The 57,671-nt window shown below is 49.6% G+C and carries 52 protein-coding genes and 2 tRNA genes (2 of these 54 cut by a window edge); 22 read left to right on the plus strand and 32 right to left on the minus strand.

Going from position 1 to position 57,671, the window contains the following annotated elements; all coding sequences use genetic code 11:
- A tRNA-Ser gene (locus MJX74_RS16875) sits at window positions 1-16 on the minus strand (it extends 175 nt beyond the left edge of the window).
- Between the two features lie 164 nt (window positions 17-180).
- Here MJX74_RS16875 and MJX74_RS16880 point away from each other — a divergent pair.
- The 5 genes from MJX74_RS16880 (at window position 181) to MJX74_RS16900 (ending at window position 2,234) form a co-directional block, all read left to right on the plus strand.
- On the plus strand, window positions 181-849 hold the full coding sequence (locus MJX74_RS16880) for a Bax inhibitor-1/YccA family protein (RefSeq protein WP_068238233.1): 669 nt from the start codon (window positions 181-183) through the stop codon (window positions 847-849).
- A gap of 77 nt (window positions 850-926) precedes the next feature.
- On the plus strand, window positions 927-1,289 hold the full coding sequence (gene tusD, locus MJX74_RS16885) for a sulfurtransferase complex subunit TusD (RefSeq protein ID WP_240224202.1): 363 nt from the start codon (window positions 927-929) through the stop codon (window positions 1,287-1,289).
- Window positions 1,289-1,645 (plus strand): sulfurtransferase complex subunit TusC, encoded by a 357-nt coding sequence (gene tusC, locus MJX74_RS16890; RefSeq protein ID WP_240224203.1) that lies wholly within the window; start codon window positions 1,289-1,291, stop codon window positions 1,643-1,645. Before tusD ends, tusC begins: the two co-directional genes overlap by 1 nt.
- Window positions 1,645-1,911, plus strand: coding sequence for a DsrH/TusB family sulfur metabolism protein (locus MJX74_RS16895; RefSeq protein ID WP_240224204.1), 267 nt, complete (start codon window positions 1,645-1,647; stop codon window positions 1,909-1,911). Before tusC ends, MJX74_RS16895 begins: the two co-directional genes overlap by 1 nt.
- On the plus strand, window positions 1,899-2,234 hold the full coding sequence (locus MJX74_RS16900) for a TusE/DsrC/DsvC family sulfur relay protein (protein ID WP_240224205.1): 336 nt from the start codon (window positions 1,899-1,901) through the stop codon (window positions 2,232-2,234). Before MJX74_RS16895 ends, MJX74_RS16900 begins: the two co-directional genes overlap by 13 nt.
- A 3-nt stretch (window positions 2,235-2,237) precedes the next feature.
- Here MJX74_RS16900 and MJX74_RS16905 read toward each other — a convergent pair whose 3' ends face one another.
- The 7 genes from MJX74_RS16905 to lrp form a co-directional block, all read right to left on the minus strand.
- A complete protein-coding gene (locus tag MJX74_RS16905; protein WP_156420367.1) occupies window positions 2,238-2,384 on the minus strand; it encodes a hypothetical protein in 147 nt (48 codons plus the stop codon).
- 67 nt (window positions 2,385-2,451) lie between these two features.
- Window positions 2,452-3,741, minus strand: a complete 1,290-nt coding sequence (gene serS, locus MJX74_RS16910; RefSeq protein ID WP_240224206.1) for a serine--tRNA ligase — start codon at window positions 3,739-3,741, stop codon at window positions 2,452-2,454.
- A 5-nt stretch (window positions 3,742-3,746) separates the two neighbouring features.
- Complete coding sequence (gene crcB / locus MJX74_RS16915; RefSeq protein ID WP_240224207.1) at window positions 3,747-4,121, minus strand: fluoride efflux transporter CrcB; 375 nt, start codon at window positions 4,119-4,121, stop codon at window positions 3,747-3,749.
- Window positions 4,121-5,461, minus strand: coding sequence for a replication-associated recombination protein A (locus MJX74_RS16920; RefSeq protein ID WP_240224208.1), 1,341 nt, complete (start codon window positions 5,459-5,461; stop codon window positions 4,121-4,123). Before MJX74_RS16920 ends, crcB begins: the two co-directional genes overlap by 1 nt.
- Window positions 5,462-5,479: 18 nt before the next feature.
- Window positions 5,480-6,091: an outer membrane lipoprotein periplasmic chaperone LolA gene (gene lolA / locus MJX74_RS16925; RefSeq protein ID WP_240224209.1), complete on the minus strand. Its 612-nt coding sequence runs from the start codon at window positions 6,089-6,091 to the stop codon at window positions 5,480-5,482.
- Window positions 6,092-8,551 carry a DNA translocase FtsK gene (locus MJX74_RS16930; RefSeq protein WP_240224210.1) on the minus strand — a complete coding sequence of 820 codons (2,460 nt, stop codon included), beginning with the start codon at window positions 8,549-8,551 and terminating at the stop codon, window positions 6,092-6,094. It lies immediately after the preceding gene.
- A gap of 120 nt (window positions 8,552-8,671) precedes the next feature.
- A complete protein-coding gene (lrp, locus tag MJX74_RS16935) occupies window positions 8,672-9,169 on the minus strand; it encodes a leucine-responsive transcriptional regulator Lrp (protein ID WP_068238207.1) in 498 nt (165 codons plus the stop codon).
- Window positions 9,170-9,317: 148 nt separating this feature from the next.
- Between lrp and ald the strand changes: the two genes are divergently transcribed.
- Together ald and cspE are read left to right on the plus strand one after the other, a co-directional pair.
- The gene (ald, locus tag MJX74_RS16940) at window positions 9,318-10,436 is read left to right on the plus strand and encodes an alanine dehydrogenase (protein ID WP_240224211.1); all 1,119 of its coding nucleotides are present in this window, start codon (window positions 9,318-9,320) and stop codon (window positions 10,434-10,436) included.
- A gap of 309 nt (window positions 10,437-10,745) precedes the next feature.
- Window positions 10,746-10,955, plus strand: coding sequence for a transcription antiterminator/RNA stability regulator CspE (cspE, locus tag MJX74_RS16945; RefSeq protein ID WP_027670166.1), 210 nt, complete (start codon window positions 10,746-10,748; stop codon window positions 10,953-10,955).
- Between the two features lie 125 nt (window positions 10,956-11,080).
- On the opposite strand, the gene MJX74_RS16950 is transcribed toward cspE, so the two are convergent.
- The 3 genes from MJX74_RS16950 to MJX74_RS16960 are packed head-to-tail and all read right to left on the minus strand — an operon-like array spanning window position 11,081 to window position 13,309.
- A complete protein-coding gene (locus MJX74_RS16950) occupies window positions 11,081-11,326 on the minus strand; it encodes a DUF2960 domain-containing protein (RefSeq protein WP_240224212.1) in 246 nt (81 codons plus the stop codon).
- Entirely contained in the window at window positions 11,310-12,185 is an 876-nt protein-coding gene (locus MJX74_RS16955; protein ID WP_240224213.1) for an EamA/DMT transporter family protein, read from the minus strand. Before MJX74_RS16955 ends, MJX74_RS16950 begins: the two co-directional genes overlap by 17 nt.
- A complete protein-coding gene (locus MJX74_RS16960) occupies window positions 12,182-13,309 on the minus strand; it encodes a 1-acyl-sn-glycerol-3-phosphate acyltransferase (protein ID WP_240224214.1) in 1,128 nt (375 codons plus the stop codon). Before MJX74_RS16960 ends, MJX74_RS16955 begins: the two co-directional genes overlap by 4 nt.
- A gap of 175 nt (window positions 13,310-13,484) precedes the next feature.
- Here MJX74_RS16960 and MJX74_RS16965 point away from each other — a divergent pair, with 175 nt between their 5' ends.
- The gene (locus tag MJX74_RS16965; protein WP_240224215.1) at window positions 13,485-14,999 is read left to right on the plus strand and encodes a leucyl aminopeptidase; all 1,515 of its coding nucleotides are present in this window, start codon (window positions 13,485-13,487) and stop codon (window positions 14,997-14,999) included.
- A gap of 27 nt (window positions 15,000-15,026) precedes the next feature.
- On the opposite strand, the gene MJX74_RS16970 is transcribed toward MJX74_RS16965, so the two are convergent.
- The gene (locus tag MJX74_RS16970) at window positions 15,027-15,899 is read right to left on the minus strand and encodes an EamA family transporter (RefSeq protein WP_240224216.1); all 873 of its coding nucleotides are present in this window, start codon (window positions 15,897-15,899) and stop codon (window positions 15,027-15,029) included.
- A gap of 102 nt (window positions 15,900-16,001) precedes the next feature.
- Window positions 16,002-16,973, minus strand: a complete 972-nt coding sequence (locus MJX74_RS16975) for a DUF4382 domain-containing protein (RefSeq protein WP_240224217.1) — start codon at window positions 16,971-16,973, stop codon at window positions 16,002-16,004.
- Window positions 16,974-17,129: 156 nt separating this feature from the next.
- On the opposite strand from MJX74_RS16975, the gene MJX74_RS16980 reads away from it, so the two are divergent.
- A tRNA-Pro gene (locus tag MJX74_RS16980) sits at window positions 17,130-17,206 on the plus strand.
- A gap of 197 nt (window positions 17,207-17,403) precedes the next feature.
- On the opposite strand, the gene MJX74_RS16985 is transcribed toward MJX74_RS16980, so the two are convergent.
- Entirely contained in the window at window positions 17,404-18,546 is a 1,143-nt protein-coding gene (locus tag MJX74_RS16985) for a PQQ-dependent sugar dehydrogenase (RefSeq protein ID WP_240224218.1), read from the minus strand.
- A gap of 219 nt (window positions 18,547-18,765) precedes the next feature.
- Here MJX74_RS16985 and MJX74_RS16990 point away from each other — a divergent pair, with 219 nt between their 5' ends.
- Complete coding sequence (locus MJX74_RS16990; RefSeq protein WP_240224219.1) at window positions 18,766-19,878, plus strand: hypothetical protein; 1,113 nt, start codon at window positions 18,766-18,768, stop codon at window positions 19,876-19,878.
- Between the two features lie 63 nt (window positions 19,879-19,941).
- Here MJX74_RS16990 and MJX74_RS16995 read toward each other — a convergent pair whose 3' ends face one another.
- Window positions 19,942-21,645: a methyl-accepting chemotaxis protein gene (locus MJX74_RS16995; protein WP_240224220.1), complete on the minus strand. Its 1,704-nt coding sequence runs from the start codon at window positions 21,643-21,645 to the stop codon at window positions 19,942-19,944.
- Between the two features lie 176 nt (window positions 21,646-21,821).
- On the opposite strand from MJX74_RS16995, the gene ggt reads away from it, so the two are divergent.
- Together ggt and MJX74_RS17005 are read left to right on the plus strand one after the other, a co-directional pair.
- A complete protein-coding gene (ggt, locus tag MJX74_RS17000; protein ID WP_240224221.1) occupies window positions 21,822-23,498 on the plus strand; it encodes a gamma-glutamyltransferase in 1,677 nt (558 codons plus the stop codon).
- Window positions 23,499-23,590: 92 nt separating this feature from the next.
- The gene (locus MJX74_RS17005; RefSeq protein ID WP_240224222.1) at window positions 23,591-24,631 is read left to right on the plus strand and encodes an extracellular catalytic domain type 2 short-chain-length polyhydroxyalkanoate depolymerase; all 1,041 of its coding nucleotides are present in this window, start codon (window positions 23,591-23,593) and stop codon (window positions 24,629-24,631) included.
- A 1-nt stretch (window position 24,632) separates the two neighbouring features.
- Here the strand turns inward: MJX74_RS17005 and MJX74_RS17010 are convergent, their stop codons facing one another.
- The 3 genes from MJX74_RS17010 to MJX74_RS17020 form a co-directional block, all read right to left on the minus strand.
- Window positions 24,633-25,385 (minus strand): MipA/OmpV family protein, encoded by a 753-nt coding sequence (locus MJX74_RS17010; RefSeq protein WP_240224223.1) that lies wholly within the window; start codon window positions 25,383-25,385, stop codon window positions 24,633-24,635.
- A gap of 133 nt (window positions 25,386-25,518) precedes the next feature.
- Window positions 25,519-26,082 (minus strand): hypothetical protein, encoded by a 564-nt coding sequence (locus tag MJX74_RS17015; protein WP_240224224.1) that lies wholly within the window; start codon window positions 26,080-26,082, stop codon window positions 25,519-25,521.
- Window positions 26,083-26,179: 97 nt separating this feature from the next.
- Entirely contained in the window at window positions 26,180-27,460 is a 1,281-nt protein-coding gene (locus MJX74_RS17020) for an MgtC/SapB family protein (protein WP_240224225.1), read from the minus strand.
- A gap of 169 nt (window positions 27,461-27,629) precedes the next feature.
- Between MJX74_RS17020 and MJX74_RS17025 the strand changes: the two genes are divergently transcribed.
- Complete coding sequence (locus MJX74_RS17025; RefSeq protein WP_240224226.1) at window positions 27,630-28,178, plus strand: YaeQ family protein; 549 nt, start codon at window positions 27,630-27,632, stop codon at window positions 28,176-28,178.
- Window positions 28,179-28,195: 17 nt separating this feature from the next.
- Here MJX74_RS17025 and MJX74_RS17030 read toward each other — a convergent pair whose 3' ends face one another.
- The 5 genes from MJX74_RS17030 to apbC all read right to left on the minus strand — a co-directional run bounded on the left by MJX74_RS17030 (window position 28,196) and on the right by apbC (window position 33,781).
- On the minus strand, window positions 28,196-28,771 hold the full coding sequence (locus tag MJX74_RS17030; protein ID WP_240224227.1) for a glutathione S-transferase family protein: 576 nt from the start codon (window positions 28,769-28,771) through the stop codon (window positions 28,196-28,198).
- A gap of 2 nt (window positions 28,772-28,773) precedes the next feature.
- The gene (locus MJX74_RS17035) at window positions 28,774-29,667 is read right to left on the minus strand and encodes a DMT family transporter (protein WP_240224228.1); all 894 of its coding nucleotides are present in this window, start codon (window positions 29,665-29,667) and stop codon (window positions 28,774-28,776) included.
- 60 nt (window positions 29,668-29,727) lie between these two features.
- Window positions 29,728-31,842 (minus strand): hypothetical protein, encoded by a 2,115-nt coding sequence (locus MJX74_RS17040; RefSeq protein WP_240224229.1) that lies wholly within the window; start codon window positions 31,840-31,842, stop codon window positions 29,728-29,730.
- 282 nt (window positions 31,843-32,124) lie between these two features.
- Window positions 32,125-32,715: a dCTP deaminase gene (gene dcd, locus MJX74_RS17045; protein WP_240224230.1), complete on the minus strand. Its 591-nt coding sequence runs from the start codon at window positions 32,713-32,715 to the stop codon at window positions 32,125-32,127.
- 1 nt (window position 32,716) lies between these two features.
- Window positions 32,717-33,781, minus strand: coding sequence for an iron-sulfur cluster carrier protein ApbC (gene apbC / locus MJX74_RS17050; protein WP_240224231.1), 1,065 nt, complete (start codon window positions 33,779-33,781; stop codon window positions 32,717-32,719).
- A 131-nt stretch (window positions 33,782-33,912) separates the two neighbouring features.
- On the opposite strand from apbC, the gene metG reads away from it, so the two are divergent.
- The gene (gene metG, locus MJX74_RS17055; protein WP_240224232.1) at window positions 33,913-35,961 is read left to right on the plus strand and encodes a methionine--tRNA ligase; all 2,049 of its coding nucleotides are present in this window, start codon (window positions 33,913-33,915) and stop codon (window positions 35,959-35,961) included.
- A gap of 50 nt (window positions 35,962-36,011) precedes the next feature.
- Window positions 36,012-37,430 carry an MFS transporter gene (locus MJX74_RS17060; protein WP_240224233.1) on the plus strand — a complete coding sequence of 473 codons (1,419 nt, stop codon included), beginning with the start codon at window positions 36,012-36,014 and terminating at the stop codon, window positions 37,428-37,430.
- Between the two features lie 42 nt (window positions 37,431-37,472).
- Here the strand turns inward: MJX74_RS17060 and MJX74_RS17065 are convergent, their stop codons facing one another.
- A complete protein-coding gene (locus MJX74_RS17065; protein WP_240224234.1) occupies window positions 37,473-38,942 on the minus strand; it encodes a cell envelope integrity TolA family protein in 1,470 nt (489 codons plus the stop codon).
- 83 nt (window positions 38,943-39,025) lie between these two features.
- Window positions 39,026-40,021: an NAD(P)H-quinone oxidoreductase gene (locus MJX74_RS17070; RefSeq protein ID WP_240224235.1), complete on the minus strand. Its 996-nt coding sequence runs from the start codon at window positions 40,019-40,021 to the stop codon at window positions 39,026-39,028.
- Window positions 40,022-40,127: 106 nt separating this feature from the next.
- Here MJX74_RS17070 and MJX74_RS17075 point away from each other — a divergent pair, with 106 nt between their 5' ends.
- Together MJX74_RS17075 and MJX74_RS17080 are read left to right on the plus strand one after the other, a co-directional pair.
- On the plus strand, window positions 40,128-41,342 hold the full coding sequence (locus tag MJX74_RS17075) for a class I SAM-dependent rRNA methyltransferase (protein ID WP_240224236.1): 1,215 nt from the start codon (window positions 40,128-40,130) through the stop codon (window positions 41,340-41,342).
- Between the two features lie 70 nt (window positions 41,343-41,412).
- Complete coding sequence (locus MJX74_RS17080) at window positions 41,413-41,982, plus strand: YceI family protein (RefSeq protein WP_240224237.1); 570 nt, start codon at window positions 41,413-41,415, stop codon at window positions 41,980-41,982.
- A 67-nt stretch (window positions 41,983-42,049) separates the two neighbouring features.
- Here the strand turns inward: MJX74_RS17080 and MJX74_RS17085 are convergent, their stop codons facing one another.
- The 4 genes from MJX74_RS17085 to MJX74_RS17100 form a co-directional block, all read right to left on the minus strand.
- Complete coding sequence (locus tag MJX74_RS17085) at window positions 42,050-42,349, minus strand: PilZ domain-containing protein (RefSeq protein WP_068238154.1); 300 nt, start codon at window positions 42,347-42,349, stop codon at window positions 42,050-42,052.
- An 81-nt stretch (window positions 42,350-42,430) separates the two neighbouring features.
- Entirely contained in the window at window positions 42,431-46,318 is a 3,888-nt protein-coding gene (hrpA, locus tag MJX74_RS17090) for an ATP-dependent RNA helicase HrpA (protein WP_240224238.1), read from the minus strand.
- A gap of 68 nt (window positions 46,319-46,386) precedes the next feature.
- Window positions 46,387-46,806: a CBS domain-containing protein gene (locus MJX74_RS17095; protein ID WP_068238149.1), complete on the minus strand. Its 420-nt coding sequence runs from the start codon at window positions 46,804-46,806 to the stop codon at window positions 46,387-46,389.
- Between the two features lie 76 nt (window positions 46,807-46,882).
- Window positions 46,883-47,884, minus strand: a complete 1,002-nt coding sequence (locus MJX74_RS17100; RefSeq protein ID WP_240224239.1) for an isoaspartyl peptidase/L-asparaginase family protein — start codon at window positions 47,882-47,884, stop codon at window positions 46,883-46,885.
- Between the two features lie 252 nt (window positions 47,885-48,136).
- On the opposite strand from MJX74_RS17100, the gene MJX74_RS17105 reads away from it, so the two are divergent.
- Window positions 48,137-49,240, plus strand: a complete 1,104-nt coding sequence (locus MJX74_RS17105) for a tetratricopeptide repeat protein (protein ID WP_240224240.1) — start codon at window positions 48,137-48,139, stop codon at window positions 49,238-49,240.
- Window positions 49,241-49,247: 7 nt separating this feature from the next.
- Here the strand turns inward: MJX74_RS17105 and MJX74_RS17110 are convergent, their stop codons facing one another.
- Genes MJX74_RS17110 through MJX74_RS17120 form a run of 3 tightly spaced genes read right to left on the minus strand, consistent with a single transcriptional unit; the run spans window position 49,248 to window position 53,688 of the window.
- Window positions 49,248-50,267, minus strand: coding sequence for a malonyl CoA-ACP transacylase (locus MJX74_RS17110; protein WP_240224241.1), 1,020 nt, complete (start codon window positions 50,265-50,267; stop codon window positions 49,248-49,250).
- Window positions 50,267-52,474: a thiamine pyrophosphate-dependent enzyme gene (locus MJX74_RS17115; protein WP_240224242.1), complete on the minus strand. Its 2,208-nt coding sequence runs from the start codon at window positions 52,472-52,474 to the stop codon at window positions 50,267-50,269. Before MJX74_RS17115 ends, MJX74_RS17110 begins: the two co-directional genes overlap by 1 nt.
- A gap of 35 nt (window positions 52,475-52,509) precedes the next feature.
- Complete coding sequence (locus tag MJX74_RS17120; RefSeq protein WP_240224243.1) at window positions 52,510-53,688, minus strand: acyl-CoA dehydrogenase; 1,179 nt, start codon at window positions 53,686-53,688, stop codon at window positions 52,510-52,512.
- 109 nt (window positions 53,689-53,797) lie between these two features.
- On the opposite strand from MJX74_RS17120, the gene MJX74_RS17125 reads away from it, so the two are divergent.
- The 4 genes from MJX74_RS17125 to sbcB form a co-directional block, all read left to right on the plus strand.
- Entirely contained in the window at window positions 53,798-54,631 is an 834-nt protein-coding gene (locus tag MJX74_RS17125; RefSeq protein ID WP_240224244.1) for a LysR family transcriptional regulator, read from the plus strand.
- A gap of 100 nt (window positions 54,632-54,731) precedes the next feature.
- Complete coding sequence (locus MJX74_RS17130; protein ID WP_240224245.1) at window positions 54,732-57,242, plus strand: EAL domain-containing protein; 2,511 nt, start codon at window positions 54,732-54,734, stop codon at window positions 57,240-57,242.
- Window positions 57,243-57,338: 96 nt separating this feature from the next.
- Entirely contained in the window at window positions 57,339-57,512 is a 174-nt protein-coding gene (locus MJX74_RS17135) for a hypothetical protein (RefSeq protein ID WP_240224246.1), read from the plus strand.
- 72 nt (window positions 57,513-57,584) lie between these two features.
- On the plus strand, window positions 57,585-57,671 hold the 5' portion of the coding sequence (sbcB, locus tag MJX74_RS17140; protein ID WP_240224247.1) for an exodeoxyribonuclease I. The gene runs 1,347 nt beyond the window's last position; the window shows 87 of its 1,434 coding nt (coding positions 1-87); its start codon is at window positions 57,585-57,587; the stop codon falls past the right edge of the window.

Genomic DNA, 57,671 nt, shown 5'->3' on the forward strand with positions numbered 1-57,671 from the left:
GCTCTGCCATCCCTCCGGCGACGCGTATATTAATCAGTTAGAACGGCAAAAGAAAGCATTAAATGCAAAAAAATTAACGCTATTATCAATTTGTATCTTCAGCCACTGGTCTGGCGGGAACTAACTGGGTATGATGTCATCAAATGCGTTAATAAACCTTTGTATCAGGAGAACATAATTATGTCATACAGAGAAACCTCTACTCTCAGTACTGCCGGACGTAGCGTTGAGATTAACAAAGTCCTGCGCAACACTTACTTTTTGCTGGCGATGACGTTAGCATTCAGTGCGGTAGCAGCAGGCGTTGCCATGGCATTGAACATGTCACCAATGATGTCTCTGGTGTGTTTTGTTGCCGGCTTTATTATGCTGTTTGTGGTAAACAAAAAGGCTGATTCAGCCAGTGGTATTTTCTGGGTGTTTGCTTTTACCGGTGCCATGGGTGCGTCGTTAGGCCCAATGCTTAATCATTATGCCGGCTTGCCAAATGGTACTGCGTTAATTATGCAGGCACTGGGTGGCACCGCGCTGATTTTCTTCAGCCTGTCAGCTTATGCGCTTACCACACGTAAAGACTTCTCTTTTATGGGTGGTTTTTTAATGGTCGGTCTTATTGTGGTGCTGGTAGCCGCACTGGCAAATATTTTCCTGGCCATTCCGGCATTAAGCCTGACAATCAGCGCCGCTATTATTCTGATCATGTCAGCATTGATTCTGTTTGATACCAGCCGCATTATTAATGGCGGTGAAACCAACTACATCCGCGCCACAGTAAGTTTGTACCTGAATGTTTTCAACATTTTCGTCAACCTGCTGCAGTTGCTGGGTATTTTTGGTGGTGATGATTAAGTACAGCGCTTTGCCTTAATCAGGTTATTCGCTAAAATGCCCCGCCAGTCGGGGCATTTTTGTTTTTAGGATCAGCTATGACACGCTTTGGATTGCTGCTTACCAGCGATAGCTTTGCCAGCCAAAGCCTGGCCAGTGCGCTGTTGTTTGCTAAAACAGCAGTTAATCACGGTCACAGTATCGAGCATATATTTTTATATCAGGATGCCGTCTATAGTGCAGCAAACCATATCGATTTGCCCGCTGATGAACCGGATCTAAGCGCTGAACTGGCGCAGTTTTGTCAGCAGCATAATATTCCACTGTTGTTTTGCATCACCGCAGCAGAAAAACGTGGCGTGGTAAGTGACAAGCTCGTGGCCAGAGACGGTTACACCAGTGCTGGGCTGGCAGAATTTGCTATGCGCCAGATCAACATTGATAAACTGGTGCAATTTTAATGCGTAATATTCTGTTATTGCAGCGCAGCAGCCCCTTTAACAACAGTAAAGGCCGTGAGGCACTGGATATGGTACTGGCAATGGCTGCAGTAGAGCACAATGTCAGCGTGCTATTCAGTGCTGATGCGGTATATCAGTTGTTGCCAACTCAAGATCAGCCAGATTTTAAGCTCAAAGCGTACCCGCGCAGTTTTAAGCTGTTTGCGCTGTATGATATTGAGCAGGTATATGTTTGCCAGCAGGCACTCAAGCAGCGCGGCATTAATGCATCAGATTTAAGTATTGACGTTACAGAACTCGATACTCAGGGTGTAGCAGAACTATTTGCCCGCCAACATCAGGTGATCAGCAGCTAATGAAATTAATCAGCGTTATTAGTCCGTCAGTGAACCTGAGTGAGCTAAGCCTTATATGCCAGGCCCAGGATATTATTTTGCTGCGTCAGGATGCGGTATATTTGTGTTTACGCACGGATATTAGCTGGCCTTGCCAGCTTTACGCGCTGGATGTGGATATGCAGGTAAGGCAAATCACGCCACTGGCAGCAGTAACCGTTATCAGCGCCCGGCGTTGGGTCGAGCTGAGTATTAGCGCAGAGCAGAATGTATTATGGCAGAATTGATATTAAATGATGTGCCGCTGGCGCTGGATAAACATGGCTATCTGGCAGATATGCACCAGTGGAATAAGCAAGTGGCGGAAGAATTTGCCCGGCTGGAGAATATTGTCCTGACTGACGCGCACTGGGAAGTGGTGCACTTTGTGCGGCAGTTTTATCTGGAATTTAATAGCTCCCCGGCTATACGTATTCTGGTAAAAGCCATGGCACAACAGCTCGGCCCGGATAAAGGCAACAGTAAATATTTGTTTATGCTGTTCCCACAGGGGCCTGCCAAGCAGGCAACCCGCATAGCGGGCTTACCTAAACCGGCCAAATGTCTTTAACGTTTAAGCCGCATCTCCGACAATACCAACAATAGCTTCCAGCGTAATAAGGGCAACAACGGCAATAATGCCGATCATAATAGCCCAGTAAATTGCCCGCTTCAGGGCCGGGTTACTGTGTTTAATACTTTTACGCGGTTTTGGCGCCATTTAGCTATCCTTATAAAGCTCCACCCAGCATAGCTGGCGGTGGAGCTAACGACGACCTGTAGCTTGCTCAGCCAAGCTGTTGCAAACCACCCATGTAAGGGCGCAGTACTTCAGGCACTATGATAGAGCCGTCTGCCTGCTGATAGTTCTCCAAAATAGCCACCAGAGTACGGCCTACCGCCAGAGCAGAGCCGTTTAAGGTATGGATCAACTCTGGTTTTTTCATCTCAGTGCTGCGATAACGGGCCTGCATACGCCGGGCCTGGAAATCCCCCATATTACTGCAGGATGAAATTTCGCGGTAAGTATTTTGTGCCGGTAGCCACACTTCTAAGTCATAAGTTTTGCTTGAACCAAAACCCATATCACCAGTACATAACAGCATTACCCGGTATGGCAGGCCTAACAACTGCAACACTTTCTCGGCATGGCCGGTTAACTCTTCCAGTGCCTGCATAGAATGCTCAGGCTGCACCAGTTGCACCAGCTCTACCTTGTCAAACTGATGCTGGCGGATTAACCCACGGGTATCACGGCCGTAAGAGCCCGCTTCACTTCTGAAGCATGGCGTATGGGCCGTGTATTTAACCGGCAACTCGGCAGCATCAAAAATGGTGTCACGGGCTAAGTTAGTTACCGGCACTTCCGCAGTTGGAATAAGCGCCATACCCTGCCCCTCTTCAGTGGCGGGCTGGGTGTGAAATAAATCGCCACCAAATTTAGGTAACTGTCCGGTGCCATATAAGCTGGCATGATTTACCAGATAAGGCACATAAAGTTCTGTGTAACCATGCTCGGTGGTGTGTAAATCCAGCATAAACTGGGTTAACGCACGGTGCAGCCTGGCTACCTGGCCGCGCATCACCACAAAACGTGAACCGGCAACTTTTACTGCACTTTCAAAATCCAGACCGTTATCCAGAGCTTCGCCCAAGGCGACATGATCCTGAATAGTGAACTCAAACTCGCGTGGCTGACCAGAGCGACGCACTTCAACATTTTGCGTCTCGTCTTTACCGGCAGGCACAGAAACATCAGGTAAGTTAGGAATAGTCAGGGCGATTTGTTCTACTTCTGACAGCACTGCATCTAATTGCTGCTTGGCAGCATCAAGCTGAGCTCCCAGGCCGTCAACTTCTGCCAACAGTGGCGCAATATCTTCACCGCGACCTTTGGCCTGCCCAATGGCTTTGGATTTAGTATTACGCAGATTTTGCAGCTCCTGTGTATCTACCTGTAAAGTACGGCGCTGCTCTTCGAGCGCGGTTAAACGCGCCACATCCAGTACAAAGCCACGCTGGGCCAGACGGTTGGCGGTTTCAGTTAATTCGTTACGTAAAAATTTCGCATCTAGCATAGTAATTACTTCATTGAACCCAGTTTAAGCCCTAACCAGGCAAGCGTTAAACACAACAACACATTTAATAATACGTTGGCGATTGCTTTTAGCCAGTCGCCTTGCTGTATTAACAAGACGCTATCCAGCGAAAAGGTTGAAAACGTGGTAAAGGCACCAATAAGGCCAATAGCTATCAGTGCCCGCCAGGGTGATACCGCCAGCACACCACTGCTGAACAGTGCATACAACCAACCCAGCACAAAAGAGCCCAGAATATTAACCAGCAAAGTGCCAAAAGGGAATGACTTACCTAAAACATTCATGGCCAGCTCGTTAATGCCAAAGCGTAAACATGCTCCTACCGCACCGCCGACAGCCACCGCCAGATAGGTCAACACTATTTATCTCTCTTACGTGGGCTGTCAGCATCAAGCTGCTTCAGATAACGTAGTTTTTCTGCCAGCTGTTTTTCCATGCCGCGCTCTGCCGGCTGATAAAATTGCTGCCCGGCAAGCTCAGCGGGCAAATAACGCTCGCCGGCGGCATAAGCGCCGGCTTCGTCATGCGCATAACGATAACCTTCGCCAAAACCCAGCTGCTTCATTAACTTGGTGGGTGCATTGCGCAAATGCAGCGGCACCTCAAAAGCAGGTTGCTCTGCCACCAGCTGTTTAAGCTGATTAAAGGCGCTATATACGGCATTACTTTTCGGCGCCAGCGCCAGATACACTGCAGCCTGAGCAATAGCCCGCTCACCTTCGGCCGGCCCTACCCGTTCAAAGGTATCCCAGGCATTTAACGCCAGTGTTAGCGCACGCGGATCGGCATTGCCAATATCTTCACTGGCAATGGCCAATAACCGCCTGGCGACATACAGCGGATCGCCACCACCAGCCAGAATACGGCAATACCAATATAAGGCTGCATCCGGATCTGAGCCGCGTACTGATTTATGAAAAGCGGAGATCAGGTCATAAAACATATCGCCCTGATTATCAAAACCCGGTAACTGCTTTGGTACCAGATTTTTCAGCGTCTCAAAGCTGATTACTTTGCCGTTGCTATCAGCCTCAGTAAGCTCTGCAGCTTGTTCCAGCAGGTTAAGCAATTTACGCGCGTCACCATCGGCCAGCTGCAACAGCAATTGCTCAGCATCGGCTGCAAGATGCACAGCCTCAAGGCCCAAGCCACGCTCTTTATCTGTCAGAGCCTGAGCCAGTACCTGCTGTAAATCGGTGTCGCTCAGCGGTTTAAGCACACACACCCGGGCACGGGATAAAATAGCGTTATTCAGCGCAAAAGACGGGTTTTCAGTAGTGGCACCAATAAAAATAATGGTGCCATCTTCGATAAAAGGCAAAAACGCATCTTGCTGGCTTTTATTAAAACGGTGTACCTCGTCAACAAACAGTAAAGTACGTTGCTGATACTGCTGCTGGCGTTGCTGGGCCTGTGCTATGGCTTCGCGAATTTCTTTGATACCGCAGGTTACTGCAGACAATTTGCTGATAGCCGCGTCGGCATGCCGGGCTATAACTTCTGCCAGAGTGGTTTTACCGGTGCCCGGCGGGCCCCACAAAATAAGCGAAAACACCCGTCCGGCTTCAATCGCTTTTTTAAGCGCGGTGCCCTCACCAATTAAATGTTGCTGCCCCGCATATTCGGCCAGCGTTTGCGGCCGCATTCTGGCTGCTAGCGGGCGAAAGTCATCAGCAAAATCAAGTGGTAATGAATTCACAGTGTTATCTTCAAATTGCTATCGCTGACGCTGATCGTCAATATCAGTGTGCTCTGGCGGGTTAAACCGGAACAACTCTTTATCCAGCTCAATATTCAGCTGCATTAAAGTGAAATTAAACTCGCTGGTTTGCTGGTTCATATCCAGTACCTGCATTTTGGATAATGCCGCACCGGAGAAACTCAGAGTGAGTTGTTTTACCGGGCTATCGGCGTCTTTTGAGCGGATCACAAACTGCTCGCCTTGCTGCTCTACGTTATATTGCGCCCAAAGCTCAGGCTTGGTTGACGTGAGTAACACGAACGGCGTACGGTTTACCTCACTGGCGGCATCATAAATGGTTAACTGCTCCAGCGCTTCATTATAAAACCACAGGCTTTGGCCATCGCCAATAAACAGGTTTGGTTCAGGTTCAGTGGTTTCAAAGCGGAACAGTGCCGGCTGCTTGATCATCAGCTCGCCTTTGCCCTGTTGCAGCAACTGCTTTTGTGCGTCAAACACCTGCTGCTCAAAACTGGCAGAAAAACTTTTAATACTGGCCAGTTTACGCTGTAGCATCTGCTCTGCATTTTGCGCCACAGCAGAAACAGAACTACACAACACAACAACCGCTAGCAAACTACGTAGCATTTAATATCCTTTTGGTGGCGGTGGTGCCATCACTTCACGATTACCATTGTGGCCCGGGCCACTGACAATACCACTGTGCTCCATTTGTTCAACCAAACGGGCGGCACGGTTATACCCTATACGAAACTTGCGCTGTACACCGGACACTGAAGCACGGCGGCTTTCAGTAACAAAGGCCACTGCCTGATCATACAGCGGATCGGCTTCACCATCTTCACCTTCCAGTGTTTCGCCCGGCAGCAGGTTTTCTTCAGTGGTTTCACCGCTTAAAATTTCCGCAATATAATTTGGCTTACCGCGTTTTTTCCAGTCGGCAACCACCGCATGCACTTCATGGTCATCCACAAAGGCGCCATGCACCCGGTTTGGTACACCGGAGCCTGGTGGCAGATACAGCATATCGCCCTGCCCCAATAGGCTTTCTGCGCCTTGTTGGTCAAGAATAGTGCGGGAGTCAATTTTCGATGACACCTGAAACGCTATCCGGGTAGGAATATTGGCCTTAATTAAACCGGTAATAACATCTACCGATGGCCGTTGGGTAGCTAAGATCAGGTGAATACCGGCCGCCCGCGCTTTTTGCGCTATACGGGCAATCAGCTCTTCTACTTTTTTACCAACAATCATCATCATGTCGGCAAATTCGTCGATAACGACAACAATAGACGGCAGTTTCTCTAATAACGGCGCTTCAGTACGCATATTATCTGACGGGCGCCATAAAGGATCTTTTAACGGAGCACCATCTGCAATCGCTTCTTTTACTTTGGCGTTATAGCCTTTGAGATTACGTACACCCAGCGCAGACATTAATTTATAGCGCCGCTCCATCTCGCCAACACACCAGCGTAAACCGTTGGCGGCATCTTTCATGTCGGTAACCACTTCTGTCAGCAGGTGCGGAATACCCTCATAAATAGACAGCTCAAGCATTTTCGGGTCGATCATTAAAAAGCGCACATCATCCGGCGTCGATTTATACAGCAGGCTACAAATCATTACGTTTACGCCAACCGATTTACCCGAGCCCGTAGTGCCGGCTACCAGCAAGTGCGGCATTTTGGCAAGATCAGCCACTACCGATTTACCGGCAATATCTTTACCCAATACCATTGTCAGCGGTGATTTAGAGCTTTCAAATATCTCATCACCAATAACTTCAGATAAACGTACTATTTCGCGGTGCTGGTTTGGCAGTTCTAAACCGATAAAAGACTTACCCGGAATAACCTCCACTACCCGCACACTGATAGCAGATAATGAACGCGCCAAATCCTTGGCCAGGCCGGTAATCTTACTGACTTTAACGCCAGGCGCTAAATCCAGTTCAAAACGGGTAACCACCGGGCCAGGGTGCACGCCTACTACTTTAGCGTCGACATTGAAATCAAGCAGCTTCGCCTCTACCAAACGTGACACCCGCTCTAAATCAGCCGGGTCTATCGGGTTTACTGCTTTATCAGGCCGGTCCAGCAACGCCAGTGATGGTAACTCTTCCATCAAATGCGATACTTCCTCGCTGTCATCTTCTTCATCTGCAATTTCAGTCAGAATGGTTTCAATTTCAGAGTCTGGCGGTAAATCAAGTTGTTGTAGGGTGTCACTCCAGCGCGCAGCGTCCGGTTCATCAATAGCACTGAACGACAACTCTTCATCTGCCAGTGTATCAACACTGTAAAACGCTTTAGCTTCAGTTTTGGCATTTAGCGGCGTGATCGGTAAGGTATCTGCCACCGGTTTATTCAGCTGCGGTGTTTTACGCGGCTTTTCAGCTATTACTGCAGGCTCATCGTCAAACTCGTCTTGCTCCGGCTCTTCGGCTGCAAAAGGGTTATAGTCGTCTTTACTGCGTTCACGCAGGCGCTGCGGTACAGTCATAGCAAACTGCACTGCGCTGTAACAGGCCGCACCCAGCGCATCAGCAACTGTTAGCCAGGAAATGCCCGTCATCAACGTTAAACCGGTAGCAAAACCACACAACAATAATAAAACAGTACCAATAAAGTTAAAGTACGGCAGCAAGGCGCCACTAACGACATCCCCTATAACACCGCCGGAAGAAAAATAAAAAATATCATTAAAATTCATACTGCTTATTGCAGTTGCGGTTAGCAGTGTTAATACCAGACCAATCAGGCGCAGGCCCAAAATCAGATAATCAAGGCTCATTACATCGTGAAAACGCTTAAACAACAGATAACCGGCCAAGGCCACCAAAAATGGCACCAGATAAGCAATCCAGCCAAAACTGAATAACAATAAATCAGCCAGCCAGGCACCTATTGGCCCGGCATAGTTATGAATACTGGTTTGGTACCCGGTTTGCGACCAGCTTGGATCGGCTGGGTCAAAAGACAACAGTGCCAGTAACAGAAATAAGGCAAAGCCGGAAAACACAATTAATCCGACTTCCAGCAAGCGCTGTACACCGTTTAGCGGAAAATAAGCTCGGTTTTGCAAATGAGAGGCCCTACCTTTTTATCATCGTTTTTTGTTCAAGCGCACCAGAGTGTAGTACTGCAGGCTAAGATACCAGAGACACTGTAAAAGTGCATCCGTGAAGCACGGCTGAACCGCGAATTAGCTGCTTATCGCACTTATTGCCACAAAAGTGGTTTGTTTCACCTCTTCCATCACCACATAAGTGCGGCTCTCTCGTACGCTGGGTAATCTGAGCAGGGTTTCACCTAACAGTTCCCGGTATGCTGCCATATTGGCCACCCGTGTTTTCAGCAAAAAATCGAAACTGCCGGATACCAGATGACATTCCTGAATCTCCTCCAGTTTTTGTACGGCTTTGCTAAATTCGTCAAAATCTTCCGGTGAGGTTTTACTTAAGGTTATTTCGACAAATACCAGTAACGCGGCGCCCACTTTGTGCGGGTCAATTTGCGCACTGTAGCCTAAAATCACGCCCTCAGCTTCCAGCTTACGCACCCTCTCCAGGCAGGGGGTCGGGCTAAGCCCTACCCTGCGCGCCAGTTCTACGTTGGCTAGACGGCCATCACGCTGTAACTCCAGCAGAATTTTGCGATCTATCCTGTCTAACTTCTTGATACTTTTACTTAAAGAGTACATAGCAGCTAAAAAATTCGCTTTTTAAATTTAAACAGAATTTTGCACTACTGCAGCGCCATAAAACAAGCATTAATTCTACAAAATTAACAGTATACTGCGCACAAATTTTACCCAAGCCAACATTTACCTCAAAAAAGGGCATAACATTATGATCATTGGCGTACCAAAAGAAATTAAAAACCATGAATACCGTGTCGGCATGACTCCGGCCAGTGTGCGTGAGCTGGTAAATAACAAGCACAGCGTGCTTATTGAAACCAACGCGGGTATGGGCATTGGCTTTACCGACGACGATTACACCGCTGCTGGCGCTACAGTAATGGGCACTGCTGCAGAGATTTTTGCCAAAGCCGAGATGATTGTAAAAGTAAAAGAACCACAGGCAGTTGAGCGCGCTATGCTGCGTGAAGGCCAAATCCTGTTCACTTACCTGCACCTGGCACCTGATTTACCGCAAACGCAGGATTTGATCAAATCTAAAGCGATTTGTATTGCTTATGAAACTGTTACTGACAACCGCGGCGGTTTACCGCTGTTAGCGCCAATGTCTGAAGTGGCTGGCCGGATGTCAATTCAGGCCGGTGCCCGCGCACTGGAAAAATCATGCGGTGGCCGCGGTATGTTATTAGGTGGTGTACCGGGCGTTGCTCCGGCTAAAGTTGTAGTAATTGGTGGCGGTATGGTTGGTACTAACGCCGCGCAAATGGCGCTGGGTTTAGGTGCTGACGTTACCGTACTGGACCGCAGTGTTGATGTACTGCGCCGTATTAATGCCCAGTTTAACGGTGCAGTAAAAGCTATTTACTCTACTGCTGATGCGCTGGAGCAAGAAGTATTGGCGGCTGACTTAGTGATCGGTGGTGTACTGGTACCGGGCGCTGCGGCACCTAAACTGGTTACCAAAGACCACATCAAGCGGATGAAGCCCGGCTCGGCTATTGTTGATGTTGCTATCGACCAGGGCGGCTGTGTGGAAACCTCTAAGCCAACTACCCATGCTGAACCTACCTATATAGTGGACGACGTTGTGCACTACTGTGTAGCTAACATGCCTGGCGCTGTGCCACGCACCTCTACCTTTGCGCTGAATAACGCTACACTGCCGTTTATTATCCGTTTAGCTAATAAAGGTTATAAGCAGGCACTGCTGGATGATCAGCATTTAATGAATGGCCTGAACGTGATGAACGGCCATGTAACTAACCAAAGTGTTGCAGAAGCGTTAGGTTTTAGCTTTGTTGAACCTAAAGCGGCTTTAAATGCTTAATGCTGAATAAATAAACAACTTTTATTAAGGCCGCTTTTGCGGCCTTTTTTATTTTTTACGCTTTTTTATTACCAGACAACGGTTTATTTGCATTTTGCTATATACATTCGTTCCAGACCTGTTATAGTGCTTCCCGGCCTGTAAAGCAGACCTATGTAACAAAATGTTTATGAAAACTTCGCTACACAGCTTCATTGTAAGTCATGTCCTGAAGATTCACGCACGTTTGGCCGCATAAGTAAGGTAACAGTCAGGCTAAAAGCGCAATTAAGCGTCAATTAGTTTTATTAAAATTTTTAGGAGTCATTCATGGCTAAAGTAACTGGTGTAGTAAAGTGGTTCAACGCTGATAAAGGTTTCGGTTTCATTACTCAGGATAACGGCGGCGCTGACGCATTCGTTCACTTCCGTGCAATCCAAACTGAAGGTTACAAAACCTTAAACGAAGGCCAACGCGTAGCTTTCGAAATCGAACAAGGCCAAAAAGGCCCACAAGCTGCTAACGTTACAGTTCTGTAATTTAAGCACTTGCTAAAAAAAGGACACCGCGGTGTCCTTTTTTATTGCCTGTAATTTAGCACACTACAAAAGTTAAGCGCCAAACTCAGGCGCCCTATTTATAATGTCTGCAGAGTAACAGCGCCCTACTGCTCTTCTCTGACAAAAGCAATATCAGCAAACCCCATACGGGCAAACTCTTGTTGCCTGTAGTTCTTAACCGCAGCGCCACGCTTGGCTGTCATAGCCACTTGATGCTCCATTGCCAGAAAGCGGGTTAAATCTATGCCTTCAGCAGCGGCTACGGCTTCGTACATATCATGGTGCTTGTCATAACTGAAATTAATCACTTTGCGCTGCTTGTTAAAGGTATAACTAATTTGTCTGGCCATCTGCCACTCCAGGTTTAACTGCATTGCGTACAGGCTTACACAACATACAGGATAGTACTAATAACACTGAGCCTGCCGCCAGGGTCAGTAAATTTTCATTGCGGTTCCACAATAAAATGTTCACCAGCAAACCGGCTGGGATCAGCATATTGTTCATTACTGCCAGCATACCGCTGCTGACCAGGGTAGCGCCTTTATTCCACCAGTAGTAACCACCACCGGATGCCACCAAACCAAGCCACAGTAACACTGCCCACTGAGTGTTATGTTGCGGATACTGCGCAGTGCCCAGTAATAACCAGGCCGGTAGCACTACTGCAAGCGCCCCCAGATAAAACCAGCCAAATAGCTGATGTTGTGGCAGCTTAGCCGGCTGCCTGGCCAGCAGCACTTTATAGCCTACCTGGCCGATGGCAAAACACAGATTCGCGCCCTGCACTACGGCAAAACCAAGCCAGTACTCCTCAGTTAAGCCCTTGTAGCGCATTAGCGCTGCCGCTATAACAGCCAGTAACGCCGCCAGTAAAAAGCGATACTGAAAGCGGCGTTGCAGCGCATCGTAAAGTAAGGTGATGTATACCGGCGTAAAAATAGTAAAAATTAATACTTCCGGCACTGTTAGTAGAATAAATGACTGATAATAAAACAAATACATCAGCCCAAGCTGCACAGCTCCCAGCGCTGACAATTTGCAGGCCAGTTGCCAGGGTAACCGGCGCATAAAGGGGATAAACACCAGCAAGGCCAGTACCACCCGCAGCAAAACAGCAAAGTAAGCATCGGCCTGCCCGGCAAGATATACCCCAATCAGGCTAAAAGAAAACGCCCATAACAGGGTTACGCCGACAAGATAGCTCAAGTGCTGCGTTCCGTCTGCTGCAGTTGTTGCTTAATCAGCGGCGCGGCATAAAGTGCACTTAGCATGGGCGCAGCCCCTGTAGGCAGGGTTTGTAAGCGCTGCTGCCACAGCTCTACAACAGCATCATCTATGGAAGCATGTTGCTGACCTGCTGCCAGATAATTTACCGGAAACAACCGGTACTGCTGCCAGATTTGCTGATCAATTACAGCAGCCAGTTGCTCCGGCTCTGCAGGCACAGTAGTTAAGGGTTGGCCAAAAGCGACATGCACCCTGCCTTTAAAACCCACTATACCTTTAATAATGCTGTCGATATCTTCAAACTCGCCTTTTTGGTATGAGCCCTCGGTGTGCTTTTGCCACAACTCGTTTATTTTATCGATATCACAGGGGTCATATTCGTACGACAAACACACCGGCACAATGTTTAAACCGGCCATATAAGTGGCAAAATCTTCGCCGCGCTTTTTACCTTCCATATAAAACATTTTCAGAATAGCCGGATCGGTTTCATCATTACCGTCTTTGGCGCGGCCTTCTTTTTGGGCAATCCATACCGACTGCTGTTGTTGCAGCGAATGCTTAATATAGGCCGATAACTGTGAGAAGTTTTTCAACATTTCGCGTGGGCCTTTGGCACCGCGCTTAACAATAAAACTTTTATTTAGCTTCATCAGCTCGGTAGCACAGGCTTTGCGTAGCAGGTTGTCGCCAATAGCAATGCGCACGGTATCAAAGCCGTTATGGTGCAAACACCAGTTTACCAATGCCGGATCCATAGCGATATCCCGGTGATTAGACACAAACAGGTAAGCCTGGCCGGCAGTCAGGTTTTCTAAGCCCGACACAGTAATTTTATTGGTGGTGTTGTCTATCATCCGGTCCATAAAACTGGCAACCTGCTTTTGCACCGCATGCACGCTGTTTAATTTGGCCCAGCGCCGTTTTAGGGCAAATTTCACCATAGGCGATAGCAACCAGCCGAACGGGCCGGATAAATGCGGAAAGCGGTAATGCAAAATAGCCTGGATAAACTCGTCATCGGCAATTAAACGGGCTATTGCCGGCGCAACTTCATCATCATTGTAAGGCCGGATATCGGCATATAAATCTTGGTCTGACACAGGGATCACTACGTATGAGGCTCAAAGAGCGAACTATTTTACTGAGTTAATCAAAATTCACCAGTGCCGACAACCAATTGTTTTATAACATACTGCGAACGGCCTATCGCATAACAGTTGCATCAGCTGAATTTGCTCCAGACAATACTAAAAATCCACACGAGGACCCTATAACATGCACCGAATACTTACCGCAGCATTGTTGCTGTTAAGCAGCACAACTTACGCCAGCGGCTTTGATATCCGCTTTACCGAGCAGGCCAGCACCGATGCTGATACATTAATAATACTTGGCGCCAGCAATGCGCCATTACAACAGGATGCTCTGCAGCAACTGGCCAGCAGTGAAAACTTCAGCGGTAAAACCGGCCAGAGCCTGCAATGGCTAAGCCCCGGCGCACCATACGACAGCTACAAACGCGTAGTAGTGCTGGGCGTTGGCAATGCGGCAGAACACAGCATGACCCATGCGGCAAATTCTGGTGCTGATCTTGCCCGCTTGCTGGCTAAATCGGCGGCAAAAAATGTCGTTATTGATGCCAGCCAGATTAACAGCAGCCTGGCTGATACTGAACTGGCAGCACAACTGGCTTTTGGCGCAACCTTAAGTGCTTATACCTTTACACGCTACAAAGCTAAAGCTGCTGATGGCAAAGCGGATCCCCAAAGCCAGCAACTAAACTTTGTTGTCGCCAATGCCAGCGAAGCACAGCGCCGCCACGCCCAGTTAACTGCCATTGCCAATGGTGTGACTCTGGCGCGGGATCTCACCAACGAGCCAGCTATGGGGCTGTCACCGGCTAATTTTGCCGATAAAGCTAACGAGCTGAAAAAACTGGGGGTAAAAGTTACTATTTTTGATGAAAACGCGCTGCAGAAAAACAATATGGCTGCCATTTTAGCCGTTGGCCGCGGCAGTGCCCGCCCTCCGCGTTTGGTTATTGCCCACTGGCAAGGCAGCCAGCAAGCACCACTGGCTATTATCGGCAAAGGTATTACCTTTGACACCGGCGGTTATAACCTGAAAACCCAGGCAGATTCTATTATCCGGATGACCAGCGATATGGCCGGTGCCGCTGCAGCACTGGGTACTATTGCCGCTTTAGCTGAACAAAAAGCGCCGGTAAATGTGGTGGCCGTCATGGCACTGGCTGAAAATATGATTTCTGACCGCGCCTACCTGCCAGGTGATGTGGTTAATACGGCTGCCGGCCTTAGCGTTGAAGTGATTAACACCGATGCTGAAGGCCGTATGGTCGTGGCCGATGCGCTCTGGTACGCAGAAAAACACTATAAGCCACGCGCTATGGTAGATATTGCTACCCTGACCGGCGCTAAAGTCACTGCACTGGGGGCTTATTATGCCGGTGTATTTAGCAAAAACGATAACCTGGTGACGCAATTACAACAAGCCGGCGAGCAGGTAAACGAGAAGCTGTGGCGCTTACCCCTTACCGACGACATGCTGCCAGAGCTAAAAAGCCGTATTGCTGACCTGCGCAATACCGGCCGCAGTGCCGGTGCCTCAACCGCGGCGCTGTTTTTACAGCAGTTTGTCGGTAGCACGCCCTGGGCACATATTGATATTGCCGGCAATGCTCTGGCTAACAGCAGCAGCGGAATTACCCCTGAAGGGGCAACCGGTTACGGCGTACAACTACTAACCCAATGGGCGCTAACCCAGCCATAAATAACACAACCGCCTGAGGCGTTTGCCTCAGGCCCACATTACCGCAATAGCGGCCAGTACTATCAGCGCCAGACCCCAATGATCAGCTTTTTGCAGTTTTTCTTTAAATACAAAAGCAGAAATCAGTAGCATAAACAGCACCTCAACCTGCCCCAGCGTTTTTACCAGCGCCACCGATTCCAGACTCATGGCGGTAAACCAACCTATAGACCCAACACAACTGCATAGGCTGATCAGTATGGTAAGTTTTGGCCGATGCCATAAAGCCGTTAACGTGGGCCGGTCTTTTACCGTTAACCACAGCAGCAATAACAGCGTTTGCAGCATAATTACCAGTAACAGTACCCAGGCTGCACCATGCGGAAATGGCAAGCCCAGTACCAAACTTGCCTGGCGCACCCACAAAGATGTCAGCGCAAAAGCTAAGCCGCTGCCAAGGCCCAGCAACAACACCCGCACGGATAACTGGCGTAAACTGGCGCCACTGAGTAAAAACACCGCACAACCGCCTAAAGCCACACCAAACCAGCCCAGTGCGGTTAACGACTCACTAAAAAACACTACGCCCAGCACCGCCGCCAACACGGCTTCACTTTTTGCCAGGCCGGCACCTATGGCGTAGTTTCTTAACTTAAACAGTTTTACCATCAGTGCCGTAGCCAGTATTTGAGCCAGAGAAGCGGCAACAATAAAACCGGCAAAATGGCCGCTAAATACCGGCATAGCCACCGGTTGCCATTGATATAACAGGTATAAATAAAGCGCAGCTAAAGGCGAAGCCCAGATAAAACGTGCCAGCGTAACACCGGCTACGCTAACGTCTTTGCTTAGTTGTTTTTGAAACGCATTGCGCCAGGCCTGCATAAAGGCAGCCAGCAAGGTAAAAGGGATCCACAGCACAGCGATACACCTGAAGACGTAAAGACGGCTATGCTAACAAGAAAGCGTAAAAGTTGATAGCTGGCCGCAGTAATAGCGGCCATTCAATATGCTGATAGGTACTTATTCCATAAAGTCTACTTCAACTGGTGTTGTTGTAGGACTTACCACCACGTTTTGAGCTTGTAAAAAGCCGATATCGTCGGCAGCTTCAGGGTTGTCATCTACATCACAGCTTAGCGCTACGGTGTAATTATCGGCTTGAATAAAGCCAATACTGTAGTGGTATTCACTTACGCCATCAAAGTACACATTAGTACTGGCATAAGGCTGATAGGTATTATCGCCGCCGTTATCCGATAACTCATCCAGCGGCCGATCTGCACCCTGATACAGATATACTGTCGCTACCGGTACAGAAGCGTCTGCCGGCGCCACAGTACAACTGTTATTGATTAACACACTCTCTGCGACCTGGCCGGTTAAATGGCCAACTTCAGTATTGTTAACCAGGCGCAAACCGGTTGGCTTGAGAAGATAGCCGTTTTGCCCTGGCGGGTTAATCAGCGCTTTACGTAAATCAAACTCCAGTGTGTAATTAGCATTGCTGCCTTCAACCAGTGTTAAACTACCCAGCTTTAATTCATTTGACGGCACCTGTAACGGCTCACGCATGCCATCTTCCAGCTCAACATAGCTGCCGGTTGCTATTTCCAACCGCAGCTGGCCGTAATTACCCGCCTCAATATCGGCGTCGGTTAGCAGCGCTTCAGACTTAGCACCATCGAGCAGCAATAAGTCTATGCCCCGGGTATTAGGAACAATAGTACCCTGCGCATCACGGCATTCATCATTCGCCTCTGCCGCTGCATCATCATCTCCCACGGTAAAACTCTGATTACCTACGCTATTGCCGGTTAACTCAATTTCGCTAAAACATACCATAACAACTTTCGCGCCATTTATCGGTGCATCGCTTACTGCCAAACTAAAGCGGGTCATCTGTGGTTGTAAATCATCGTCAGAGTCGCTGCCGCACGCGGCCAGTAACGTCATCGATGCCAGTACTGCACTTGTTAGTATTGTCTGTTTCATTAATTTTCCCTCCATTAATGCAACCTAACTAATAGCAGTAAAGACTGAATGCTTACTTAATCGCTCTGCAGGCCGTTGTTAAACTGGCGAAAATTGCTGCAGTCAGCTGATACAGCATTGCTTTCTGGCGGGGAATCATTATGATACGCCCTACGTCGGTACGTAGCGCAGCTTGGTAGCGCACTTCGCTGGGGGTGAAGGGGTCGGAGGTTCGAATCCTCTCGTACCGACCATTAAATTGCCAGAAAAAAGCTGTTAAGTTTTGCTTAACGGCTTTTTTTGTTTGCCTTGCTCAGGGGCAGGACTTTTTTGCTTTACCCCACAGTTACCTGATGTTCATGGTTTACGCCATAGCTATGCCCTGCAACGCAGGTATCAGCTAAAAAGGGTTGTAACAATTGGAGCAGACCTTTAGCGTTAAAAGTAGCGTTCAACGAGGACGCGGCGTTAATTTCAGCAGGCGTCCCATGCTTTCCCCACGCTCATCTTCGAGTACCCAGATAGCACCATCCGGACTCTCGGTGACCTTGCGAATACGGACACCCATGCCGTAACGCTCTACTTCTGTTGCACTCTCACCATCAAACTTGATACGCACTATACCTTGAGAGGAGAGGCCTGCCGCGAAGGCATCGCCCCGCCAGCCAGCAAAGAGGTTGCCGCGATATACCATAAGATCGGCCGGTGAAATCACCGGTGTCCAGCTGATTGCTGGTGCCGCAAATTGCGGTTGGGTATCGTGATTGGGAATGTCCCGGCCATCGTAGTGCTGGCCATTGGATACTGCCGGGTAGCCATAATTGGCGCCCTGTTTAATCAAATTAAGTTCGTCGCCGCCAGCGGGCCCCATCTCGATGACCCACAACCGGCCATCTAGGTCGAACGTCATGCCCAGTGGGTTGCGGTGACCGACAGACCAGATTTGTTGGTAAATTGCTTCGTCATCGACAAAGGGGTTTTCATCACGGTAATTAACAAAGGGGTTATCTTTGGGCACCGAACCATCGTCATTTAAGCGCAGTACCTTGCCCATTGATGACTGCATGTCCTGAGCAGGTGTGAATTTTTGCCTATCACCCGACGAAATCCACAGGTACTTGTTGTTATCAAACAGCAGGCGGTGGCCGTAGTGGCCATAGCCCAACACCTTGGGGTACTGTCGCCAGATGACTTCCAGGTCTTTCAGCTGAGCACTGCGTTCTCCTTCAACCAAGGTGCCGCGGGCAACAGCGGCACCCCGCACTTTGCCCTCACCGGCCTCGGCATAGCTGATGTAGACAAGCCTGTTATCGGCGAAGTCCGGATGCAATGCCACATCCCCCAGGCCACCCTGACCGCCGTAATCCACGTTCGGCAGACCTCCGACCGGCTGCGACTTGTCTCCCTGCTGCGTGACGATGGTCAGTCGTCCTTTCTTTTCCGTGATAAGCATTCTGCCATCTGGCAGGAAGGCCATTGACCATGGCTCATCAAAACGGGTGATCTCCTCAACCTCGAACGGTAGGTTATCCTGTGCCGATACAAAAAACGTGATAAATAAACCTAGAAAAGTCGCAAATAGCTGCCGGCTCATAAAATATCTCCTGCATGTAATTGATAAGTCAGGGGTCAGTATAGCAACGCCATCGCAAACTGCTGCGCACCTGCGCATTATTATCTTTTTAAGCATTGATTCTGGTGCAGTAACGAAAATTCAGTATGCACATCTCTAAATGAAATGAGTTTGTAAACATTGAGCTAAAAAATGAAGTTCTGTATGCTGCACGAGTTAAACAGGTACAGGGAAGTAAGAATGCGGTTTATTTGTATACTATTAATTTTGTTACCAACGATAAGCTTTGCCACCGAATACACACCTGATTCAGCAGCAGAGCTGCGTGCCCAATATCAGTTGCTGTTAGAGTTAAAAGCTGAAGATGCGATAACTGAAGCTGTGTTTAACGAGAAGTCTGAAAGCATTAAACAGCAGGCTTACAGCAGATACCAGACATCACTCGAAGATATGCCGTCAGCATCAGCCACCGAACAACGGATAGACAGCTTTACGTCAGCTTTATACAGTATTTCAGCACTATTGTTACTGGCTCTCGTTGCCAAAATAATGTCGTATTTCCCAGCAATCCTGAACGAAGCACTGGTATATGTAGCATCCACAGTCACGTTGCTGGTCTTCCACCAGGAATACGTTGTACTGGTAGCAGGGTTCTCGTTGGCTGGTGTGCTGGCTTATTCTATAAATAGCCGTATTGAGGATTCAGGTACAGCACGCCGATGGACTGGATGGCTGTTAATGCTGGTGCTGGGCATTCTGGCATGGTGCTTTGACAATAGCGTTTTCGGTGTTTGTAGCGTTATCGCATTTGTTTACAGTTTAGGCTTTGTCATATTGATTACACCGGGAATGATTGCCGTTGGTGTTAACGAAGCGCGTATAACTGTGGTACTGCGTCTAGCTTTTGCCTGTATGTTGTTAACGCTGCTGGCATGGCTGATATTTTATACCAACTGGCTGTCAGCCTTAATGCCTGTTAGACAAACCCTACACGCTTTTGAGCTGGGTATGCTAACCGTATTGCCGTTGGCGTATTTTACTGCACTTGGCTACCTAAGCTTTTTCTTGCTAAAGCACCGGTTTTGGCTGCGATTTATTGCAGAGCTGGCTGCGCTTATCAGTGGGCTGGCTGTTATTATCATCGCCCTGCTCTATCAGCTTGATACCATGTTCTGGGTGGGTGCGGTGTTTATGCTGTGGAACCTGATGGATAAATTTCACGAACTCGTTTACAAGCGGGTTAGCTTTACTGCCGCCTGCACTTTATTTGCTGTGATATTCGGCGGCAGCGCGGCGATAATTAAGTCGAACATGGCTATAATTATGCCGCACCTCGCATTTTTGAATCTTTAATGTTGGTAAAACAAAGCCCCGCTTTTGCGGGGCTTTGTTGTTTCTACACTTACCTATATTGGTTTAGAGTTTAAAACCACTCAACGACTTTTTCATCTCGCTGGCCATTTTCCGCAGTTGTTGGCTGGCTACGGATAGCTCGGTCGATTTTGCTGTGGTGCTTTCCACTGCAGTAGCGATATTCTCCATATTTTCGTTGATGGTGCCCGACACCACTGCCAGCTCTTCCGTGGCGCTGGCCAGTTGGTCGTTAACGTCGGTAATGCTGGATACTGCAGTATTAATCCGTTTTAGCGCCTCATTAGCTTGCTGCGAGCAGACTATGGTTTGCTCGGTTTCGGCTTTGCTTTGCGCCATAGATTGCACGGCGTTGGCAGAGTCCTGCTGAATACCCTGAATACGTTTGTTGATATCCTGCGTAGAGGCCTGCGAGCGGCTGGCTAAAGTGCGTACTTCGTCAGCTACCACGGCAAAACCACGGCCCATTTCACCGGCGCGGGCAGCTTCAATGGCGGCGTTTAGTGCCAGCAGGTTGGTTTGCTCAGCAATGCCGCCGATAACATCGGTTACAGCCCCAACCTCTTCACCGTGCTTGGATAACTGCGCAATAACCTCTGATACCTGTTCTAACTTCAGCTTTAATGCATCAATAGCGGTAATGGTTTGGCCTACTGAGGTTACCCCGTTTTGCGTTTCGGTGTCGGCATCACGGGCGGCTTTGGCGGCGATAGTGGCGCTGCGGGCCATATCTTCACAGGTGGCGGTCATCTCGTTAACGGCGGTAGCGACCTGTGCGGTTTGATCCATTACATTTTGTAAAATCTTTTGCGTTTGCTGGCTGCTGTCGTCTAACGCTTCCGATTGCATGGCCAGTTGTTCGGCCATCGATATTTGCTGGCTGATAATACTGCGCAACTGATTAACCAAAATGCTAAGGGCGGCCAGCAGGCTGTCGTTGTCACCACTTCGCAGGGCAAACTGTACCGAGAAATCGCCTGCGGCAACCTGCTGCACCAACAGCTTGGTGTCGGCCACTTCACCGCCGAGCGAGCGCAGTAACCAACTGCGGATAAACAACGATACGCCTGCCGTTAATAAAATAACAATAAGCACCACTATGCCGATTTGCAGTGCAACGGCCCAGAATGCGGCTTTTACATCATCAATATAAATACCTGAGCCCAGCACCCAGCCCCAGCTATCGTCTTTTGCCACATAGGACAGCTTGGTATAGCGCTCTTCGGTTACCCCGCCGCCTTTTAATGGTTTTGTCCACTGGTATTCAACAAAGCCATCGCCATAGCGCTGAATAACATCAACAAAGCTGACAAACAGATTGGCATTATTTAAGGTTTGCTGCTGGCTACCATCGCGGTTGCGCATTAAGGTGGCGTAGTTAAAATTAGGCCTGTCTAGCACGGTGCCATCTAAGGTTGGCACTGTCGGGTGCATAATCATTTTGGGAATGGGCCGGCCAGTGTCGTTAATCCAGATATATTCGGTACCATCGTAACGTATGGCTTTAATGGCGGCCATGGCTTGTTGCTGTGCCTGCTCTTTACTCAGGCTGCCGCTTTGCTCCAGCGCCTGATAATGCTTTACCAGGCTAAGGGCGCTGTCAATTACCGCCACTACCCTGTTTTCTCGGCCTTCTATCAGGCTGTGCTGCAATGCATTTAATGCCACTGCGCCCAGTACCACAAAACCAAGCAATGCCAGTAAAGGAATACTTAACAAACGCCCACCGACGGTTTTCCAAAATCCCATGATATGTCCTTTTTTATCTACTTCGATGTTCCTGATTTAGCAGTAAATTTTACTGCCAGAGTCAAAGCTTTTTCATACTTTAGCAGCATATTTGCAGCTTTATAAGCTGTCACAGCTTGTAATTGATAAATAACCACGTTAGAACTGATAACTGGTTCTCACCGGAGTAGTTTGTTATGCAGTTTTTGTATCGCGTTAGCTTTTACTTGTTGTTCAGCCTGGCTGTACTTTCACCCGCGGCGCAAGCTTCCCTTAAAGGCCAGGCTGCCGTGGCTTCGCCGGATCAGTACGGTGCCGCAGTGGCAGAGCAAATATTAAAAAAAGGTGGTAATGCGGTTGATGCTGCAGTAGCAACCGCCTTTACACTGGCAGTGACTTACCCTGAGGCAGGCAATATTGGTGGCGGTGGCTTTATGACACTGTGGTTTGACGGTAAAGCCTATTTTCTCGATTACCGAGAAACAGCACCTGCTGCTGCACATCGCGATATGTATCTGGATGAAGAAAAACAGGTTATTGAAAACTTAAGTTTAATTGGCCATAAAGCCAGTGGCGTACCGGGCACCGTTATGGGCTTATGGCAGGCCCACCAGCGTTTTGGCAGCCTGCCCTGGGCAGAGCTGGTGCAACCGGCAATTTCCTATGCCCAAAACGGTTTTACCGTAGCAGAAAACCAGTACCAGTACCGTGCCGATTTACTTAGCCAATTGGAAGGCAAAACCAATTTTGCCCGCTATTTTACCGCTATGCAGCCCAACGAAAACTTTATCCAAAGCGAGCTTGCCAGCACACTTAAACGTATTGCTGAACATGGCCCGGCCGATTTTTATCAGGGTGAAACAGCCAAATTGCTAGTCGCGCAAATGCAACGTGGTGGTGGCTTGATTACGCTGACAGATCTGGCTGCGTATAAAGCTGGCTGGCGCGAGCCGGTTATTACCCCCTGGCGCGATTATCAGCTGGTAACTGCAGCGCCGCCAAGCTCTGGCGGTATTGCACTTAGCCAGTTGCTGGCGTTAAAGCAACGGCGCAGTGCCGATTTTAATAAAGTTGCGCTTAATAGCAGTCAGTATGTGCATTTAATTGCTGAAATAGAAAAACGCGTGTTTGCTGATCGCGCCGATTATCTGGGCGATCCAGACTTTACTGCAGTACCGCAGCAACAGTTACTCGACAGCGCTTACTTAGATAGACGCGCCGCTGAAATAAACCCTGCGGCGATATCTGCCACAGCAGCGGTAAAACCGGGGCTGGAAGGCTACCATACCACGCACTTTTCTGTGCTGGATAACCACGGCAATGCTGTGTCTAACACCTACACTCTGAACCTGGATTTTGGCAGCGGCGTAGTAGTAGAAGGTGCCGGTTTTTTACTGAATAACGAAATGGACGACTTTTCTGCCAAAGCCGGGGTACCGAATGCTTTTGGCGTAGTGGGCAGCGACGCCAATGCAATTGCGCCCGGTAAGCGTATGCTGTCGTCTATGACCCCCAGTCTGCTGTTAAAAGACGGTAAAATAGAGCTGGTGATCGGCACGCCGGGCGGCTCGACCATTTTCACCTCAATTTTTCAGGTCATGACTAATTTATATGACTACCAGTTACCGCTAAGTGAAGCAGTAGCCGCGCCACGTTTTCATCATCAGTTGCTACCCAAAGATCAGATCACCATGGAGCCTTACGCGCCCCTTAGTAAAACAGTACAGGATGAGTTAAAAGCCAAAGGCTATCAACTGGTTACCCAGGGGTGGAACCTTGGCGATATTCAGGCAATTCAGGTACTTGACGGCAAAGTCACCGCTGCCGCAGATCCTCGCTCGCGTGGCGTAGCTAAGGTAATTAACCTGCATTAACACCACGGTTTGACCATAAGGCTTTAGCCTTAATTTTTCTTTCCTTTGGCTTTAGTACTGTACTAAAGCCTTATTGTTGCCGGGCCGCTTTTATGCAAAATTCAGTAGTAAATTACCCCGCCATTGCCGGAGCCTTTATGCGCAAATTTAAGCTGTTTAGTTTTACTCTGTTATCTGCTGTGGCCTTACCGTTGGCAGCACAGCAGGCATTGCCCAAACTGCAGCTGGCAGAGCAGATCACCTTGTCGGGTTTATCCAGCGGCGCTTATATGGCTGGCCAGTACCACCTGGCCTTTGCCGAACAGGTTAGCGGCGTGGCCATGCTGGCCGGTGGCCCGGTATATTGTGCGCAAAACAGTTTAGGCCTGGCACTGGAACATTGCTTTAATAAAGCCAGCAGCTCGCCAGACATGAGCGCAATAAACCAGTATTTAACCGCCCAGCGCACCGCTGGCAAGCTGGCGCCGGTTGCAGCACTTAAAGATGACAAAGTATGGATTTTTCACGGCAGTAAAGACACCACTGTATACCCGGGCCTGGCAACAGTACTTAACCAGCAATACCAGCAATGGGTGGATGCCGGCAATATTGCCCTGATAACGGATAAAGCGTTTGGCCATACCTTTCCGACAGACAATACCGCTTTGGGTAGTTGCGATGTCTCTGAGGCGCCCTTTCTGGCCAGCTGTAATTATGATGCTGCAGGCGAGCTGCTTAAGCACTTACTGGGCAGCGTTAAAGCTAAAACGGCCACTGGTAGCGGCCAGTTAATGCCATTTAACCAGCATCAGCTGGCCACTGCCGCCAAAGATAGCTTAGCTGAAACCGGTTATTTGTACGTACCACAAAGCTGTGCCAGCGGTGAAAGTTGCCGGTTACATGTTAGTTTTCATGGTTGTAAGCAGAATGCCGCCAGCGTAGGCCAGGCCTATGTCAGCGGCAGCGGGCTGAATAATTATGCCGATAGCAATAATATCGTGGTGTTGTACCCGCAAACTACTGCCAGCAGTATAAACCCGTTTAACCCTAACGCTTGTTGGGATTGGTGGGGTTATACCGGAGCAGATTATGCTACCAAAGAAGGGATGCAACTTAAGGCCATACACCAGTTAGTGCAGGCCTTAACAGATTAATTTAAAACAGCCGTGACCAGGATAAAAACGCCGACAGCCCGGTATCACGATCCGTTAACGGGCTGTCACTGATGCTGCTGCCATACCAGTGATGCTCTACGCCAAGCCTTGTCATACCACCAAAAAACAACGCCGTACTGAAAGAAACACCGGCATTATAACTAACGGCCCCATCGGCTTTATAAGCCGGGCGCTGTGCTGTAGCTTCATCCGGGCGTACGCCGTAGTAGTAATCGACCAGCTTGCTGTCTGAATAACTGACACCAAATTGAGGCTCAATGATGATTGGCCCGGCACGGTAGCTATAGCCCACTGATACCTTTGATTCCTGGCCCTTTGAGTTGCCTAATAAATCAAATACGGTTTGGGCTTCAAACTTCCAGCTATCCTGGCGTAACTGCATGCCAATACCGCCATCAATTGAATCTTTACGCTTGGCCATGCCGCTAAACACCGCACTGTCAGACTCATCAAAACCGGCAAAACGCGGGGCCAGCTTGGCGCTAAAACTGATATTACCCAGATCCAGCAGTTTATAGCTGACAAAAGGCCCGTATACCGTCAGCCTGTCGCCCTGATAACCAATGATCGGTAACGGGATAGTGCGGTTGCTGTAGCCCTGATATATTTCCTGATTAACCCCAACACCCACACCATATGAAAAACCTTGTGGTGCTGCACTTTGTGCCATTGCTGTACCACACACCATGCTGGTACTGATAACACTGGCTAAAACATAATGACTCAATTTCATCTGAAAACCTTAGGTTGCGCCTAAACAGCAATTGGCTAGCAACTAAGTTACGCCAAGAGCCCGGATCTAACACTTATTATGTTGATAACAGCATTACTGTACCCAAATACGTATAGATCAACCAGCGTTAAAACTAATTTTGTGCTGCCATGCCGGGCGGCAATATTTGCTCTACACCGCCAAGCCGTTTGGCCATTTGCATAATGCGATCATGGTGTTTAGCCAGTGCGGCTTTATCATCTGCGGTTAAACAGCCGGTTAGCGTTTGGTGATACTGCTGGCCCTGTTTAATGGTTTTTTCTGTTTTTTGCCGCTGCGCAGCCGGTAAAAACATTAATGCCTGGCGCGATACCTCCAGCATTGGCTGCACACTGTCCAGCACCGGCCAGGTGACTTTGGCGCTTAACTCAACCAATTGTACCGGCGTAAAACCATGCTCTTTTGCCAGTTGTTCAATTTGTGTCTGATAAGCCGAGTCTTTTTCCTGTGCGCTAATTTCGCGGTAGTGCCGCGGCCAGTCACAGTGTTGCTGCAAATTAAACTGCTTGTTCTGCGGCCTTTGCTCTAACTGCTGCAACTTGGGTAACATGGCTTCAAACTGGTCCAGGTTGGCATCTGTCAGCACCGTTGCCGCCATTGCAGGCACTGCAAACAGGCTAAGCAATGCCAAACCGGCAACGCTATTTCGCTTAATCATACTATCTCCGGAATTAAAGTTATCACGCCATCTGAACAGGCTAAGGCTTAATCCAGCCTGAAGGCTTGTGGCGCAGCGCTTAAACGAAAACCTTGCTTTAAACAAAAAACAGCACTGCCAGCCCCAATGCCAGTATTACCAGCGTGGCAGCTAACAATTTGTTAGCCAGTGCCCTGCCCCCTAATACAAACACCAGAGTACATTTAACAACGGTATTACTCAGCGCCGCTACGGTAACAGCGCCTGCGGCCAGCGCTATGCCGTCTGGTATACGCCGGGCGTAATCTGCCATTGACAAAGTTATGGCATCCACATCGGTTAAACCGGCAACAGCAGCCAACAAATACAAACCTTCGGTGGCAGCATATTGTTCGGTAAGCTTTACCAATAACAAAATGACAGCGAATAGCGCACCAAACTTCATTGCGGCAATCAGGCTAAACGGGTTAGTCACTTTAACGGTGCTTTGCTGCGGCGCCTGGTAGCGTTTGCTGCCAAGGTGATAGTAAATGGCCGCCATAATAGCGGTAGCCGCTGCCATTACGCTAAACGGCAGCCATAAATGCGCCAGCAAAGGTTTATACACAATACTGACTGTTACCAGCACACGGATAAACATTACCAGCCAGGCCAGTAATACCCCGCAGGCCTGAGTATCGGCAGCTAACGGATCGGGCTCAAATTTGCTGCTGCGGGCAAAACTTAAGGTAACCGCCGTAGATGACGCCAGGCCGCCACTTATGCCGGTAACCACGGCACCATGAGCAGCACCAAGCCAACGCACCGCAACATAACCCAGCAGCGACATAGAGGAAATCAGGATCACCAGCAACCAGAGCCGGTAAGGGTTAAGTGCCTGCCAGGGGTCTATAGGGTCGTTAGGTAGTAATGGCAGTACAATAAAACTGGCAATAAGCAACTTTACCCCGGCGTATAAATCTTCGGTGCCGATTTTACTAACCATAGAGTGCAGCGGCCGTTTAAAGGTAAGAATGGCCGACGTCAGTATACCCAACATAACGGCAAGCTCGGCATAGCCAAACATCACCGCACCACCGAGTAAACATACTGTAATAGCGCTAATTTCGCTGGTTAACCCCAACGTCGTTGGGTTGTTGCGGTTTTCCAGTATGTAAGCTGTGAGTACCGCCAGCGCTACCACCAGCACCGTAATAACAAATAACCAGGGCGATTGCAGATGCAGTGATAACCAGGCCGATACCGCGCCCGCCTGGGCAAATAAAATGTATGTGCGTAAGCCGCCAAAACCACCGGGATGCTCGTCACGGCGGTGTTTTTCCCGTTCAATGCCAACTAGAGCCCCCAGCAACAAGGCAATTAAAAAGTTTTGCACCATATCAATATCAAATTCAGACACTTTCGATTTAACTCAGTCGTTTAGCTATTATGGGCCACAGCATAGCGCAGTTTTTCCGGCCGCGGCAGATGCAACCGCAGCAAACAGTTAAATTGAGCAAACAGTTAAATTGAGCAAAACAATGGTTCGCGTTACACTCGCCGCCTTTATATTGTGAGTGAGTTTGCTTATGGCACTAAAAGCCACCGTGTTTAAGGTTCAGCTGCAAATTGCAGATATGGACCGGCATTACTATCAGGATCACAGCCTGACACTGGCGCAGCACCCGTCAGAAAATGACGAGCGCATGATGGTGCGTCTGTTAGCTTTTGCTATCAATGCCAGCGAAACACTGGCTTTTACTAAAGGCTTAAGTGCAGAGGATGATGAACCGGAGCTATGGGACAAAACCCTCAGTGGTGACATTAACCTGTGGGTAGAATTTGGCCAAAGCGATGAAAAATGGCTACGCAAAGCCGCTGGACGGGCAAAACAGGTGCAATTGTTTTGTTATGGCGGGCGCAGCGTGCCGGTATGGTGGAAAAACATTCAGCAGGCGCTGGAGCGTTACCAAAACCTGGCCGTGCTGGAAATTAACGAAGAATCGGTAAAAGCGATGGCGAAACTGGTAAGCCGTAATATGAACCTGCAATGCAATATCAGCGAAGGCCAGATCTGGTTGTCAGATGCAGAGCAAAGTGTACTAATTGAACCTGTGCTGCTAAAAGCAGCACAGTAATACCGGCCTGCGCCTGCTTACCCCAGGCGTGGATCGCTGTCTTTAATCATCGGCTGCGATTTGTTTTGCGCCAAAAATGCCTGCAGTGCCGGATAATCATCAAACTCCATCAGCTCACGGAACAAGGTCCAGTCTACCAGGCTATAAAGCGCCATGGCGACATAATCCCATTGAGCAAACTCACCATTGTCAGCCTGTTGTTCCAGCACATACAAAGAGGTAGCTACCCGCTCACGCTGTAAATTAAAAAACAGCTTATCGTCATTGGTGTCAAAACCGCTGCGGCTGCATTGCAGCAGCATTACTAAAGAATCGCTTACCGCATTAATGACTGTTAGCTGGTTTTCCTGATACCAGCTAAGCGGCGCTATACCAAGCTTAGGTGCCAGATAGCGGTAGATCACGCCAGAATCAAAAATAACCTGGCCAGCATCGTCCAGCATTGGAATACGCAGTGCCGGGTTAATGGCGGCCAGAGTTTGCCGCCCTTCACCGGCAAAAATATTCAGGTTAATAAATTCATGCGAAGTTGTGGCCAGCAATAGCCGAATGCGCCGCACATAAGGTGAGGTTTGTGAACCATATAGTTTCATATTTACTCCTTAACAGGCGCTGTTGCAGCGCGTAATGAATTCAGGCTAAAACCGGTTACCAGCATGGTGCCGGTAATAACAATGGCAGCACCTGCCAGGGTATGCCAGCCGACAGTTTCATCTAAAAACAGGTGGCCCCACAGCACACCAAATACCGGAATTAAAAAAGTCACGGTTAATGTTGGTGTAGCGCCTAAATCCTGCACCAGCCGAAAATACAGCATATAGGCCACACCGGTACAAACTACTCCCAGCGCCAGCACAGCATACAAGCTTTGGCTGGCCGGTTCAGCTACCGGCAAAGGTATAAACCACAGCAACGGCAATAACCACAGGCAGGCTCCCCACATATTGCCATGCGCATTGGTAAACGCCGGTACCGGTTTAGCCAGCCGGGTATACCAGGTGGCAATTCCATAACAGCAGGCGGCCCCCGCGCCTGCAGCTATAGCAGCTAAGGCGCTGCTATTTGCTGTAGCATCAAAACCTACCAGTATGGCCACACCGCAGATCCCCAGCAGTAAACCGGCAGCAATTTTTACTGACATGCGCTGGCGAAAAAACACCCAACCAATTAAGGCGCCCCACAACGGTGCCGTGGCATTAAGCACCGCCAGTAACGATGCGGTTAGTGTTTGTGCAGCATAAGCAAATAACAGAAACGGCAAGGCTGTATTAAAAAAGCTCAGCAGCATAAAATGGCCAGCGTAGCCACGTATTGGCAAGCTGCGTTTAAACGCTACGGCAACCAGTGCCAGAAACAGCGCCGCCAGCAGCACCCGGCCAAACATCAGCCAGGCCGGGCCAAGCTCCGGCACTGCAATACGCATAAACAGAAAAGACGCGCCCCAGATAGCGGCCAGCGAAAATAAACGAATAATACTGCCTGAATTCACCTTCACTGTCCTGTTTATCAGTTATTACTGCTATGTATCTTTAATTGCTGCTCGACGCACTTACCAGTACAGCCAATACCCAACAGCCGCGGCAATTAACAGCAGCAACAATATCAGGCCCCAGGGTTGTTTTTTCTCAGCATAGGGGTCTTTTAAAGAGCGTTTCGCGCCTTTAGGTAACTTAGCCAAGCCGGTTAACGCCGCACCAAAGGGCACATTAATTTTTGCTCTGGTGTTAACCGCCCAGCCATTGGCATCCAGTAAAGGCCCAAGATTACGCCGGCGTAGTGTCATAAAAGCCATTAACATAGAAGGACACGAAATTAGCAACATCACGCCAAGCAGCACTAACGGCACCTGCCACCACTGCAGCGAAAACAAACCAGCAACCACGGCGGCAAGCATGGTTCCCAGGGCACCTAATGCCAGACCGATAGCGGCAAAAATACCGGCAAATTTAGCAATATCAAAACCAGACGTCGAAGTGGCAGGCGTTGCGGCCGCACTGGCAACACCATTGGTGGTTTTGGCTTCAATATCTTTATCGCGCGATGCGGCAAATTTTTGTAATTGTCCTTCAATAAAAGCCGCTACCCGCTTGTAGGGTGACCAAAAGGCCTGGCGGATACTAACGGGTTGCGCCACAACCTTTATAACGCTGGCTTTCCAGTCCCGGCCTTTACGGTCATAAAATATACCGTTACGCCCGGGCACCATCAGCTCATCGACATCACCACCGGTGAGGGCGGCGACAATATTGACCGCCGCTTCACCCTGGCGTGTGCAGCTACAATACACCAGATAACAGCCACTGAACGGTGCCATACTGGCGTGACGGGCCATATCCGCCACATACAACACCAGCTCGCAACTGCGTTGATCCAGATACAGGGTACCGGCCTGGAAAATGGCTTTATTTTCGCCCTGATAAAAATCACTTAACGAAACATAGTTTCGCAACAAGGTAACCAGATTGCGCTGATAGTGCACCAGACGCTCTACTGCATCGACATTATCGGCAAAGGTTTTTTCAGCCAGATCAAGGGCGATTAACTGCTCAAGCTGCGCTGAGGTATCGTTGGTGACTATAGAGGCCAGACGCTCAAACTCAAGCTGATGTAATGCTGATTCTGGCTTGGCTGCCTGCCAGGCGCGCCACGTTGCCAGTTTGGCCGAAATAGCTGACCAATCGGCAAAACTCAAACTGTCCGGGGTTTTACCCAGCAGAGGCTTAACAACCACCAGGCATAACTGCTGAATTTTCTCCGCCCAGGCCGGGTTAATACCCTGCCCTAATGGTAATGCCAGGCCCGCGCCCACCTCAGCCAGCGGTAAAGCAGCAATATCATCATCGCCCTGGCCTATTGCCCGGTTTGCCAACACGGCGTACACGGTGGCCTCAGGATTTAACGCCTGGGCAGCACGGCTGTCAAACGCGGCTAACTGGCAGCGGACAAAAAAGTCATCTACTTTTGCCTGCACGCTGTCAAATACCGCAACGGCTGCTGCAGTATCGCTACCCAATGGCTGTAAGTCTTCAGATTCAGCGGCTCCGGCTTTATGCCAATCAACTATGGCCTGTGCCTGGGTCATAAAACTGCTTAACATTTCGGTGTCAGTGCCCATGCCGCCACTGCGATCAGCCACGCCACCTAATACACTGACAATATCGTTGATCAGCTGTTTTACGTCAGCATCAGCGGCCAGCTCGGCCATAACTACGCCATCACCATTGAAATGATCCGGCGAAAATAAACGGGATTTATCAGTAAAATCGTCAGTCTGCAAACTGTCATCGGCCGTTTTACCGGTGTATTGCAGTACACGCAAAGCAGCCGTTTTAATGGCCACGCCGCTTTCATCAGCGTCAGATATTGCATCCAGTGGCACACCCGCTGGTTGAAACATCAGGTCGGCATCGGTAAAGCGCTGGCAACACCAACTTACTGCAGCCTGTATTTCCGGCACCCGTATCTGGCCGTCAGCGTCGAAATCTAATAGCGCCAGAGTGCGGCTGTCAATTTCCAGCCCCGAGGTTGGGCAGCTCAGCACTGTCCAGAGTTTCGGATCAAGCTCGCTTAGGTGTTGTAAGTCGGCGCCGGTTTCCAGCGCAACCTGATCAAAACCGCCAGAGCGGAAAAAACGCCATTTATGTTGTGTAGTATTGTCAGCCACTGCCGTCGCTCCCTGAGACGAAAAATTCAATTTAGCATAATGCAGCGCCACACTATTTACCAAGTGCTGAATGTGCTGCCAGATACAAAATGTATCCGCTGGCAACTTTATCGGCTACCCGAATGGGCAACCAACCCAACTGGCTGGAAAATGTGTAATGTGGAAATTTAGCCAGCGACATTGCCAAGCTATGCAGCTTTATTGCATAATCATCCGGCTTCATTTTTGCTTTATAGCTTTTGGCCCACGCTTTGCGTGGGCTTTTTACGTTATGCTCAGCGCTCAGCCTTTATCATCATGGCCAATACGGCTGGCGACAGCACCGGTTTGCTGCTGGTATTTCGCATCCAAGCGTTTGTTGTATGGCCGCTCAGCCGGGCCTGTCATCAGCTCAAAGTTCAGCGCACCAATTTTCATCTGTGGCCGCAGCGCCAGTGGCAGCTTGCCGCTGTTGTAAAACTCCAGCACGATATTGCCAGACCAACCCGGGTCAATCCGGTGTGCAGTAACATGCACCATAAGGCCCAAACGCGCCAGTGACGAGCGGCCATCTAACCAGCCAACGATATCATCCGGCAAGGTGACCGATTCCAGCGTCATCGCCAGTGCCAGCTCACCGGGGTGTAAAATAAACTTATTGCCATCAGCTATGTATATTTCATCGCTCATTACGCTGTTTAGCGCTTTATCCACTTCGGCGCGTGGGCCGCTTAAATCAATGTAAGCAGCCGTATGGGCGACAAATACGCGAAATTTATTGCCCAAGCGAATATCAACACTCACGCCGCTTATCATGTCGGCGTCCGGTAACGGGGTAATGCTAATTTTACCTTCGGCTAAATAGCGTTCTATATCGCGGTCACACAGTCTCATCTTAATCGTCCGTTATTATTATTTCAGGTTGGCCGGCCGCTTGCGCAGCAGCATGCCAATGCAATGCCAACATTAATTGCCGGCCGATTGTACGGTAAATTTGCGCCACTGGCTGCTGTTTTAGCACTATCGGCACCCCGGCATCGGCCTGCTCGCGGATCTGTTTTTGCAGCGGCAACTGGCCCAGCACCGGCACCTGATAACGCTCTGCTAATAAGATGCCACCTTCGGTACCAAAAATATCGTCCCGTGTGCCGCAGTGGCTGCACTGATAAAAACTCATATTTTCAATCAGGCCCAGCAGCGGAATATTCACCTGGCGAAACATGCTGATAGCTTTTTCTGCATCGGACAGCGCCACATCCTGCGGCGTGGTTACCACCACAGCACCGGTTACCGGCAGCTTTTGCGCCATAGTCAGCTGGATATCACCGGTACCCGGTGGCATATCAACAATTAAATAATCCAGCTCTGGCCATAATGTTTCGTTCAGCAGTTGTAATAGCGCCTGGCTGGCCATAGGGCCACGCCAGACTGAGGCTTGCTGTGGGTCAACCAGAAAGCCGATAGATTGCAAATACACACCATGGGCAAATTGGGGCTGCATTAACTTATTATCCGGCGAGCTGATCTTCTCGCCGCTCAGCCCCAGCATCACAGGAATAGACGGGCCATAAATATCGGCATCCAGCAAGCCTACTTTAGCGCCTTCCAGCGCCAGTGCTACCGCCAGATTCACGGCAGTGGTCGATTTCCCCACCCCGCCCTTACCGGAGGCAATAAGAATGATTTGCTTAATATCTTTAAACACCGGCGCTGTTGTCAGTTGGTAATCCAGCGTTAACTGATAGTTAAAACCGGCATCAGTCAGCGTCTGCTGCAGCGGCTGCGCTATGGATAACAACGGCAGCTTCAGGCTGATACGCAGATTGTTTTTCTGCAGACTTACGCTGTCGAGTAACAACGCCAGCGGCGCGCCGCTATCAGGCAGTTGCCAGTGTTGCAGCAACTGCTGTGCTGCTTCAGGCAAAGCATCGGTTTTGGCAGATTTAAACCAGTTAAACATCAGCAAGTTCCAAATTCAGGCTTTAATACGTTTTTTTAGCGGATCCGTGCCTTGGCGGGTGCGGATCGATGGCGGCTAGTGTATCATTTAGTGAAATTTTTTCAGTTATTTATGCAAAAGAGCACCGCTTAATGTCGACACGCAAAATACTTGTTACCAGCGCTTTACCCTATGCCAACGGCCCTATCCATTTAGGCCACTTACTAGAATACATTCAAACCGATATTTGGGCCCGGTTTCAAAAAGCCCGCGGCCATGAATGCTATTACGTTTGCGCCGACGACGCGCATGGTACGCCTATTATGCTTAAAGCGCAGGAGCAAGGCATTACGCCGGAGCAAATGATTGCCAAAACCAATATTGAACACCAGGCTGACTTTGCCGGTTTCGGCATTGGCTTTGACAATTATCATTCAACCCACAGTGAAGAAAACCGCCAATTTGCCAGCCAGATTTACACCAAACTCAACGATGGCGGCTACATTAAGCGCAAAACCATTAGCCAGTTATTCGATCCGGAAAAGCAGATGTTTTTGCCGGACCGTTTTGTTAAAGGTGATTGCCCCAAATGTGGCGCCCTGGACCAAAACGGCGACAGCTGCGATGTCTGCGGTGCCACCTACAGCCCGACTGAAGTAAAAAATGCCCGCTCTGTAGTGTCAGGCGCCACACCGGTATTAAAAGATTCTGAGCATTACTTCTTTGACCTGCCTGCTTTTAGCCAGATGTTGCAAGACTGGACGCGCAGCGGCAGCTTGCAGGAGGAAATGGCCAATAAACTACAGGAATGGTTTAAAGACGGCCTGCAAATGTGGGATATCAGCCGTGATGCGCCCTACTTCGGCTTTGAAATACCGGGCGCGCCGGGTAAGTTCTTTTATGTCTGGTTAGATGCGCCTATCGGTTATCTGGCCAGCTTTAAAAACCTGTGCGATAAAACCGGTATCGATTTTGACAGCTTCTGGAAACTGGATTCCGATGCCGAGATATACCACTTTATCGGCAAAGACATTATTTATTTCCACAGCCTGTTTTGGCCAGCTATGCTGCACGGTGCCGGTATGCGCAAGCCTAATGCCATTTTCGCCCACGGTTTTGTTACCGTAAACGGCGCCAAAATGTCTAAGTCGCGCGGTACTTTTATTAAGGCACGCACTTATCTGGATCATTTAAACCCGGAATACCTGCGCTATTATTTTGCTTCTAAACTAAGCAGCAGCATTATTGATCTGGATTTAAACCTGGATGATTTCAGCCAGAAGGTTAATGCCGATTTAGTCGGGAAAGTGGTGAATATTGCCAGCCGCTGCGCCAGCTTTATTACTAAGCGCTATGATGGCAAGTTATCGGCTACCGTGGCAGAGCCTGCCCTGCTGGCAGAATTTACTGCCGCAGGGGAAAGCATTGCCGACAGCTTTGAAAAACGTGAGTTTGCCCGGGCCATCCGCGACATTATGGCGCTGGCCGATAAAGCTAATCAATACATTGACGCCAAAGCGCCCTGGGTGCTGGTAAAAGATGACACCAAACAGCAGGAAGCACATGACGTTTGTTCAATGGGCATTAACCTGTTCCGTGTATTAATGCATTATTTAAAACCGGTGTTGCCGTTAATGGCAGCAGAAACGGAAGCCTTCTTAAACAGCGAACTGAACTGGAACAACTATCAGCAGCCGTTAACCAGCCATGCCATCAATCCGTTTAAAGCACTGATGCAGCGGGTTGACCCGGTAAAAGTAACCGCCATGCTTGATGCATCGAAAGACAATCTGCAAGTGCAAACGGCAGCACCGGTTAAAGCTGCTGCTAAAGCAGAAAAAGCCGTAAGCACAGAGCGCGAGCCAATCAGCGATACCATCAGCATTGATGATTTTGCCAAAATTGATTTGCGCGTGGCTAAAATCATTAAAGCCAGCGCCGTAGAAGGTGCAGACAAACTGGTGCAACTGCAACTGGATATTGGCGGCGGCGAAGTACGTCAGGTGTTTGCCGGAATTAAATCGGCTTACAACCCTGAGCAACTGGAAGGCCGCTTAACCGTGATGGTGGCTAATCTGGCGCCACGCAAAATGCGCTTTGGTTTATCCGAAGGCATGGTGTTAGCCGCAGGCCCTGGCGGTAGCGACTTGTTTATTCTGTCGCCAGATGACGGTGCCCAGCCCGGTATGCGCGTGAAGTAACGGTTTCAGGCAGCTTTTGGCTGCCTGTATTTTTTTTAAAAAGGCAACGGATGTCCAGTAAACACCCTTATCGCAGCTTTAGTGCATTATTTCTTACCACTTTGCTAATGTTGGTGGCTCAGGGTTCGTTGTCAACTTACCTTGGCTTATCGTTGGCACAGCAAAATGTCGATTCTATCTGGATTGGCGCGTTAATGTCCTGCTATTACCTTGGCCTGGTACTGGGCTCTAAACTTGGCCACAAAGTTATTGCCCAGGTTGGCCATATCCGGGCCTTTGTCGCCAGTGCTGCCATTGTCAGTGCTTGTGCCATGACACATGTGCTAATTGACCAGTTGGAAGTGTGGCTGGTAATGCGCGTTATCGTCGGCATGGGCATGATGTGCCAGTATATGGTGCTGGAAAGCTGGCTGAACGAGCAAACCGAAAGCTCGCAGCGCGGCACTGTGTTCGCCTTTTATATGATCACCTCTTACCTTGGCATGATAGGCGGCCAGTTAATGCTAAGCCAGTTTCCTGAGCTGGGTATTGCGCCATTGCTGATTATCAGCATGTGTTACTCGCTGTGTATTGTGCCTATTGCGCTAACCAAGCGAATTCATCCGGCACCGCTGCAACCTGCCCCTCTGAGAATTCTGGCGTTCTGGAAACTGGTGCCTCAGTCACTGACTGCAGTAACGGTAGCGGGCATGATGGCAGGTGCTTTTTATGGTCTGGCACCCGCCTATGCTGCCAGCAAGGGTATGGATACCGGCCAGGTAACGCTGTTTATGTCGGTAACCATACTGGCCGGCTTGCTAGCCCAATGGCCGATGGGCAAAATTTCAGACCGCATCCCACGCAGCCGCATTTTGCGCTTTAATGCAGCAATACTGACGCTTCTAACACTGTTAATGGCTTTGCTGCCGTTATCTGGTTTTGCGTTGCTGATTGCCACCTTCTGTTATGGCGTACTGGCTTTTACGCTGTACCCTATTGCTTCTGCTTTTGCCAACCAGAACGTGGAGCAAAACGATCGGGTAGCCTTATCTGCCACGGTATTACTGACTTTTGGCCTGGGCGCCTGTTTTGGCCCATTGCTGGCGTCGGCACTGATGCAGTTAATCAGCCCGGCTATGCTGTATGCCTTTATCAGTTGCTGTGCTCTAACACTGTTTTTGCGGCTGAGCCGGGTAAATTACACACAAAAAATGGTTAAGCGGATGATGGACGAGCAACAAAATGCCCAGTTTAAAATGGGTTCGGGTGATTTGGTATCATCACCACTGGCGGCCGCGCTTGATCCGCGTGTTGACGAAGAAGTGGTTGTGGCGCAAATGCGTGATGAAGATTTTATTGCCGCTTATCAGCAAGTACCTGCCGGCTATGATGAAGATATTGAACAAGAGCAGCAGTCGGAAGATCATTTTGATCCCGCCGAGCCCGCTAACAACTACCCCAGGAATACTGAGCAAAACAAAACCGTCTGATGACGGTTTTGTTGCTGTGCTGCTTATTTGCTAGTAACTGTGTTAGTTACTGTGCATCACTACTTTGTTCCACAGGTTTTGGTTTTTAACATAAGAGAAGTATTCATCCGGGCGCCAGAACTTAGGCAACAACGGCATGTTTTTGCGCTCTTCAAAGTTTGATACCAGTTTGCTCAGAATCTCCAGTAAGCGCTCTTCACTGATCCGCTCCAGCTTTTTCCGCGCTTGCGGGTAATACAGGTTGTTTTCAACACTGACAATACAGCCCTGAGCAGACACGTTGTAAGTCAAGTTACGGGTAACCATACGGCAGATAGGCTGGCGGATATCTGCCGGATAAAGCCCAGTAACAATGGCATATTCGTAACGATCCAGATCCTGTCGATCGGAGTCTTTCGGAATATAAGTTATACCAAAGCCCTGCGGGAAAATACCGGTAATTCTGAGCAGCGCATCTACCGCGACCTTGCTATATACGCCCTTCTCAACACCTTTTTCCAGCACCAGCGCTACTTTAGGCAACGTTTCGTAGGCAAAGCTGCTTTTGGTCGACAACACAACTGAGGTATAAATTTGCGGAATTTTAAGCACATTGCCAATACCGTGTTCTGGCTTAATAGCATTTTTCAGCAAGGTGAGGACAAAATTCTGCCGCTCGCCTTCGAGCTTAATAAACTGGTCACGCTCTTCTCTGGAATTACCGCTGTATTTATCCAGCCCTAAACCCTGCGTAATATATTTCAGGCTTTCGCGATAACTAATTTGCAGCAACGCCAGCCGCTCGTCATTCTCAAGCACCCGAAACTCGTCGGCTTTACCATCAGCACCTTTTAATATCAGTTGCGCTTCAGGGTGGCAGTTACCAATATCCTGCAGCAGTGCAGCCATTAACAGCGGGATCTGCACGTCATCGCGAAACGGATCATACTCACCTTTGCTCGCTTTTAAACCTTTGCTGGCCTGGTAACGCTGCTGCACATAAGCATTATTCAGCTCACCATCGGTTAGCAGTTTGTCCAGCAAGCGCAGTGACAAAATGGCTTTATATAAATGCTTACTTTTTTGATTACTGGCGGCAATATGCTTGCCTTCGGTGGGCGACAACAGCTGAATAGTACCGAGTAATTTGGCACTGTTCATGTGAGTATCTTCTTGCGATTCGCCCTGACATAACTCCAGAATATCCAGACAAATCTTTTTCAGTGCCGCCATGCGGGCATTGGCTTCTTCACTTCTGGCCTGCTGAAAGGTTTGCCTTTCACTTTGCGCTTGCTGCAAATTACGCTCAACCAGCGCCAGATCGCGTTTATTTACCTGCTTCTGCCGGTTTTCAAACAAAAATACCTGTTGCTCCAGCTCTGTTTTTTCAGCCTGTTGCGCTACCGCCTGCTGAAAATACTGCACCGCCTGCTCGTACATGGAGTCGGCTACTGCTGTCGTATCACAAATACGGTTAATCAGTGTTGACACCAACTTACTGTACGTTGATTTTCCGATGCTACCTAAAGTCATTCTGGTAAGGCGTCCTTGTTACAATATGCTCGCTGCCCGGCTGGCACAAAATGTTGTGTGGGCAGGTAAAGGTGTTCAGCAAATCAGAATGTTAACACAAGCTTGCCAATGGTGGCATTACTGGCCATTAGCTGATGTGCAATTTGTGCCTGGCGCCAGTCAAATTGTTGTTGCAGCACAGGCTGTATCTGGCGCTGCGCCAGCATGCTGGCAAAAGCCTGACTAAACGCCTGAGTAAGATTAGTTTTATACCGGTTACTGCGGTTACGCAAGGTAGAACATATCAGCTGGCCGCGGCGTTTAAATAAAGGTGCTAAATTAAGTTGTGGTATGTCATACCCGCCCATCATGGCATACAGTACAATTTTGCCATCCATTGCCAATAAAGGGATCTCGCGGCTGATATAATCGCCAGCTACCGGATCCAGCACCAGCTCCACGCCTTGTGGCCAGTGGTTGGCTAATTCCTGTTCAAAAGCGTGTGTTTTATAGTTTATCGCCAGCTCGGCACCCAGTGCTGCACACACCGCCAACTTATCAGCGCTGCTGGCCGTAACTGCCACTTTTGCACCAATGGCTTTTGCCAGTTGTATGGCTGCCGTACCCACACCACTGGCGCCGGCGTGAATAAGCACCCGCTGATTGCTCTGCAGGTTACCGATGCTACACAGCAACTGGTAAGCAGTTAAGAAGACTTCTGCCGTCGCTGCAGCTTCTGCCATGCTGTAGCCTGCAGGCACCGCCATGGCATGGCCGGCATGTAGCAGTGCATACTCGGCATAACCCCCACCCGGCACTAAACCAAACACTGCTTTACCTAACCAGCTTTTATGCAGTGGCCCGGCAGCAACCACCACGCCAGCCACTTCCAGCCCCAGAATGTCGCTTTCGCCCTCTGGTGGCGGATACAAGCCACGGCGCTGCATTAAATCTGCCCGGTTAATACCTGCAGCGGCTACCTTAACCAGCAGTTGTTCTGCTGACGGTTGTGGTACTGCGCGCTGTTCGATACGCAATGTGCTGTCTTTACCGGCGTTTTCTACGGCAATAACCTGCATAGTGGCGGGGATGTTAACCAAAACTAACTCCTTAGCAAATTGGCTGCTTTAGCTTAAATTGTGCTTTAGCTTTGGGCAGCGCTTCTCTACAATGCGGCCTTTAGTCTAGCACAGTGTGTAAACGCCCATGAATAAGCCATCAGTCTCATCTGTATTACCCCGACTAACCCTGCAGGAAACCCGGGAGAAGTCATTAAAACGGCTGCATCCGTGGATATTCTCCAAAGCAGTGAAAAGTGTCAGTGGCAACCCTGCCAATGGCCAGACGGTTGAGGTAGTCAGCAGCAAAGGTGAATGGCTGGGTTATGGCGCTTACTCTGCCGAGTCGCAGATCCGGGCGCGGATTTGGAGCTTTAACGCGCAAGAGCAAATCGACGCGGCGTTTTTTCAGCGCCGTATTGCCCGCGCCTGGCAGTTACGCACAGAGCTGTTTGATCTTAGCCACACCACAGGTTTAAGGGTGGTAGCGGCAGAATCTGACGGTTTACCCGGTGTTACCATCGATAAATACGACACCATACTGGTGTGCCAGCTGTTATCTGCCGGTGCCGATGTCTGGCGTGATGCCATAGTGCAGGCTCTGATAGCGTTGTTTCCAAAGCACAGTATTTATGAGCGCTCTGATGTTGATGTGCGCAAAAAAGAAGGCTTAAAACCGGTTACCGGCTGGCTGCATTTGCCGCGTGATAACGGTGAAGTCGTGATTAAAGAACACGGTATGTCGTTGCTGGTTGATGTAATGCAGGGCCATAAAACCGGCTTTTATCTGGATCAGCGTGCCAGCCGGGCCGCTGCCAAACGTTATGCCAAAGATAAAACTGTGCTGAATTGCTTTAGCTATACCGGTACTTTTGGCGTAGCAGCACTGCAAGGTGGTGCGCTGGCGGTAACCAATGCCGATTTATCTGATCTGGCGCTTAGCACTGCCCTGAAAAATGCTGAACTTAATCAGCTTAATTTGTCAAAAATTGATAACGTTAAATTTGACGTATTTAAACTGTTGCGCCAGTACCGCGAGCAAGGTAAGCAGTTTGATATGGTGATCCTGGACCCGCCAAAATTTGCTGAAAGCAAAGCGCAGCTGATGGGAGCGTGCCGCGGTTATAAAGATATCAATATGGTTGCGATGCAAATTGTAAAACCCGGTGGCCTATTGCTGACGTTCTCTTGCTCTGGCCTGATGGAAGACAGCCTGTTTCAGAAAATTGTTGCCGATGCGGCACTGGATGCCAAGCGCGACTGCCTGTTTATTGAAAAGCTGAGCCAGGATAGTGATCACCCTATCGCCAGTTTCTACCCGGAAGGCAGTTACCTGAAAGGCTTAGTGTGTAAAATCTATTAAAACCATAAGCTTGGTATCAGCCAGCCCTTAAGGTATGCTGATACCACTTTGTTATCACCGGAGAAACAGCATGAAAGTATTAGCACTTGCCTTAGCACTGAGTAGCAGCCTGGTTTCTGCAGCGAACTGGCAGTTGGATAATAGCCAGTCAGCTTTGCATTTTGTCTCAGTAAAAAATGATGTGGTCGCTGAAACGCATCAGTTTAAGCAGCTAACCGGCAACTGGGATGGCAGCAAGGTTAGCATCAGTATTCCTGTGAGCAGCCTGGATACACTGATCCCTATTCGTAACGAACGCATATGGCAGTATGTACTGCAGGCGGAGCAATTTGCGGCCATTACGGTATCCGCAGAGCTTAAACAAGATGCGGTAGCAAAACTGGCGATCAGCGACAGCATGCTGCTGGAGCTGCCACTGAACGTTACCATCGCCACAGAAACGGTGGCGCTAAATGCCAAACTGCGTATTACCAAACTCAGTTCTAGTACACTGCAAGCGGTAACAGAAGCGCCACTGATGCTAAATACCAGCAGCTTTAAACTCACTGACGGTGTAGCAAAATTGCAGGAGCTGGCAGGACTTAAGAGTATTGACGCCCTGGTACCGGTTAGTTTTACTGTGCGCTTTAACCAACAGTAAAAGCTTAATTTGGCTAAGCCCTAATGCAAAAAAAAGCAGCTTTGGCTGCTTTTTTTATTGGCTAAGTTTAATTTAGCTCCATAAAAGCTAAACCCAACTGATAAATATCTTCACTTTCCTGGCTGCAGCGCATCACTTTTGCACTTGCATCCAGTGGCGGTATGCTGGCATTAGCAGAATCAAGCCGCACCCGGATCAAGGTGCCCATCTCCAGCGGTTCATCCACTTCAATTGACATACCTGATGCACTTAAATCACGGCAAATGCCATCTATCACCCGCCCGGTTTCAGGATCATTAATCATCAGTTTTACGTCAGCATTGACCATCATCCTGAAATAATGCCGGTTGTCGCCTTTTGTCAGCATAATACCTCCCTTAACTACGTCAGGGTTAGTTATAGAACTTTCCATCGCTGGTGTAAAGTAGGCGTTAACATATCGTCGCTATTACACCTTCGCTTCATTCACTGCATGCAGCACTCTTTTCACCGACACCGGGTACGGCGTGCCCAACTGCTGTGCATGTAAAGACACTTTGAGCTCTTGCAACATCCAGTAAATTGCCTGCACCGGCTCAGGTAATATCTTGCTACCGGCAAATTTACCTAACAGGTTATTGTAGCTGTCAAAAGCTTTTTGATACTCGTGCATCAATAGGCGGTCACGCTGCGGATCAACCGGCAGTTTTTCCAGCCGTTTTTGCATTGCCTGCAAATAACGCAATATATCGTCTAACCGCGCGGCGCCATGGCCACTGACAAAGCCTTTAAAAATCAGCTCGTTCAGCTGCTGCTTAATATCGCCTTGTGATTGCACATGGGCTAAATCAACTTTGCCTTTTAAGCGCTTTTGGATGTCATGGCACAGAGTTAATATTTGCTCCACTTTCAGCGCTATCGCCACTACATTGTCACCCAGCTCTGCGCGCACTTTCTCTCTGAGCTGAGTAAAATCTTGTTCATTCTGCGGCAGCTCACCCGTGGCTATTAATGCATCAACGCCGGCAGCGATACAATCATCTATCAGCTCCAACACCCGCCCAAAGGGGTTAAAGTACAAACCCAGCTTGGCTTTGTTTGGTAACGATTCCTGCAGATATTTTACCGGTGACGGAATATTCAGCAGCAATAAGCGCCGCAGCCCCTGCTTTGTTGTTTCCAGAGCTTGTTGCGGGTTATCCAGCAGCTTTATTGCCACAGAGTCACGCTCGTCCACTAAGGCCGGGAAAGCTTTAATTTCATAGCCGGCCTGCAGTTTCACGTATTCGCGCGGCAGCTGGCCAAAGCTCCATTGTGTCAGCTTATCCTGTTCTATGCCCTGCTCGGCAACCTGGCTTAAGCTTTGCTGCACTTCGCCCTGCAAGCCTTGTTTTAGTAAAGCCAGCGAGCGGCCCTGGCGCAAAGTGGTGCCTTTGTCATCTACCACTTTAAAATTCATTTTTAAATGCAGCGCCAGGCTGGTTAAATCCCAGGCATCTTCCGGAATGGTTACGCCGGACATCCGCTTTAACCGCTGCGTAATGACATCAAGCAATTTGCCTTCATCAGGGTTCAGCGTTTGCATTAATGCATCGGCATAATTGGGTGCTGGCACAAAATTACGCCGGTATTGCTTGGGCAGCGATTTAATTAATGCCACCAGTAATTCGTGACGCAGCGCGGGGATCAGCCAGTCAAAGCCGTTATCATCCAATTGGTTTAACAGCGCCAGCGGAATAATCACGCTGACACCATCGTCCGGCTCGCCGGGCGCAAAATGGTATTCCAGCGGCAGGGTTAAATTGCCCTGACGCCAGGTTTCGGGGAATTTATCGGCGGTAATATCACTGGCATCGCGGTTAAGCAGGCTGTCGGGATCAAAGTTAAGAAAAGAGCCATCTTCGCTGCGCTTTTTCTTCCACCATTTGGCAAAATCAATGCGGTTATTCGTCCACTGTGGCACGCGCTGAAGATAAAACGCCGCCAGGGTGTCTTCATCAACCAGAATATCGCGCCGGCGTGATTTCTCCTCCAACGCGGTCACATCATCAATTAAGCGCTGGTTATGCTGTAAAAAGCTATCGTTAGTGCCCAGCTCCTGATTCACCAGGGCTTCGCGCACAAACAGCGTATGACACACTGCCGGGTCGATTTTGCTGTACAGCACCGCGCGTTTAGGCACAATAACCAAACCGTACAAACTGACTTGCTCATACGCAATTACCGCACCGCGCTTTTTCTCCCAGTGCGGCTCGCTGTAACTGCGCGTTACCAAATGTTCTGCCAGCGGCTCTATCCACTCCGGTTCAATTTTGGCCAGCGTACGGGCATACAACTTGCTGGTTTCTACCCACTCCGCTGCCGCTACCCATTTGGGTTTACGTTTAAATAAATGGCTGCCCGGAAACACATAAAACCGCGTTTGGCGCGGGCCTAAGTAATCGGCTTCTGAGTCTTTAAAACCGACCTGACCCAGCAAACCACTTAGCACCGCCTGGTGAATGGCCTGATAACCGGCCGTTTGCTGGTTTTGCTGATAGCCCTGCTCCTGCATAAGCTGGGTAAGCTGGCCGGTAAGGTCTTGCCATTCACGCACACGCAGGTAATTTAAAAACTCCTGGCGGCACAGGCGGCGAAACTGATTGTTGCTTAACTGCTCTTGTTGCTCCTGCAGGTATTGCCACAGCTTAAGCCAGGCTGCAAAGTCTGAGTCCGGGTCGGCAAAACGGGCATGACACTGGTCGGCTTTTTGCTGTTTATCCAGCGGCCGCTCTCGCGGATCCTGAATAGACAGTGCTGCGGCAAGCACCAACAGCTCTGCCAAAGCGCCGTTGTCAGCGCCAAACAGTACCATGCGCGCCAGCCGCGGATCTATTGGTAAGCGCGACAGCTTTTTACCCAGCTCCGTTAGCTGCAGGCCCTGCTTATTACGATTTAACGGAATAGCACCCAGCTCTTCCAGCAGCTTTACACCATCGTTAACAAAGCGGCTGTCCGGCTTTTGTAGAAACGGGAAGGCTTCAATATCGCCAAGGCCCAGCGCCAGCATTTGCATAATAACGGACGCTAAGTTAGTGCGCAGTATTTCCGGGTCGGTAAATTCCGGCCGGCCGTTAAAATCGTCCTCGCTGTACAGCCGGATACAAATACCGGCCGCCACCCGGCCACAACGGCCCTTACGCTGGTTGGCACTGGCCTGGCTGATGGCTTCTATCGGCAATTGTTGTACTTTTGAGCGATAGCTGTAGCGCGATAAGCGCGCGGTACCGGGATCTATCACATAGCGAATGCCGGGCACTGTCAGCGAGGTTTCGGCTACGTTGGTAGCAAGCACGATGCGCCGGCCGGCGTGGCTTTGGAAGATACGGTTTTGCTCGGCCGCACTTAATCTGGCATACAGCGGCAATACTTCAGTATGCGGCAGTTTTAACTTTTCCAACGCATCAGCGGTGTCACGGATTTCACGCTCGCCGTTTAAGAAAATCAGAATATCGCCCGGCGGCTCGCGGTATAGCTCGTCGACAGCATCAAAAATACCCTGCAGCTGGTCGGCGTCTTTGTCGTCCTGCTCGCTTACCGGCCGGTAACGCGTATCTACCGGAAAGGTACGGCCGGACACTTCAATTACCGGTGCATTAAAAAAGTGCTTTGAAAAGCGCTGTGGATCGATAGTGGCCGAGGTAATAATCAGCTTTAAGTCCGGCCGTTTCGGCAGCAGCTGTTTTAGATAACCCAGCAAAAAGTCGATATTCAAACTGCGCTCGTGCGCTTCGTCAATAATTAAGGTGTCGTACTGGTTTAAAAACCGGTCTTGCTGAATTTCGGCCAGCAAAATACCGTCGGTCATCAATTTGACGAAAGTATTGTCGCTGGTGTGATCGCCAAAGCGGATTTTATAGCCTACCTGGTTACCCACCTGACACTGCAACTCTTCAGCGATACGATCACAGACACTGCGCGCGGCTAGACGCCGTGGCTGGGTGTGGCCTATCATGCCGGCTACACCGCGGCCTAACTCGAGGCAGATTTTCGGAATTTGCGTAGTTTTGCCCGAGCCGGTTTCGCCAGCAATAATCACCACCTGATTAGCGGCAATAGCGGCTTTAATGTCGTCTTTTTTTTCCGATACCGGCAGTTGTGGCGGATAGCTTACCTTGGGCAAAGCGGCCAGCCTGGCCGTGCGCTGCATTTGCGAGCGGGCAATATCAGCAGCAATACGCGTTAGTTGTGTGCTTTTTGCGTCATCTGCCAGATTTTTGCAGTTATGTAACCGGCGGCGCAGGCGAAACTGGTCTTTTAACAGACAATCAGAAATGCGGGAAATAAGTTCAGATACAGAGATAACAGCTTCAGACAAAACAACGCCCTCGTTAACAGAGGGCGCCATGCTACCAAGAGCAGCAGGTAAAAATCCAGCGCTTAACGCTATCCTACCTTGCCATAATGCGAATGCAGCTCTTTATCTATCGCTCCGAGTACATCTGAGCGGGTAATAATGCCAAGTAAATAGCCATCATCGTCTACCACCGGGTACAACTTAGGTTTAGCTTTCAGCATAATTTGCGCTAAATCGATAATGCCATCATAGCCTTTTACCGTTAACACCGCCGGGTTCATCACGTCAGCTACTCTTGACGCCTGCTGATCATGATAAGTCGACATCAGCATACGTTGCAGACAATCCTGCTCGGAGATAAAGCCGACTATTTTGCGCTGTTCATCAATAACAGGCCCACCGGTTTGCCGTCCTTTAATCAAGCGTGCTACTGCCATTTCTACCGGCATATCAGCAGTAAAAGTAACCGGATAGCGGTTCATATAATCTGCCACTTTTAATAAATCCATGCTTCCCCCCTGCACTGTATTACTGAGCATCAGGCTCTTATTAAGGTTAGCCGAGTTTAGCCGCTTTGCTGCATAATCAGCTTTTGGCAGCAAAGATTTCGCTGATAACCTGCCCGCCTTCAGCTTTAAGTGCCCGGTACATGCCTTCGGTGTTAAATGTCCAGCTTAACTGCCCTTTGCTATCGACCACGATAACTCCGCCATCACCGCCCACTTTCTTCAATTCGGCCATTACTTCTTTTGCTGCCACAGCAGCAGTTTTTCGCTGATATTTCACTCTGGCACAAATATCACTGGCAACCTGATAACGGATAAAAAACTCGCCATGGCCGGTAGCCGATACCGCACAGCTTTTATTGTCGGCAAAGTTACCGGCACCAATAACGGGCGCATCACCAATACGGCCATAGCGTTTGGCAGTCATACCGCCGGTTGAGGTGGCTGCCGCTAAATTGCCTTTGCGATCTATTGCAACAGCTCCTACGGTGCCCATTTTCCAGGCCGGATCATAAGGTACTGCCGCCTGATGCGGTTGCGGCGCTATAGCCTGTTTTGCCCGTTGTAACGCCTCGTAGCGAAACTCTGTATTAAAATAGCTATTATCTACCAGTTCCAGCTTCTGCTGTTTGGCAAATTGCTCTGCGCCCTTACCGGAAAGCATAACGTGGTCTGATTTTTCCATTACAGCCCGTGCCAGCAATATCGGGTTTTTTACATTAGTGACACTGGCAACCGCTCCAGCGCTGCGATCACGGCCATCCATAATAGAGGCATCTAACTCATGGCTTTCATCAAAGGTGTACACCGCACCTTTGCCGGCATTAAACAGTGGCGAATCTTCCAATACCGTTACGGCTGCCGTTACCGCATCTAAACTGCTGCCGCCACGCTCCAGCACAGCATAACCCTGGTTTACCGCATGGGTTAACATGGCATGATAGGCTTGCTCCTGTGCTGGCGTCATAGTGTCGCGATTTATGGTACCGGCGCCACCGTGGATCACTATGCCTATCGGCGCTTTTGATGCCAGGGCACTGGCAGAACTTAGCATGAGTATAAAAAGTAGTAGTTGTTTCATTGTTCTAACTCCCCACACAGTGTGTTATCGCACCTTTGTACTGTATATCCTACGGCGGAGCAACTTTATGTAAAGCTTTCATGCCTGTTGCCATTGTGCTTTGTTACAAAGCCACTGCGGTATTTTTACCGGCCTGAACTATATTTATCACGATACAATCTGGCTGGGTGGTTTATGAAGTTACCGGTGTGGATATACCCAATCGCAATAATAATAGTACTGTTAAGTGGCTGTCAGTCCACTGCGCCTGTTATGTTATTTCCACCAGAGCAACTGCTGGTGGCACCAGCACTAAAAGGTGAAGTGACTGAGCCTGAAACAGCAGAGCAAATTTTTGCGTTACCGCAACACACCCGCTTTGAGCTGTTACGGCTGATTAGCTCTACTGATTCAATTGAAGAGCGCACCACCAGTGTACTGAAGCTAATTTTGTCTTACGCTCAGGATGGCTTACTTTATGACAACGCCGCCACCAAAACGGCCAGTGAAACGGTCGCGGCCGGCCGTGCTAACTGCCTGAGTTTGTCGATACTGGCCTACAGTATGGCAAAAGAGCTCGGCATGACGGCAGTGTTTCAGGATGTGCAGATCCCCGAATACTGGACCAGTGAGCTCAGCCAAACCTGGCTTAATGGCCATGTTAACCTGCGCCTGCAACACGGCAGAGCCCTGAGGGGAGCACCGGGCTTTGTGTTATTGGCAAAAGATATAGTAGTTGATTTTGATCCGTACAGCCTGAAGCAACAATTTCCGGAACATGCTATTAGTGTAAATCGCATTGTTGCTATGTTTTATAACAATAAAGCGGCTGTGGCTTTTGCCAGTGGTAATGATGCCCAAGCCTATCGTTACTATCAGGCGGCTATTGAAACGGATGCTTATTATGCACCAAGCTGGTCAAACCTTGGCATATTGTACCGCACCAACCAAATGCACAATTTGGCCGAGCGCAGTTACCAACAAAGCTTAACGCTGGATCCAAGCTCCACCAATACACTGGCAAATCTGGCTTATTTGCACCGCCAGCGCGGTGAAATAGCCAAAGCTGAGCCGCTGGAAAAACGTGTTATGGCTAGACGGCGCACTAATCCATACTACCATCTGATGTTGGGAAACGAAGCGTATAGAGGCCAAAGTTACGACACTGCCATTAGCCACTATGAAAAAGCCGTGGCGCTGGATGACAAGAACCATGAAGCCTACTTTGGTTTGGCCAGAAGTTACTACCGCATACAAAACAACCAGCAGGCAGCCAGTTATATGCTAAAAGCAACACACAATGCCCCTTCGGCTTATGATCAGCAGCGCTACCGGCATAAACTGGCGGTATTAAATCAGCTTAGCAATACTTATTAGCAAAAAACTAGCCAAGCAATAAGCGCTGTTCGGCTATACCCATGCTTAACACGTAAGGGTGTTCGCTTTGCTGAGCGGCTATAAAATCCTGCTTTGAGCTAAGCCCCTGCCAGTTAATCTCAATCAGGCTTTGCGCAACGGCCCCACCTAAGCTGGCGCCGGGGCCCAATAGAATAATATGCTGTGGCGCAAACTCTTTCACTGCCACCTGCAGCGCCTTACTAAAATCGTAGGTCTGACACACCTGATGTTGCAGCGTATAACGCTGCAGTGCGGCTAAATCGCTACCGAAATTAGGCCATATCTGGCCGCGGCCATCGATTAACGGTAAATGCGGCTGATTAAACCTCGCTGCTGGCCACAGCGACAGCGCTTTTTCCGATGCTCCCTGCATAAAGGCGGTATGAAAAGCGGCATGGCCTGCCAATAACATTGGAAAACGCTCATCACAAGGCGGTAGTGCCGCCATTGCAGCTTTTACTGCCTGTTCACTGCCAGCTATTACCGCATAACCGCCATACACAATTGACATAAACAACTCACTGCTGTGAATAGCCAGTTGCTGCTGCACTAACGCAATGCGGTTTATATCTGGTTGCCAGTTGTCATCAATAACCGGGTAAATAAATTGCGCACCGGCACCATCTGCTGTTAATTGCGCCATATCGGTTACCAGTTGCATACCGCTTGCAGGAGTCAGTACACCGGCGCAGCCAAGCGCCGTATACCAGCCCATAGAATTACCGGTAACAGCCACCACCTCAAACTGCTCTGAGTTAATGCTACGATAATCCGCCACTCCGGCGGCAAAAATCAGCGCAGCAGCGTTTTCGGCTTTTAAATGCGTGCTGCGGCTAAATACCGCCTGTTGATCCAATTCGCTTACGCTCGCTAGACCGGCAGCAGAGCGCACCGCATCAACCTGCGCCAGCAACGCCTGATCAGTAGAGTTATTGCTGATATAGCCCAACTCTGCTTTGTTGTAAGTACCGCGTCCCGGGCATACCACTAAGGCTGTTTTTTTCATCACACTACCTCCGCCGTGGTTTCACCCAGTAACTGAAATGCCTGGTCAATAATTTGCTGCACCGATGGCAACACCGCATAAGCTGCCGCCCCCAATGGGATAAAGCTGTCTTGTGCACACAAGCGGCTAAGATGAAAATAACCCGGTTTGGCTTCATGCAGCGCAGTAAACAGCTCTTCACTAAGTGAACCCCGACGGCGGCACTCATCTACAATCAGCACTTTGCTGCAACCTGCTAATGCTTTGATAATTAAATCTATATGCAGTGGCACCAGGGTGCGCAGATCCAGTACGCGTAACCGTATACCACGGTCATTTAATGCCAGCTCTGCCTGGCGGCTTAAATAATAGCCATTACCATAGCTGATAATAGCCAGCTGCTCGCCATCACCAAATACTGCCGGTTCGCCCAAGTCGGGTAAAGGCGTATCCGGCGCCGGATAATCACTAAGCCATAAGCCATCACCGGCGGTGATTAAATCACGCGTCATATACAGCGCTATGGGCTCAAGCAATATTACCAGGCGCTTTTGCTGATGCGCCAGCTGCACCGCCTGACGAAGCAACAAGGCAGCATCTTGGCCATTAGACGGACACAATAAAATAACGCCGGGAATATCGCGAAATACAGCAAAGGAGTTGTCGTTATGAAAATGGCCGCCAAAACCGCGCTGATAAGCCAGGCCGGCAATACGTATTACCATTGCATTGTGGTACTGGCCGTTAGAGAAAAACGGCAAGGTGGCGGCTTCGCCGCGGATTTGATCTTCCGCGTTGTGTACATAAGCCAGAAATTGAATTTCCGGAATAGCGATAAAGCCCTGTTGCGCCAGGCCAATGGCCATACCCAAAATACTTTGCTCATCCAGCAACGTATTAATGACGCGGTTACTGCCAAAGGCATGCACCAAATGCTGGGTTACGCCGTAAACTCCACCCTTTTTACCGACATCTTCGCCAAATACCACGGTATTAGTATACTGCGCCAGCACATCATGCAGCGCCCAGTTTAATAACTTGGCCAGATGTTGCTTTTTACCGGTGTTATGTTGGTCGAAAGCAAATAATTGCTGTCGCGCTTCAGCAACTGGTAGTGCAGGTACAGGCAGGGCCTGCCGCACTGGCGCAATGGATGCCATCACCTGTGTTGCAGTTGTCAGTTTAGGCCGGCTGCTGGCAACTGTAGCAACGCGGGCAATTTGCGCAACCAGCCTGTCCAGCTGTATCAATAATTGCTCTGCAGTAATATCCCCGCTGGCCAGCAGCGCGGCTGTGCTGCTAAGCAAAGGATCAAGCTCCAGCTCTGCATCAATTTGTGCTTTGCTTCTGTATGCCGCTTCTGCATCGGCACCGGCATGGCCAAACAGCCGCACGGTGGATAAGTGCAGCACTGCCGGTTTACGTTTACTGCGTACATAGTCGGCTGCACGTTTAGCTATGGCGTAAGTTTGGGCTAAATCGCGGCTATCGGCGGCAAAATACTTCAGTGCCGGTCTGTCGGCTAAATCCTGCTCTATCCAACCGCTGGGTGTCGGCGTAGAAATACCCAGGCCGTTATCTTCACACAAAAACAGCACCGGCAACGGCACTTGCTGATAAGCAGCCCAGCAGGCTGAATTAATTGCCCCCTGCGCCGTAGAATGGTTTGCCGAGGCATCCCCGAAACTGCACAGCGCTATAGCACCCTGTGGCCACTGGCCGTTTAATCCCAACCGCCGGGTTAAGTCTATTGCAAAAGCAGCACCTACAGCTTTAGGCAATTGTGACGCTATGGTACTGGTTTGCGGGGGAATGTTCAGTGCCAGGCTGCCCAGTACCTTATGCCGGCCGCCTGAGATCGGGTCTTCACTGCTGGCGCAAAATGACAGCAGCATATCGTATAGCGGCGTACTGCCCGGTAATTGCTTACTACGTTCGATAAAAAAGGCACCGCTGCGGTAGTGCAAAAACGCCGGATCGGTAACACGTAACGCTGCAGCAACCGCTGCGTTACCCTCGTGGCCGGCACTGCCAATGGTATAAAAACTCTGGCCTTTGGCTTGCAACAAGCGTGATTGTAAGTCCAGCAACCGGCTGCACAGCTGGCTGTGCCATAGCTGATACAGGGTAGAAAATTCAATACTGTGGCGGCTGCTGTGTACAGGCAATTTGCCGCTACTTAATCTTTGACGGTATTCATTAACCCAGGGATGCACGGCTTCTGACATAAGGCTTACTCCGCTTCAGTAAAATGTCAGGCTTGTTAGCCGCTAAATGCCTGTAAGCCGGTTTGCGCGCGGCCTAAAATCAGTGCATGCACATCGTGGGTGCCTTCGTAGGTATTTACCGCCTCCAGGTTCATCACATGGCGAATTACATGGTACTCATCGGCAATACCGTTGCCACCGTGCATGTCGCGCGCCATGCGGGCTATGTCCAGCGCCTTGCCGCAGGAGTTACGTTTAATCAGCGAGATTGTCTCCGGCGCCAGTAAATTCTGATCCATCAGGCGCCCGGCTTGTAAGCAGGCCAGTAAGCCAATGCTGATTTCAGTTTGCATATCAGCCAGTTTTTTCTGAATAAGCTGATTGGCTGCCAGCGGCCGGCCAAACTGATGACGGTCCAGCGTATACTGCCTTGCCGCATGCCAGCAAAACTCTGCGGCGCCCAATGCCCCCCAGGCAATACCATAACGGGCTTTGTTTAAGCAGCCAAAGGGCCCTTTTAAACCGCTGACATCAGGCAGCAGCGCATCTTCAGGCACCTCAACGTTATCCATCACAATTTCGCCGGTAACAGAGGCACGCAGTGAGAACTTGCCTTCAATTTTCGGCGCGGTTAAACCTTTCATGCCCTTTTCCAGCACAAAGCCACGAATATCACCATCCAGTTTGGCCCACACCACAAACACATCAGCAATCGGCGAATTAGTGATCCACATCTTGCTGCCGTTTAATACATAACCGCCGGCGGTCTTTTTCGCGGTAGTACGCATGCCGGCCGGGTCGGAACCTGCATCCGGCTCAGTTAAACCAAAGCAGCCTACCCATTCGCCGCTGGCCAGCTTGGGCAAATATTTCATCCGCTGCGCTTCTGTGCCGTACTCGTGGATGGGGTGCATTACCAGAGAAGATTGCACACTCATCGCACTGCGATAACCACTGTCTACCCGCTCTACTTCACGCGCCACCAGGCCATAACAGACATAATTGACGGCAGAGCAGCCGTATTTTTCCGGTAAGGTGGCGCCAAGTAAGCCCAGTTCACCCAGTTCGGTCATAATTTCACGGTGAAAATGCTCTTCCCGGTTGGCTATCAGCACGCGTGGCTGCAATCTGTCCTGACAATACTGCTGCGCACTGTCGCGGATCATCCGTTCTTCTTCGGTTAGCATGGCAGAGAGCGCAAACGGGTCCTGCCAGTCAAAATGTGCACGTGTCATAGCAAATTCCTCAATAAAACCAGCGAAATAATTTTTGTTATGGCCAGATTAGCCTGCTTTGATATAGAGTTAAAATATAATAATTCTGTATCAGGTATAGTTTAAAACTATGGATATTCGCCAGCTCAGTTACTTTGTTGCCGTGTACGAACAAGGAAGTGTCAGCGCCGCAGCCCGCCTGTGCTGCGTGGCACAGCCCTCGCTTTCTGCCGCGCTGCGTCAACTGGAACAAGAGCTGGGGGTTACACTGTTTGTCCGGTTACCTAAAGGGGTAACACCAACCGAAGATGGTGAAAAACTGTATGGCCATGCCGGACGCCTGCTAAGTCAGCTGCAGTCGCTTAAAGCGTCATTCAGCCAACCGGTGGCACGGGTAAAATTCCGCCTTGGTTTAATTCGTGCGTTAGGTGTAGAGCGGATGAGCCAGCTATTGCGTGAATTCAGCAACAATGTGCAGGGGCTGGAATTGCATTTGGTAGAGCCTGATGAGCACTGTGATGCCCGCATCATTACCCCACAGCTGTTAAAAGCCGGTGAAGCATTTCAGCCGTTCTGGCATGACAGCTATTTATTGGCGATGCCGCCCGGTACACCGCTTAGCTTACAGGCTGAAGTGCATTTGGCTGATTTTGAACAACTGCCGCTGATAAAACGCACCCCGTGCGATGCCTGGAACACGCTGTATCCCGAGCTGGTGCGCCGCGGCATAAAAGCCGATGTGCGTGCGGATATTCAAACCATTGAGTATGCACTGGGCCTGGTTTCAGCCGGTGTCGGCTGTGCTTTAGTACCAAACTTTGACACCTTGCTACAACGCCAGGATATAGTGCTGCGCCCTATCGCCCAACTTAAACTGGAACGACAACTGGGGCTGGCCTACGGAAAAAATCAGACGTCTGCGTCACTGGCCGTGTTACGCCAGCTGTGCCAACCTGTACCTTAACCAGAAATTTTAAAATCACCGGCTTGATCTGACGCAATACTGCTTAGCGGCAATCACGATAAAGTACCGGCTTTGTCCGCCATACTTTGCAGGTTGCTCTATGTCTGTTGTGTCACACGCCAAAGATCAGGATAACGATCCGATAATTGCTTCTGTCCTGCTTAAAAAGCCCGTTTGCTGTAACAATACGCAAACTGTGCGCGAAGCAGCCAAGCTGATGCGCCAGCATGCTATCAGCTGTATTTTGATCACCGCTGCGCACAACGGCAAAGTGTGTGGTATCTGGACAGCAGCCGATGCCCGGAAACTGGATTTCAGCCGCCCGGAAGCAGCCGATACGCCACTGACACAAGTGATGAGCTCGCCAGTGCGCAGTGTTACCGATAGCAGCAGGCTTAGCAGCGCTGCCAGCACTATGCTGCAGCATGGCATCCGCCGCTTATTGGTGGTGAATAAACACGGCGACGCGGTTGGCCTGCTAACACAAAGCGATATTGTCCGGCAGCAAAAAATTGAATTTTATCTGCAATTTCGTGATGTCAGCTCCTGTATTACTGCAGCGCCCTTGCATTTAAATGCAGCTATGCCGCTGGCCCAAGCAGTAAAGCAAATGCAACAGCTTAATACCGAAGCCGCTATTGTACAGTTTAACGATGGCCGCAACGGCATTGTTACTGAACAGGATCTGATCCATTTTCTGGCGCAGCATAGCAACTGCCTGACAGTCGGAGAGCTGGCAACAACACCGTTGCTGAGCATAGCCTCTACGGCCACACTATTGCAGGCCGTAAAACTGCTGACAGACAATCAACTGCGGCATATTGCAGTGCACAACGATAACCTGCTGATTGGCTTATTATCTTTTAACGACATTTTGCGTAACGTTGAATACGCCTATGTTGACCAGCTCAGAACCGCGCTGCTGGCGCGCGATGTGGCGCTGCGCACCTCTGCCGATTATTTGCGGCTGGCGCATAAGGTTATTGATGCCTCGTTAGATGGCATAATGATCACTGACAAAGACGGTATTATTCAGTCAGTAAATCCCAGTTTTTGTCATATCACCGGCTATAGCATGCAGGATGTTATTGGCAACAGCCCGCGCTTATTAAGCTCTGGCAGGCACCAGCCTGACTTTTATCGCAGTATGTGGCAGGTGTTATTACAACAAGGGCGCTGGCAAGGCGAGATCTGGAACAAACGCAAAAACGGTGAGCAATATCCGCAGTGGCTTACCATTACCGCTATTCGTAATGAAGAGCAGCAAATAAGCCAGTTTGCCGCTATTTTCAGCGATATTACCGAGCGCAAACAGCAAGAGCAGAAAATCCACCAGCTGGCTTATATTGATGAGTTAACCGGCCTGGCTAACCGGCGCATGTTTCTTGACCGGCTGCAGCTCAGTTTAGCTAACGCGCACCGGCATAAGCATAAACTCGCGGTACTGTTTTTGGATCTGGATTTATTTAAACGTATTAATGACACGCTGGGCCATCAGGCGGGTGATCAGGCATTAAAAGAAGTGGCCAGCCGGATCAGCGCTACCGTGCGCGAAGGCGAATCGGTTGCCAGGCTTGGCGGCGACGAATTTACGGTCTTGCTACCCGAGGTAACAGATGGTTCAACAGTCGAGTACCTGGCAAAACGCATGATCTCCCAAATAGAAAAACCGGTGCGTTTACTTGGCCAGGAGTTTTTTCTTACCACCAGCATCGGCATTGCAGTGTATCCACAAGATGGCAGCACGGCAGAACAACTGGTAAAACATGCCGACGTAGCTATGTATCAGGCCAAAAGTGGTGGCCGTAACCAGTATTGTTTTTATCAGGCCAGCGCCGGGCAGCAAAATGCCGATGAATTAAAGCTGGAACAAGCACTGCGCGAGGCCCTGCGGTTGCAGCAACTGGATGTGCATTATCAGCCCAAATTTGAACTGGCAACCAAACAGCTAGTGGGGTTTGAAGCCTTAGTTCGCTGGCAACACAGTGAGCTTGGCACGGTATCGCCGGTGTTGTTTATCCCGCTGGCAGAAAAACTTGGCTTAATTGCCGCGTTGGGCGAGCAGGTATTGCAACGGGTATGCCTGCAACTGCAACAATGGCAACAGCTGGCTATTCCTGTATCAGTGAATATCTCAGCCCTGCAACTGGCAGATGCTGAGTTTGTTACCAGGCTGCGCCGGATAGTGCAACTGGCAGATATAGCACCACAGCTGATTGAACTTGAACTGACCGAAAGTTGCCTGATCCCGGAGCAGGCAGAGCAAACGCTGTATCAACTGATCCAACTTAAAGCCCTGGGGTTTAAATTATCTATCGACGACTTTGGCACCGGCTATTCCTCACTGTCATACCTGCGCCGTCTGCCAATAGATACGTTAAAAATTGATCAGAGCTTCGTGCAGGATTTGCCAGACAATATCAGCGCCTGCCAAATTGTCAGCGCCATTATTGCTATGGGTAAAGCCTTAGGGCTCGATGTAATTGCCGAAGGCATTGAACATCAGCAACAGCTGGATTTTCTGCTGCACGCAGGCTGTGATAAAGGCCAGGGTTATCTGGTGTCACCACCGAGGCCGGCACAGGATTTTACCCAGGCGTTATCTGGCTGAAAACGATTAAGCTGGTAGCCTCAGCGTAAACCAGCGTTGCATAGCTGAGGCTGTTGCCTATACTTAATTAACTTTTAGCTAAGGTAAAATAACCGTATGACGCTTTCTGCCGAGACTAAATCTCAGAACCGCCCACCAGTTGATCAGCCCAAACGACACAAGCCCTTATCGCACCGGGATGCAGAAGCAGCCTGCCCTGATGACGGCTCTGTTTGTGGTGAAGAAGATCCGGGTTCTGCACTGGAAAGTTTAATGGATGATGATAAGTAACGCGATAAGCCTGCTCTGATGTTATGATCGGTTTTTTTGTTGCCATCCCAAGCCAATTTAAAGTATTGAATTATGTCCGAACCCTTGTCTTTTTATTTCCACGACTACGAAACCTGGGGGGCTGATCCCAAGCGCGACCGCCCTGCTCAGTTTGCCGGT

The sequence above is a fragment of the Rheinheimera hassiensis genome (genome assembly GCF_022436675.1).
Taxonomy (GTDB): Bacteria; Pseudomonadota; Gammaproteobacteria; order Enterobacterales; family Alteromonadaceae; genus Alishewanella; species Alishewanella hassiensis.

Coding starts and splice junctions, on each gene's coding strand:
- metG (WP_240224232.1), top strand. CDS start 33,913: ATGTCGACACGCAAAATACTTGTTACCAGCGCTTTACCCTATGCCAAC.
- MJX74_RS16990 (WP_240224219.1), top strand. CDS start 18,766: ATGCGGTTTATTTGTATACTATTAATTTTGTTACCAACGATAAGCTTT.
- MJX74_RS16965 (WP_240224215.1), top strand. CDS start 13,485: ATGCACCGAATACTTACCGCAGCATTGTTGCTGTTAAGCAGCACAACT.
- MJX74_RS16950 (WP_240224212.1), bottom strand. CDS start 11,326: ATGGCCAGACAAATTAGTTATACCTTTAACAAGCAGCGCAAAGTGATT.
- MJX74_RS16995 (WP_240224220.1), bottom strand. CDS start 21,645: ATGGGATTTTGGAAAACCGTCGGTGGGCGTTTGTTAAGTATTCCTTTA.
- MJX74_RS16880 (WP_068238233.1), top strand. CDS start 181: ATGTCATACAGAGAAACCTCTACTCTCAGTACTGCCGGACGTAGCGTT.
- MJX74_RS17130 (WP_240224245.1), top strand. CDS start 54,732: ATGTCTGTTGTGTCACACGCCAAAGATCAGGATAACGATCCGATAATT.
- MJX74_RS17085 (WP_068238154.1), bottom strand. CDS start 42,349: ATGCTGACAAAAGGCGACAACCGGCATTATTTCAGGATGATGGTCAAT.
- MJX74_RS16905 (WP_156420367.1), bottom strand. CDS start 2,384: ATGGCGCCAAAACCGCGTAAAAGTATTAAACACAGTAACCCGGCCCTG.
- tusD (WP_240224202.1), top strand. CDS start 927: ATGACACGCTTTGGATTGCTGCTTACCAGCGATAGCTTTGCCAGCCAA.
- MJX74_RS16975 (WP_240224217.1), bottom strand. CDS start 16,973: ATGAAACAGACAATACTAACAAGTGCAGTACTGGCATCGATGACGTTA.
- MJX74_RS17030 (WP_240224227.1), bottom strand. CDS start 28,771: ATGAAACTATATGGTTCACAAACCTCACCTTATGTGCGGCGCATTCGG.
- MJX74_RS17010 (WP_240224223.1), bottom strand. CDS start 25,385: ATGAAATTGAGTCATTATGTTTTAGCCAGTGTTATCAGTACCAGCATG.
- cspE (WP_027670166.1), top strand. CDS start 10,746: ATGGCTAAAGTAACTGGTGTAGTAAAGTGGTTCAACGCTGATAAAGGT.
- apbC (WP_240224231.1), bottom strand. CDS start 33,781: ATGTTTAACTGGTTTAAATCTGCCAAAACCGATGCTTTGCCTGAAGCA.
- tusC (WP_240224203.1), top strand. CDS start 1,289: ATGCGTAATATTCTGTTATTGCAGCGCAGCAGCCCCTTTAACAACAGT.
- serS (WP_240224206.1), bottom strand. CDS start 3,741: ATGCTAGATGCGAAATTTTTACGTAACGAATTAACTGAAACCGCCAAC.
- MJX74_RS17095 (WP_068238149.1), bottom strand. CDS start 46,806: ATGGATTTATTAAAAGTGGCAGATTATATGAACCGCTATCCGGTTACT.
- MJX74_RS17100 (WP_240224239.1), bottom strand. CDS start 47,884: ATGAAACAACTACTACTTTTTATACTCATGCTAAGTTCTGCCAGTGCC.
- lrp (WP_068238207.1), bottom strand. CDS start 9,169: ATGTACTCTTTAAGTAAAAGTATCAAGAAGTTAGACAGGATAGATCGC.
- MJX74_RS16900 (WP_240224205.1), top strand. CDS start 1,899: ATGGCAGAATTGATATTAAATGATGTGCCGCTGGCGCTGGATAAACAT.
- MJX74_RS17120 (WP_240224243.1), bottom strand. CDS start 53,688: ATGACACGTGCACATTTTGACTGGCAGGACCCGTTTGCGCTCTCTGCC.
- MJX74_RS17115 (WP_240224242.1), bottom strand. CDS start 52,474: ATGTCAGAAGCCGTGCATCCCTGGGTTAATGAATACCGTCAAAGATTA.
- MJX74_RS17015 (WP_240224224.1), bottom strand. CDS start 26,082: ATGATTAAGCGAAATAGCGTTGCCGGTTTGGCATTGCTTAGCCTGTTT.
- dcd (WP_240224230.1), bottom strand. CDS start 32,715: ATGAGACTGTGTGACCGCGATATAGAACGCTATTTAGCCGAAGGTAAA.
- MJX74_RS17080 (WP_240224237.1), top strand. CDS start 41,413: ATGAAAGTATTAGCACTTGCCTTAGCACTGAGTAGCAGCCTGGTTTCT.
- MJX74_RS17075 (WP_240224236.1), top strand. CDS start 40,128: ATGAATAAGCCATCAGTCTCATCTGTATTACCCCGACTAACCCTGCAG.
- MJX74_RS17065 (WP_240224234.1), bottom strand. CDS start 38,942: ATGACTTTAGGTAGCATCGGAAAATCAACGTACAGTAAGTTGGTGTCA.
- MJX74_RS17025 (WP_240224226.1), top strand. CDS start 27,630: ATGGCACTAAAAGCCACCGTGTTTAAGGTTCAGCTGCAAATTGCAGAT.
- lolA (WP_240224209.1), bottom strand. CDS start 6,091: ATGCTACGTAGTTTGCTAGCGGTTGTTGTGTTGTGTAGTTCTGTTTCT.
- MJX74_RS17005 (WP_240224222.1), top strand. CDS start 23,591: ATGCAAAATTCAGTAGTAAATTACCCCGCCATTGCCGGAGCCTTTATG.
- MJX74_RS17060 (WP_240224233.1), top strand. CDS start 36,012: ATGTCCAGTAAACACCCTTATCGCAGCTTTAGTGCATTATTTCTTACC.
- MJX74_RS16985 (WP_240224218.1), bottom strand. CDS start 18,546: ATGAGCCGGCAGCTATTTGCGACTTTTCTAGGTTTATTTATCACGTTT.
- MJX74_RS17105 (WP_240224240.1), top strand. CDS start 48,137: ATGTTATTTCCACCAGAGCAACTGCTGGTGGCACCAGCACTAAAAGGT.
- MJX74_RS16895 (WP_240224204.1), top strand. CDS start 1,645: ATGAAATTAATCAGCGTTATTAGTCCGTCAGTGAACCTGAGTGAGCTA.
- ald (WP_240224211.1), top strand. CDS start 9,318: ATGATCATTGGCGTACCAAAAGAAATTAAAAACCATGAATACCGTGTC.
- MJX74_RS17135 (WP_240224246.1), top strand. CDS start 57,339: ATGACGCTTTCTGCCGAGACTAAATCTCAGAACCGCCCACCAGTTGAT.
- ggt (WP_240224221.1), top strand. CDS start 21,822: ATGCAGTTTTTGTATCGCGTTAGCTTTTACTTGTTGTTCAGCCTGGCT.
- MJX74_RS17125 (WP_240224244.1), top strand. CDS start 53,798: ATGGATATTCGCCAGCTCAGTTACTTTGTTGCCGTGTACGAACAAGGA.
- MJX74_RS17110 (WP_240224241.1), bottom strand. CDS start 50,267: ATGAAAAAAACAGCCTTAGTGGTATGCCCGGGACGCGGTACTTACAAC.